Origin of the sequence: Lentzea sp. NPDC004782 (assembly GCF_040609115.1) — a bacterium.
In the GTDB taxonomy this organism is placed as follows: Bacteria; Actinomycetota; Actinomycetes; order Mycobacteriales; family Pseudonocardiaceae; genus Lentzea.
The window spans coordinates 113,348-169,887 of sequence record NZ_JBEXJN010000007.1 but is presented as its reverse complement, the minus strand read 5'-3'; the positions used below and the strand labels follow the sequence as shown (position 1 = coordinate 169,887).

Genomic DNA, 56,540 nt, shown 5'->3' with positions numbered 1-56,540 from the left:
GCTCTTCCCGCCGGAGCGGCAGGCCGGGTCGTTCATCTTCATGGACGCACCCGAGCACACCCGTTACCGCAGGCTGCTGACCGGCCAGTTCACCGTGCGCCGGATGCGGGACCTGACGCCACGCGTGCACGAGATCGTCACCGCCCAGCTCGACGCCATGATCGAGAAGGGACCGCCGGCCGATCTCGTGCACGACTTCGCGCTCCCGGTGCCGTCACTGGTGATCTGCGAGCTGCTGGGCGTCGACTACGGCGACCGCGAGGAGTTCCAGCACCGCACGGCGAAGCTGCTGAACCTGAAGACGACGATCGAGGAGCAGATCGAGGTCGGCACCGAACTCCGCAAGTTCATGTTCGGCCTGGTCCGCGAGAAGCAGCGCGACCCTGGCGACGACCTGCTGTCGGGACTCGTCCGCGACACCGACCTCAACTCCGCCGAGCTCGCCGGCATCGCGAACCTGCTGCTCATCGCAGGCCACGAAACCACCGCGAACATGCTCGCGCTGGGCACCTTCGCCCTGCTGGAGCACCCCGACCAGTTCGCGATGCTGCGCGAGCACCCGGAGCTGGCCGAGAACGCGGTCGAGGAGCTGCTGCGCTACCTGTCGATCATCAGCATGGGCGTCGCCAGGCACGCCAAGGAGGACGTCACCATCGGCGACGTCACCATCCGCGAGGGCGAGACCGTCGTGGTGTCGGTCCCCGCGGTGAACCGCGACGAGAGCCAGTACCCGGACCCGCACGAGCTGCGCATCGACCGCCCGCGCGGCCACCACGTGGCGTTCGGGCACGGCATCCACCAGTGCCTCGGCCAGCAGCTGGCGCGCGTGGAGATGACGGTCGGCTTCACGGAGCTGGTGCGCAGGCTGCCCACCCTGAAGCTGGCCGTGCCCGCCGACGAGGTGCCGCTGCGCACCGACATGTCGATCTACGGCGTGCACTCGCTGCCGGTCACCTGGTGAACCGGGTGCCGAGCCGGTCGTGGCGGCCGGCTCGGCACCACCGCTATCGGGTGAACCCCGCCCCGAGCTGGTCGATCATCCGCGCGACCAGCTCCGCCGCCGTGTACCGCTCGGACGCCGCCGGCGCGTCCAGCCACCACTGCACAACAGCGCGCAACGTCGCCAGGATCGTCGAGGCCGTCACCGCCGGGTACGGGTCCACCGTCGCGTCGAGGCCGCACCGGTCCGCGATCGCCGCGGTCAGCTCCTGTTCGCGGGCGGAGTAGGCGGCGAACACGTGCGGCAGCAGCGCCGGGTGGCGGCGCAGTTCGCGTGACTGGCGCAGCCGTTCGAGGTCGACGTGCTGGGGATAGATCGACTGCAGCGCCCCGCGCAGCGCGACCAGCACCGGCTCGTCCGGTGGACGGGCCGCGAACTCGCGCACGAACGTCTCGGCGGTCTGCTTGTCACCCGCCATGACGGCTTCCTCTTTCGAGGAGAAGTAGTTGAAGAACGTCCGCAGCGACACGCCCGCAGCGCGCGCGATCTGCTCGACCGTCACGCCGTCGTAGCCGTGCTCGACGCAGAGGCTCCAGGCGGCGTCGCCGAGCGCCGCCCTGGTGGCAGCCTTCTTGCGTTCACGCAGGCCAGTCATGGCGCACAGGGTAGTGCGCCGTCCTCGGACGTTCGTGCCGAGACGCGCCTGGACCGCGAATTGGTTTAGACCTTGCTCAGCCATGATCAACTCACTACGGTCCGTGAGAACGCTCTCACAGACTCGCGGAGGACCGGGTGCGCTTACTCGGAGTCGTACTGGCCGGTGCCCTGCTCACCCCGGCCCAGGCACACGCCTCTCCCCCACCGGCGACGACGATCACCCTCATCACCGGCGACCAGGTGCTCACGAGCCAGCGCGCCGTCCGGCCCGCGCCGGGCCGCGAGCAGGTCTCGTTCACCACCTACACCGCCCAGGGTCACGAGTTCGTGGTGCCGGACGACGCCGTGCCGATGATCGCGAACGGCCGGCTCGACGAGCGCCTGTTCGACGTCACCGAGCTCGCCACGTACGACGGCGCCCTGCCGGTGATCGTCACCTACCCCGAGGGCACCGTCAGCGCGCAGTCCGGCCGCCAGCTGCGCAGCATCAACGGGGTGGCGTTCGACGCCGCGAAGACACCGCTCGCAGGCGGGCTGCCGAGCGCAGGGAAGATCTGGCTCGACGCGAGACGCCGGGCGAGCCTCGGCCGCGGCGCCGGGCAGATCAACGCCCCCGCCGCCTACGCCGCGGGCTTCACCGGCAAGGGCACCACGGTCGCCGTGCTCGGCACCGGCGTCGACGAGACCCACCCCGACCTGAAGGACCGCGTGATCGGCGAGCGCAACTTCAGCAGCTCACCGGACGCGCGCGACCACCACGGGCACGGCACGCACGTGGCGTCGATCATCGCGGGCACCGGTGCCAAGTACCGCGGGGTGGCGCCGGACGCCCGCATCCTCGACGTGAAGGTGCTGGGAGACAACGGTTCCGGTCAGGACAGCGGCATCATCGCCGGCATCGAGTGGGCCGTCGAGCAGGGCGCCCAGATCGTCAACCTGAGCCTCGGCGGCTACGACACCCCCGGGACCGATCCGCTCGAAGAGGCCGTCGACCGCCTCAGCGCCGAGAAGGGCACGCTGTTCGTGGTCGCCGCCGACAACAGCGTCCCGGACGCGGCCCTCACCGTCGGCACCGTCGACCGCCAGGACCGGCTCGCGGAGTTCTCCAGCCGCGGCCCGGCCGAGGCGAGCACGCTCAAGCCCGGCCTCACCGGACCGGGCGTCGGCATCATGGCCGCTCCGCACTCCGACGGCAGGATCGGCCCGCGGGTCGCCGACGGCCACACCTCGCTCGACGGCACCCCGTACATCGCGGGTGCGGCGGCGTTGCTGCACCAGCAGCACCCGGACCTCAGCGGCGCCCAGCTCAAGGCCCGCCCCACCGGGAGCGCCAAGCTGATCAGGCAGAACGTGACGTCCTCGCCGACGAGCATCAGCTTCGGCTCCCACCGGTGGCCGCACACCGGCACACCCGCGCTGAGCAAGGAGATCACCTACACCAACGCGGGAACGGAGCCGATCACCCTCGACCTGACCACCGAGACGACCGGCGCGCTCTTCCGCGTCTCCCCCGCGAGGCTCACCGTCCCCGCGGGTGGTTCCGCGACCGCCACGGTCACCGCGGACATCGCCGAGCGGCCCGATGGCGGCGTGATCGGCGGCGCGGTCGTCGCGAGCGGCCTGCGCACGGCCGTCGTCGTCGACCTGGAGAAGGAGAGCTACGACGTCAAGATCACCGGCATCGACCGGTCCGGCGCCACGGCGAGCTCGACCTCCGCGTTCCTGATCGACGTCGACACCGGCGCCCGCGTCTGGCCCGACCCCGCGACCGGGGTCGCGCGCCTGGCCAAGGGCCGCTACCTGCTGACCGGCAGTGTCCTGTCGTCCAGCACCCACGACGTCATCAACTACCCGGACCTGACGGTGACCGGCGCCACCACGATCACCCTCGACGCCCGGCAGGCCAAGCCGGTCCAGGTGACGCTGCCCGTCCCAGCACGACTGTCGTTGCTGCAGACCGGTTTCGAACGCGTCGTCAACGGAACCTCCTACACCGTCGGCAACTTCTCCGTCGGCGGCACGGTCGACCACCTCGGTGTCGCGAGCCTAGGCCCCGACTCGGCCGAGGTCACCGGCAAGACCGCCACCTTCTGGACCGCGGGCCCCGACTTCTACGGACTCGCCTGGTACCAGCGGGGACACGCGCCGAACGGCCTGACGAAAACCGTCCTGACGCGGGACCTCGCGACCGTCGAGGTCGACATGCCGCCACTGAAGGACGGCCAGAGCGCCACCGTCGGCCACACCTCGGCGCCGGAAGGCCGCACCGACTGGGGTTACGGCTCACTGGACAACCTGGCGCCCGGCCCGCGCACCGAGTACTACGGCGGCGAGGGCGGCGACTGGTCGCGCAGGCTCACCCTCTTCGGCCCGACCGGCAGCACCGGCGCCCTGATCACGCCGCTGCGCCACTACAAACCGGGCCGGTCCTATGTGGAACAGCTCAACCGCGCGGTGTTCGGCCCGGCCCTGCCCGGGACCCGCGACACCCCGCACACGTTCCGCACCGGCGACCTGATGCGCGTCACTGTTCCGCTCTACGGCGACAACGCGGGCAACGAGGGTTACAGCCCGGTCAGCTCCGCGCGGACCACGGTGTACCGCAACGACGTGAAGGTGGCGGAGACGCCCGAGGCGGGCTGGGCCCAGTTCGACGCCGAACCCGGTGCCGCGGACTACCGCGTCGAAACCACCGCCACCCGCGACACCTCGTTGAGCACCAAGGTGTCCGGCGTCTGGACGTTCCGCAGCGACACCACGGCGAAGCGGACCGCGTTGCCGCTCAGTGTGATCCGCTACACCCCGCAGCTCGACGACGACGGCTACGGCCGCGCGGGCCGGATGCTGGCGGTGCCGGTCTCGGTCCAGTCGCAGACCGGCTCGGTGCGCGTCACGTCCGTCGAGGTCTCCTACGACGGCGGCGCGACGTGGCGGGACACGCCGGTCACGCACAACCGCCTGCTGCTCGCCCATCCCGCGAACGCCACGTCGGTCTCGTTGCGCGCGAAGGCGTCCGGTTCGGGGCAGACCGTCGAGCAGACCATCATCGACGCGTACCCGCTTCGCTGACGGACTTGCGCAAGCCTTGCGGCAAGGTCTGCAAACCTGCCGCAAGGCCGCGCAAGCGAGCTCATCGAACTCGAATCGATTTCCTGCATCCGTTCGGACACGAACCTCCATGGCCGGACGCCAGACCACCAGCAAGGCGCCTGAGCAGCGATACGTCTTTCCTGTTCAGAGGGCTATGTCGCAAATTTGCGCAATCACGTCGACATATTGCGGTAATCTGCTGGGCACTTCTACGGTGAGGCGCGCCACACCCCCTCGCGTCCTCACCGAGAAGGGCCAAGCACGCCATGTCATCGACGACACGCGCTCGCTCCCTGCTAGCCCCGTTGACCGCAACAGCCCTCACGGCAGCAACGCTCGTCGTGGCCCCTGCCGCGCAAGCCGCGCCCGTGAGCCTCGATCTCGGCAGGCAGACCCGCATCGACGAGGTCACCCTCGCGACGCCGAAGGCCGCCACCGAGACCTTCGCCGTGCAGACGAGCCTCGACGGCAGAGGCTGGTCGACGCTCGTCGCGGAAGGACCGCACGCCTTCCACGACGGCAAGGTGACGTTCCGGGTCGACCCGACGCTGGTCCGGCACGTCCGCGCCACAAAGACCACGGCCAAGCTCGAAGTCCGCGAAGCCGCCGCCGACGCGCTGCTGCACGCCACCTACAGCGCGAGCAGCAGCAACCAGAACTACACGCCGGGCAACGCCGGTGACGGCAACCAGAGCACGTACTGGGAGAGCGCGAACAACGCGTTCCCGCAGTGGATCCAGGCCGATCTGGGCGCCGCGGTGAGGACCGACCGGGTCGTGCTGAAGCTGCCGACCGCGAACTGGGGCACGCGCACCCAGACGCTCGCCGTCCAGGGCAGCACCGACGGCCAGAGCTTCACGGATCTGGTGGCGAGCAAGGGATACGAGTTCAACCCGGCCTCGAACAACACGGTCACCATCGACTTCACCGCGGCCACGACGAGGTACGTGCGGCTGCGGATCACCGCGAACACCGGGTGGCCCGCGGGTCAGGTCAGCGAGTTCGAGGTGTACGGGCCGACGAGCGGTGACACGCAGGCGCCGACCGCGCCGGGCAACCTCGCGCTCAGCCAGCCGCAGTCCGGTCAGATCCGGTTGACGTGGACCGCCAGCACGGACAACGTCGGCGTGACGGGTTACGACGTGTACGCCAACGGAACTCTCCGCACGACGGTCACCGGCACCACCTACACCGACAGCCAGCCCGACGGGCTGCGAGTGACCTACTACGTGATCGCGAAGGACGCGGCGGGCAACCAGTCACCCGCCAGCAACTCCGTGACGCGGGAAGGCGCGACCGGCCAGAACCTGGCGCAGGGCAAGCCCATCACGGCCAACAACAACGTGCAGAACTTCGTCGCGGCCAACGCCGACGACGGTGACGTCGGGACCTACTGGGAGTCCAACGGCTTCCCCGGCACGCTGACCGTCCAACTGGGAGCGAACGCCGACGTCAGCTCCGTCGCGGTCAAGCTCAACCCCGACCCGATCTGGGGCGCGCGCACGCAGAACGTCGAGGTGCTCGGCCGCGAGCAGAGCGCCACCGGGTTCACCAGCCTCGTCGCGGGTCGCGACTACCGCTGGGACCCGGCGACCGGCAACAGCGTCACGATCGGCCTCACCGCCCGCGTCGCGGACGTCCAGCTGCGGTTCACGTCCAACACCGGCGCGCCCGGCGGCCAGGTGGCGGAGATCCAGGTGTTCGGCACCCCCGCCCCGAACCCCGACCTCACCGTCACCGCCACGTCGTTCACTCCCGCGAATCCGGTGGAGACCGACCCGATCACGCTCAACGCCACGGTGCGCAACGCGGGTACGGCGGCCAGCACCGCGACCGACGTGACGTTCTTCCTCGGCACCACCGCCGTCGGAACCGCGCAGGTCGGTGCCCTGCAGGCGGGGGCGCAGGCCGACGTGAGCACGACGGTCGCGGCCCGGCCGGAGGGGTCGTACCAGTACACGGCGAAGGTCGACGAGACCAAGAAGGTGGCGGAGCAGAACGAGACCAACAACTCGCGGCCGCACCCCGACCCGATCGTCGTGACCCCCGTGCCGAGCTCCGACCTGGTCGCGGTGCCGGCCTGGTCGCCGAGCAACCCCGCCAACGGCCAGAACACCACGTTCACCGTCGCGATCAAGAACCAGGGCACGATCAACAGTGCCGCGGGCGCGCACGGCATCACGCTCACGATCCTGAGCAACGGCCACACCGTCCGCACGCTGACCGGCAGCTTCACCGGCACGATCAACGCCGGTGCCACGACCGCCGCGGCGAACCTCGGCAGCTGGCAGGCCGCCGACGGCCGGTACACGATCCGCACGACGATCGCCGGCGACGGCAACGAGATCCCGGCCAAACAGGGCAACAACACCAGCGAGCAGCCGCTGTTCATCGGCCGCGGCGCCAGCGTGCCGTGGCAGCACGTCGAGGCGGAGGACGCCGTCACGGCCGGTGGCGCGCAGGTTCTCGGTCCGAACAGGACGATCGGTGACCTGGCGGGCGAGGCCTCCGGGCGTCGTGCCGTCACGCTGAACACCACCGGCGCGTCGGTCGAGTTCACGACCAGCGCCCCGGCCAACACGCTCGTCACCCGCTTCTCCATCCCGGACAGCGCCGGTGGCGGCGGTATCACGGCCACCCTCAACGTCTACGTCAACGGCCAGTTCCACAAGTCCGTCGACCTGACGTCGAAGTACATGTGGCTCTACGGCAACGAGACCAGCCCCGGCAACTCGCCGGGCGCGGGCGGCCCGCGGCACGTCTACGACGAGGCCAACGTGATGCTGAACTCGACGTTCCCGGCGGGCACGAAGATCAAGCTGCAGAAGGACGCGGCCAACACCACGAACTACGCGATCGACTTCGTGGACTTCGAACAGGCGACAGCGGCCGGAAACCCCGACGCCGCACGCTATGCCGTGCCCGCCGGGTTCACCCACCAGGACGTGCAGAACGCGCTCGACCGCGTCCGGATGGACACGACCGGCACCCTGATCGGTGTCTACCTGCCCGCCGGCACCTACCAGACCGGGCAGAAGTTCACCGTCTACGGCAAGGCCGTCAAGGTGGTCGGCGCCGGACCGTGGTTCACCAGGTTCCAGGCCCCGGCCAACCAGGAGAACACCGACATCGGCTTCGACGCGCAGCCGTCCGCGAACGGCTCGACGTTCAGCGGGTTCGCCGTGTTCGGCAACTACACCTCGCGCAACGACGGGCCGGGCAAGGTGTTCAACTTCGCCGGCGTGCAGAACACGACGATCGAGAACATCTGGGTCGAGCACATGATGTGCCTGTTCTGGGGCAACAACGTCGACAACAACACGATCAAGGACAGCCGCATCCGCGACACGTACGCCGACGGCATCAACATGACCAACGGGTCGGCGGGCAACCGGGTCGCGAACATCGAGGCGCGGACGACCGGTGACGACGCGTTCGCGTTGTTCGCCGCCACCGACTCCGGTGGCACAGGCCAGCAGAACAACGTGTTCGAGAACCTCTCGGTGCAGACTCCTTGGCGCGCAGCCGGTCTCGCGGTCTACGGCGGCAAGAACAACACGTTCCGCAACATCTCCGTGGCGGACACGCTGACCTACTCCGCGGTCACGATCAGCTCGCTCGACTTCGGTTACCCGATGGAGGACTTCGGACCGGAGCCGACGACGTTCAGCGGGCTCACGCTCGTGCGGTCCGGAGGCCATTTCTGGGGCGCGCAGACGTTCGGCGCGATCTGGATGTTCTCGGCTTCCAAGAGGTACACCGGGATCCGCGTGAGCGACGTCGAGATCATCGACCCGACGTACAGCGGAATCATGTTCCAGACCAAGTACAACGGCGCCCACGAGAACATCTTCGAGGACACCGTGCTGTCCGACATCAGCATCTCGGGTGCCCGCAAGAGCGGCGACGAGTTCGACGCCAAGTCCGGTTTCGGCCTGTGGGCCAACGAGATGCCCGAACCCGGTCAGGGCCCCGCCGTCGGTGCCGTGACGATCAACGGCATCCGGTTCAGCGACAACTTCCAGGACATCAGGAACACCACGACCACTTTCACGATCACCATCAACTGATCTCCCTGCCGTGAAGGAAAATCCATGAAATCCACGCTGTTGAAGCGTGCGGTGAGCGCTGCCGTCGTCAGCGCTCTCGCACTGCTCGGACTCACACCAACGGCAGGAGCAGCAGTCGTCCGGCTGTCCGCGAACCTGACCGCGTCGAGCAACAACGGCCCGTACACCGCGGGAAACGCCGGTGACGGCAACCAGGGCAGCTACTGGGAGAGCACCAACAACGTGTTCCCGCAGTGGATCCAGGCCGACCTCGGCGCCGTGCGGGACGTCAGCGAGGTGGTGCTGCGGCTGCCGTCGAACTGGGAGCAGCGCACGCAGACCCTGGCCGTGCAGGGCAGCCGGAACGGTGCGCAGTTCAGCGATCTCGTGGGCTCGCGCGGCCAAATCTTCTCACCCGGCTCGAACAACACCGTCACGCTGGACTTCGCGGCGACCGGCACCAGGTACGTCCGCGTCACGATCACGGCGAACACCGGCTGGCCCGCGGGTCAGCTCAGCGAGTTCGAGGTGCACGGCGAGTCCGGCCCGGTCGACCCGCCACCCACCGGTGACAACCTGGCTCAGGGCAAGCCGGTCGAGGAGTCCGGGCACGTGCAGGACTTCGTGGCGGCCAACGCGGTCGACGGCAACGTCGGCAGCTACTGGGAGTCCAACGGCTTCCCCGGCCACCTGACCGTGAAGCTCGGTTCGACCGCGGACCTGTCGTCGGTCGTCGTGAAGCTCGACCCCGACCCGATCTGGGGCGCGCGCACGCAGAACTTCGAGGTGCTGGGCCGCGAGTCGAGCGCCACGGCGTTCGCGACCCTGAAGGCCCGCGCCGACTACCGGTTCGACCCGGCCACCGGCAACACCGTCACCATCCCGGTGAGCGGCCGGGTGGCGGACGTGCGGCTGCACTTCTACGGCAACACCGGCGCACCCGGCGGCCAGGTCGCCGAGCTCGGGGTGTTCGGGTCCGCCGCACCGGCGCCCGACCTGACCGTCACGAACCTGACGTGGACGCCCACGAGCCCCACCGAAGCCGACGCGATCAAGCTCACCGCCACCGTGCGCAACGGCGGCACCGTGGCGTCCGGTGCGACGACCGTCAACGTCACGCTCGGCGGCGGCAACGCGGGCACGGCGCAGATCGGCGCGCTCGCTCCCGGAGCCACCGCCGGCGTCAGCGTGGACGCCGGCCGGAGGGGTGCCGGGTCCTACGCGGCCGCGGCCGTGGTGGACCCGGCCAACCAGGTGCCGGAGACCAACGAGGGCAACAACACCTTCACCTCCGGCGCTCCCCTGGTCGTCGGCCCGGCGCCCGGACCTGACCTGCAGATCACCGGCATCACCCCGAACCCTTCGTCCCCGGCGGCCGGTCAGCAGGTGACGTTCGCGGTGCAGGTCACCAACCGCGGCACCGTGCAGGCCGGCGCATCGGTGACGCGTGTGGTCGTCGGCGGAAGCACGTTGAACGCCAACACTCCCGTCATCAACGCCGGTCAGACCGCAACGGTCAACGTCGGCACGTGGACCGCCACCAACGGCGGCGCCACGGCCACCGCGACCGCCGACGCGAACGGCCAGGTCGCGGAGACCAACGAGAACAACAACACCGCGACCCAGTCCATTGTGGTCGGACGCGGCGCCTCGGTCCCGTTCACCTCCTACGAAGCGGAGAACGGCCGCTACCAGGGCCAGCTGCTGGAGGCGGACGCGAAGCGCACGTTCGGGCACACCGACTTCGCGAGCGAGTCGAGCGGCCGCAGGTCGGTCCGGCTCGACGCGCAAGGTCAGTTCGTGGAGATCACCTCGACGGTCAGCACGAACTCGATCGTGGTCCGCAACTCGATCCCGGACGCGGCGGCCGGTGGCGGTCAGGAGGCGACGATCAGCCTGTACGCCAACGACCAGTTCGTGCAGAAGCTGACCCTGTCGTCACGGCACAGCTGGCTGTACGGGACCTGTGACGACCCGGAGTGCCTCACGAACCGGCCGGGCGGCGACGCCCGCAGGCTCTTCGACGAGTCGTCGTCGTTGCTGGCCAACACCTATCCGGCGGGCACGAGGTTCAAGCTGCAGCGCGACTCCGGTGACACCGCGCAGTTCTACGTCATCGACCTGATCGACCTGGAGCAGGTCGCGCCGCCCGCGCAGAAGCCGGCCGAGTGCGTGTCGATCACGCAGTACGGCGCCACGGCCAACGACCAGACCGACGACGCCGACGCCATCCAGCGCGCGGTCACCGCCGACCAGAACGGTGAGATTCCGTGCGTCTGGATCCCGGAGGGCAGGTTCCGGCAGGAGAAGAAGATCCTCACGGTGTTCAACTCCGGCGGCTACAACCAGGTCGGCATCCGCAACGTCACGATCCGCGGCGCCGGCATGTGGCACTCGCAGCTGTTCTCGCTGATCCAGCCGCAGGACGCGAACACGATCAACCACCCGCACGAGGGCAACTTCGGGTTCGACATCGACGACAACACCCAGATCTCCGACATCGCGATCTTCGGTTCCGGCCGGATCCGCGGCGGTGACGGCAACGCCGAGGGCGGCGTCGGTCTCAACGGCCGGTTCGGCAAGAACACGAAGATCACCAACGTGTGGATCGAGCACGCCAACGTCGGCGTGTGGGTCGGCCGCGACTACGCGAACCTGCCCGACCGCTGGAACCCCGGCGACGGCCTGCAGTTCAGCGGCATGCGGATCCGCGACACCTACGCCGACGGCATCAACTTCACCAACGGCACGCGCAACTCCACGGTGTTCAACTCGTCGTTCCGCACCACCGGCGACGACGCGTTGGCGGTGTGGGCGTCGAAGTACGTGAAGGACCAGAGCGCAGACGTGGGCAGCAACAACGCGTTCCTCAACAACACGATCGCGTTGCCGTGGCGTGCCAACGGAATCGCCATCTACGGAGGTGCGGACAACCGCGCGGAGAACAACATCGTCTCCGACACCGCGAACTACCCCGGCATCATGCTGGCGACCGATCACGACCCGCTGCCGTTCGGCGGGACGACGACGCTCGCCAACAACGCCCTGTACCGCACCGGTGGCGCGTTCTGGGGCGAAGCGCAGGAGTTCGGCGCCATCACGCTGTTCTCGCAGAACCTGCCGATCCCCGGCGTGGTCATCCGCGACACCGAGGTCCACGACTCCACCTACGACGGAATCCAGTTCAAGGGCGGCGGCAGCGGGATGCCGGACGTCGCGATCACCAACGTGCGGATCGACAGGTCCATCAACGGGTCCGGCATCCTCGCGATGGCGCAGGCCCGCGGTTCGGCGCACCTGACGAACGTGACGATCACGAACTCGCGCGACGGCGACGTCCTCGTCGAACCCGGTTCGCAGTTCGTCATCAACTAGGTCACTTTTGGAACCACCTCCTGCCGGGTATGCCCTGGCCGGAGGTGGTTCTCATGTCCACGGTCGTGGTCGGCTTCGACGGTTCCGACCTCTCCAGGCGGGCCGCCCTGTGGGGCGCCGAGGAGGCTTCCCGGTGCGGCGCGGCGCTGCGAGTCGTGCAGGCCGTGCACGCGCCCCTGCCCGAGCCCGTCTTCACCCCGATGTCCACGCCGGTGCCGGAGTTCGTCACCGAGGAGACCATGCGCCACGCCGCCGAGGACCACCTCGCCGAGCTGGCCCTGGAGCTGCGGCGGGGTTGGCCGGAACTCCAGCTCGACACCCGCGTCGGGCTGGGCCGCCCGGTCGACGTGCTCGCGTCCGAGGAGGGTGAGCTGCTGGTGCTCGGTTCGTCCGGCCGCACCGGCATCGCCGAGATGTTCCTCGGTTCCACCGCCGCCGAACTGGTGTCGATCGGCGGCCGGCCCGTCGTAGTGACCCGTTCCGGCCCGGTGGACGGTCGTGTGGTCGTAGGCGTCGACGGCTCCGAGACCTCGGCCGACGCCATCGAGTTCGCCTTCGCGTTCGCGTCCCGGCACGGCCGCGAACTGCTCGCCGTGCACGCGTGGAGCGACGTCGGCTGGACCGAGCTGCCCGAGCAGGACTTCGACCACATCCGGGTCGACCTCGCCAAGCTGCTGGACGAGCAGCTCGCCCAGCACCGCGCCCGCCACCCGGAAGTCCACGTGGCGCAGGAGGTCGCGTTCGACGCACCCGCCCGCGCACTGCTCCAGGCGGCGGACGGTGCGGCACTGATCGCGGTGGGCAGTCACGGCCGTGGGACGGTGAAGCGTGCAATTCTGGGCTCGGTCAGCCACGCTGTGCTCCACCACGCGCCGTGCCCGGTCGCGGTGGTCCACCGGAGGTGACGTTCGATGCGCGGGTTAGCCGCCGTGCTGGTGTGCCTGATGCTGGCTTCCTGCGCGGGACGGCAGGAACCGCCGGGCGCTCCTCCATCGCATTCCACGGTCGTCCGCTCGTCGACGGTGGGCCCTGCGACGCCGCTGCCGCCCGACCCCTCGTTCTCACGGGCGTCCGCGGGGGACGTGACGGTGCGGGGCACGGTGTCGAGCGGCGTCGAGTCGGGTTGTCTCGTCCTCGACACCGGCTCCACGCAGTACCTGCTGCTGGGCGCCGACCCCGCGATCGCGGTGGCCGGCGCCCGGATCGAGGTGACCGGGCGGCCCGAGCCGGGTGGGATGACCACCTGCCAGCAGGGCACGCCGTTCCACGTCGAGAGCACCCGGCGGATCAACCCCTGAGCGCCTTGCGCAGGAACGCGCTCGCCTGGTTGATCGCGGCCTCGGCGGCGTGCGTGCCGCGCAACGCGTTCAGCATCACGAAGTCGTGGATCGCCCCGGCGTACCGGACGGCGGTGACCGGCACCCCGGCCTCGCGCAGCTTGTCCGCGTAGGCCTCGCCCTCGTCGCGCAGCACGTCGGCCTCGGCGGTGATCACCAGCGCCTGCGGCAGACCGGCGAGCTGCTCGGTCGTGGCGCGCAACGGGGACGCGGTGATCTCGGCGCGCTCGGCCGGGTTCGTCGTGTACTGGTCCCAGAACCACTGCATGCCGTCGCGGCGCAGGAAGTAGCCCTCGGCGAACTGCAGGTACGAGTCGGTGTCGAAGGACGCGTCGGTCACCGGGTAGAACAGCACCTGGGCCTTCAGCGGGACGTCGCCGCGGTCCTTGGCCTGCAACGTCAGCGCGGCCGCCATGTTGCCGCCGACCGAGTCGCCGGCCACCGCGAGGCGTGTCGCGTCGAGGCCGAAGTCGGCGCCGTTGCTGAGGATCCACCGCGCGGCGGCGTAGTTCTGGTTGATCGCGACCGGGTAGCGGGCCTCCGGGGAGAGCGAGTACTCCGGGAAGACGACGGCCGCGCCCGCGCCGGCGGCGAGCTCGCGGACCAGGCGGTCGTGGGTGTGGGCGTTGCCGAAGACCCAGCCCGCGCCGTGGAGGTAGAGGACGACGGGCAGCGGGCCGTCGGCACCGGCCGGCTTGACCACGCGGACCCGGAAACCGTCGAGCTCCACCCAGTGCTCGTCGATCGCGGGCTTGGCGATCTCACCCGACTGGACCTCGTCGACGGCCTTGCGGCCTTCCTCGGGGGTGAGCTCGAACAGGAACGGCGGCTGGGCGGTGGCGGCGGCGAACTCGGCGGCGGCGGGTTCGAGGACTGGGCGCTTCATGACTTCCTCCTGGCGTTCCGGGGTGAACGCCACAAAAGCTAGTGCGCGATTAAATCGCGCACAACGTAATCACTCCCTCACCGCTCAGGGGAATAAAGCGCCTCCCGGATCGACGCGACGACCGCGTCCAGGCACGACGCGAAGTCCTCGCCCGTGTCGATCCACCGCTCGAACGCCTCCTGCAACGCGACGGCGGCCAACCGGGCCACCAGCCGAGCCTCCCCTGCCTCAATCCCCCGCCGCACCAAGCCTTCCGCGAGCGCGGCGGTGATCGCGGCGGACTTCGTGCGCTCGCGTTCCTGAAGCTCAGGACTCGACTCGATCACCGCGCGCCGCTCGGCCGTCTGCTCGGCGCGCGCCACGAGCAGGCCTCCCACATGGCGGGCCGCATCGAGCGCAACCGCCAGCGCGGCGTCCTCGCCCGAAGCGAGCACCGCGTCGATGATCACGGGCGGCAGCTGGTCCGCCCCGGCGAACAGGACCTCGCGCTTGTCCGGGAAGTAGCGGAAGTACGTGCGGCGCGTGATGCCGGCGCGCTCGGCGATCTGCGTGATGGTCACGTTGTCGTACCCGTGCTCCGCGTACAGCTCCAACGCCGCCCGCCGGAGACGGTCCTCGGTTCCGGGATCCCACCTGGCCACGACCCAGCCTAACAGTGATGTCTCACTGTGTCGTCACCGTGCTAGCGTTGATGACGACACAGTGAGACATCACCCTGAGGGGCAACGCATGAGCATCTGGGTTCTGGGCGCCACGGGACGCGTCGGCCGCGCCGTGACCAGGCAACTGCTCGACCGAAGCGACACCGTCGTGCTGGTGGGCAGGGAGAGCGAGCGCCTGCGCGAGATGGCTGAGACCACCGGCCTGCGGGTCGTCATCGCCGACACCGCGGACCGCATCGCGGCGGCGATCGAACGCGAGCGGCCGGCCGTCGTCATCAACACCATCGGCGACTACGCCAAGTCCGCGACCACCATCGCCCGCGCGTGCCTGCGCGGCGGCGGCCACTACCTCGACCAGGCGGCGGACCTGACCGCCGTCACCCGGCTGCTCGACCTGCACGACGAGGCCGCCGCGGCGGGCAGCACCCTCGTCACCGGCGCGGGTTTCGGCGTGCTGGCAACGGAAGCGGTCGTGGTGGCGTTGTGCGAGGGGCGTCCGGCGCCCGCCGGGGTGCGGGTCGACGCGCTGGCCTCCGTCGCCGTGGAGGACGGCCTGCTGGGCACCGCGCTGGCCGCGTCGATCATCGACGTCCTGGTGACCGGCGGACGCCGCTACCGCGACGGCAGGCTGGTCAGGTCACGCCTCGGCGGGAGCGCACAGCGTCTGCTCCTGCCCGACGGTGAGCAGGTCACCTCCTCCGAAGCACCCTCCGCGGAGCTGCTGGCCGCCCAGCGCGCCAGCGGCGCACCCGACGTCATCCTCACCACCGCGATGATGCCGGCGTCACCCGCGGTCCGCGCCGTGCTCCCGGTCGCCGAACGGCTGCTGGCCTTGGAACCGTTGCGGCGCTTGATGATCCGGCGGCTGGCGGCCACCAGGGTCAAGGCCGCGCCGAGGCCGAGGGCGCACTCCTGGGGCCACGCGGTGGTCACCTGGCCCGACGGCACGAGCCGGGAGGGCTGGCTGCGGATCGGCGAGGCCATGGACTTCACCGCCGCCGTGTCCGCGGAGATCGCCGCCCGGCTCGTCAGGGGTGAAGGCAAGCCCGGCGCCCACACGCCCGCGGCCGCCTTCGGCCCCGATCTCGCCACCGCCGCGGGCGGCGAGCTCCTCAGCTGACGGTGAAGGCCGCGGTGGCGCCGGTGAAGCCGGTGATCTTGCCGGTCCAGCCGCTCTTCTCGTCACCGTGGTGCACGATCCGGTAGGTGCCCGCGGGCGTGTCCGGCGGGATCTGCCAGGTGATCGTGGCGTTCGAGAACGCGACGCCGATCCGTTCCCACCGGTAGCGCGTGGACCAGTCACCGTCGTCGGCCACGCGCACCCACTGCCCGTTGACCTGTTGCTGCACTTCGAGGAACGTGCCGTTGCGGTGCAGGTTGTTCTTAGGGTGCCCGGTGACGAACACGGCGGTGACGGTCTCGCCGCGCGTGTAGGACGACTTGGGCGCGGTCAGCACGTCGCCGTACTTCTTGTCGGCGGGCTTGTCGTCGAGCACCACCCCGGTCTGCAGGTTGATCTCGGTGAACGGCGGCTTGCCCGGCGTCGGGCCGGCGGGCAGCGCGGTGCCCGCCCTCATCGACGCGGCGAGCTTGCCGAACTCCTGCTGGTACGCGGGCGTCGTGTTGCGGCCGAAGATGGTCGAGCCGCCCTCGTACTGCTGCGAGTCGTACTCCTCCGGCGTGGTGACGTACTGGCTGTAGTCGTTGGCGTAGCCCTGGATCAGCACGTTCCGCAGCGGCACACCGAGCTCGCCCGCGACGGCCTTGCGGATGCGCAGGCCCGCGGTGATCGTGACCTCACCCGGCACCGCCACGAGGTGCAACTGTCCAATGCGGACGATCTGCAGCGGCACGACGTCGGGCGTCGCGCCGATCAGGCCGGTCGGCACCACGGACGCCTTCGGGAACTGGCAGTCCCGCAGCCACTGCGGGACCTCCATCTGCAACGGGTCGAACAGCTTCTTCCACGGCGACTGCATGCCCTCTTCGAAGCCGGGGATCGCCGGGCCGTCCTCGACGCTGCCGGCGAACGTCGACGCGCCGACGACTCCCGAGCACGTGGTGCCGGGCTGCCCGTTCGGCGTGAACCGGCCGTCGACCCGAACGGACGACATGTCCACGAACCGCATGCGGTAGTCGACGCCGCCGTTCACGGCCTGCTGCGGTCCGCTGTAGATCTCCTGCGCCTTGCGGTTCTGGCGCTCACCGATGATCCGGGTGTTCTCCCACTCGTTCTCGGTGGGGCCGGAACCGGGCTTCAGGTTGAGGTTCGGCGACATGTCGCCCGCGTTGGTGTTCGGGAACGCCGCCACGAAACCCGCGGTGTTGTCCAGGTACCGCACGCCCTTGTCGTCGTGCTCCCACTGGTAGGCCGCGTACCCCTTGTTGTCCGGGCTGATCAGCGTGTTGGCGTTGGTGACCGACGTGTTGTGCGTGGCGAACCAGCTGATCGCGCCGACCTCGTCGCCCGACTGCCTGAACTTCAGCACGGTCATCTGCGGGTCGATCGCCTGCGGGAACGCACCCTTGTCGGGATTGAGCTCGAACGCGACGCGCGACCGGTTGACCGACGCGTTCGTGAGCTCGCCGATGCCGAGGCTGATCGAACCGGGCTTGAGGTCCTCGTGCGCCTGCACGATCGACTCGGTGATGCCGTCGACCACGGCGGCGAGCGCCTGCGGCTGCATGCCGAGGATCGAGAGGTTGTAGGCGAGGTTGTGCGAGTAGCCGCCGGGGCCGCTGTGCGTGTGCGTGGCCGACAGCAACAGGTTCTCGCGCGTGTAGGTGTCGCCGTACTTGGCCTGCAGCTTGGCGAGCACGCCCTCCTGGACCGCGCGGAACATCATCGCGAGGTCGGCGTTGACGTACGCGACGCGCTTGTTCGTGGCCCGGTCGACCACGACGTAGGCCCGCGACCGCAGCCGCTGGGCGATGCCGGTGGTGTTCTGGCCGAACTTCGAGTAGCCCATCATGCCGTTCTCGGCGGCCGGGCCGGTGACGTCGGAGATGCCGCGGCCGACGAGGTACGGCTCGGGTTCCGCCCACGCGAACGGGCCGCTGACCAGGGCCGCTCCGACGAGTGCGGCGACGACCGTCATGACTGCAGTCCGCATGCACACCCCGCTAAGTGAAGGGGATTCACGTTTCGGACTGCACGCTAGGTGATCCAGGCCACTTCGAGCAAGTGACGGCGAGTGCATTGGCGGTGACCACCAGCAAGATTCCGGCCCAATGGTGGAACGCGAGTGCCTCCCCCAGCAGGATCAGCCCCGCCGGCGCGGCGAGCACCGGGTGCACGCTGCACGCCAGCCCGAAGAACCGCGGCGGCACCTTCCGCAGCGCGACCACGTCGGCCGCGTAGGGCACCACGCTGCAGAACACCCCGGCCCCGATCGCGTACAGCACCGCCGCGCCGGTGAACTGTCCGCGCGCGATCAGGAAGGCCGCGACCGGCACGTAGAGCAGGGCGGACACGCTCGTCGCCGCGGCCGGCGCCTGCAGCCCCGGCAGCCGCTGTCCGACCAGGCGGTTGAGCACGATGTACGCGGCCCAGCACGCCGCCGCGAGCAGACCGGCGCCGATGCCCAGGTAGTCGCTGCTCGGGCCGGGCAGCACCAGCACGTAGACGCCGGCGGCCGCGATCAGCACGAACAGGAAGTCGCGGCGGGTGCGGGACCCGGCCAACGCGACCGCGAGCGGTCCCAGCACCTCCAGCGTGACGGCGAGACCCAGGCCGATCCGGTCGACCGCCGTGTAGAGCGTGAGGTTCATGGTCGCGAACACCAGCCCGAGCGCGATCGTCGGCCACCACTGCGCCCACGTGAACCTCCGCGGATCGGGCCGGGCGACCGGCAGCAGCACGGCCGCCGCCACGAACTGGCGCACCGCCACCACACCGGCCGGGCCGATCGTGGCGAACGCGTGCGCGCCCACGGCCGCACCGAGCTGGCTGCTGGCGGCACTGGCGGTCATCGTGGCGAATCCACCGAGGCTCTTCACACCGCCCAGCCTGCGGTTCCGGCGTTGATGCGGGAAATGCATGAGCCGTTCCGGCTATACGCTGAACGCATGGATCTGCGGCAGCTGCGGGCGTTCGTCGCGGTCGTGGACGCGGGCACGTTCACCGACGCGGCACGGGAGCTCGACCTCACCCAGGCGTCGGTGTCGCGGGCCGTCGCCGCACTGGAGTCCTCACTGGGCGTGCGGCTGCTGCAGCGCACGACCCGGCACGTCGCACTGACCACGGCAGGCACCCAGGTGCTCGCCGGCGCGCGGCGGGTGCTGGACGAGGTCGCGCACCTGCGCCGGGTCGCCGCGCGGTCGTTGACCGAGCTGCGCATCGGCTACGCCTGGTCCGCGCTGGGCAGGCACACCCGGCGCGTCCAGAAGGCCTGGGCCGCAACGCATCCCGGCCTGCCGCTGGTGTTCGTGCAGTCGAACTCGCTGACCGCGGGCCTGGCCGAGGGCACCGCCGACGTCGCGGTCGTGCGCAAGGCCCTGGACGACCCGCGCTTCGAAACGGCGCTGCTCGGCACCGAACGCCGCTACGGCGTGGTCGCCACCGACAACCCGTTGGCGCGCAAGCGTTCCCTGTCGCTCGCGGACTTCTCGCGGTACGGGATCGCCGTCGACGACCGGACCGGAACGACCACTTTGGACCTGTGGAAACCGGGTGCCGCGCCTGCCGTCGTCCGCAACACGAACAGCGTCGACGAGTGGCTGACGCTGATCGCCGCCGGGCAGGCCGTCGGCATGACGTCCGAGGCCACCGCGAACCTGAACCCGCGCCCCGGCGTGGCCTACCGGGCCGTGAAGGACGCGCCGCCGATCGCGGTGTGGCTCGCGTGGTGGAAGGACCAGCCGCCGCAGCACCTCAACGACCTCGTCGCGCTGGCGTGCGAGGCGTATCGCGGCTGAAGAGCTCGTGCACCACCGCGATCAACGCCCTGGCCGCGGCGGTGGGCGCGCGCCCGGCGGGCCTGGCCAGTCCGAGCGGCCACCTCAGGTCCGCACCGGTGACCTTCAGGGTGCGGACGCCCTGCGCGTCTCCGAGGATGTAGTTGGGCAGCAGCGCGACGCCGAGGCCGTGCCGCACGTAGTCGACTCCGGTGAAGATGTCCGACATCTCCAGGGTCACCCGCCGCGGCACCACCGCCGCCGCGAACGCCCGGTCCGCCACGGCCCGGTTGCCGTAGCCCACCGGTGAGTCGATGAAGTCCAGGCCCGCGAGGTCACCGATCGCGACCTCGGACCGGCCGGCCAGCGGATGGTCGTCGGGCACCACCAGGTCCATCACCGAGCAGGCCAGCTCGTCGAGGGTGATCCCGGCCGGGACCTCACCCGGCAGCGAGACGAACGCGAGGTCGAGCTCCCGGTCCAGCAGCCGCTCCACGAGCCCCTGCGACCCCGAGGTCGCCGCGCTCGTGCGCACCAGGACGCCGGGGTGGCGGCGGTGGAACTCGCCCAGCAGCGCGGGCAGGTCGATCAGGGTCATCGCGGTGAGCGTGCCGAGCCGGACCGTGCCGGTGATCGCGCCCTTGACCTGGGCGACGGCGGTTCTCGCCTCGGTGGCGGCGTCGAGGACCGCCCGGGCCTTCGGCAGGAGCGCCTCGCCGGCGTCGGTCAGCAGGACCCGCTTGGAGTTGCGGTCCAGCAGGGTCGTGCCGAGCTCGCGTTCGAGGGTCTTGACCGCGGCCGAGACCGCGGACTGCACGACGTGCACGCGGGCGGCGGCACGGGTGAAGCTGCCTTCCTCGGCGATCGCGACGAAGTACTCCAGCTGACGGAGGTCCACACCAGCGAGTATCTCAGAAAGTGATGATCACTAGTTGCAACTTTCGTTGGACGTGATACTCCGAGGCGCGCAGGGTGGTGGCATGTCCTTGCTCCTCGAACCGCGCGCCGCCCGGCGACCGGTGTCCGGTCCGCGTCACGCCATCGGCTTCTGGGTGGTCGCGGCGGCGTTCATGACCGCGATGGCCTACTCGACCGTCCCGGCGCCGCTCTTCCCCCTCTACGTCGCCCGCGAGGGCTTCTCGACGTTCGCCATCACCGTCGTGTTCGCCGCCTTCGCGGCCGGCGTCGTGATCAGCCTCCTGCTCGCCGGTCACGTGTCGGACTGGGTGGGCCGCAAGACGATCCTCGTCCCCGCGCTGGGTCTTGAGGTCGTGTCCGCGCTGCTGTTCCTCAGCGGCACCGGGCTGCCCGTGCTGATCCTCGCCCGCGTGGTCAACGGCCTGGGCGTCGGCATGATCGCCGCCACCGCGACGGCGTACCTGGCCGACCTGCACGCACACCACCGCCCGGACTCCTCGGCGCACCGCTTCGAGATCGTCTCCACCGCCGCGAACATCGGTGGCCTCGGTGTCGGCGCACTGGTGGCGGGTGCGCTGGCGCAGTACGCGGGCTCGCCGCTGAGCACCCCGTACGTCGTGCTGGCCGTGCTGCTGGTCGTCAGCATGATCGCGGTGGCGCTCGTCCCGGAAACCGTCACCCGCCGCCAGGTCCGCTACCGCCCGCAACGGATCAGCACGGGCCACGGTGCCGCCGGACTGGGTGCGTTCTCCGCGTTCGCGGTGTTCGGGGTGTTCACGTCCGTCTCGCCGGGCTTCGTGGCAGGCGAGCTGCACCACCCGTCGCGGACGCTGGCCGGGCTGGTCGTGTTCACCGTGTTCGGCGGCGCCGCGCTCGCCCAGACCCTCACCGGCGGCCTGTCGCTCCCGGCACGGCGCAGGCTCGGCCTGGCCGCCCAGGCGAGCGGTGTGCTGCTGGTCGTGGCCGGCATGTACGCGACGAGCTTCCCGCTGTTCCTTCTCGGCGGCGCGATCGCGGGCGTCGGTGCGGGCGTGCAGTTCAAGGCGGCGATCGGGGCCGTCGCGGCGACGACCGCGCCCGCGCGGCGCGGCGAGGCGCTGGCGGGGCTGTTCTTCGTCGCCTACCTGGGGATGAGTGTGCCGTCGCTGTCGATCGGTCTCGCGACGCGGTTCCTGGACGCCACCACCGTGATGACGTGGTTCGCCGCGATCCTGCTGGTGGTCCTGGCGGGGGTGGCCGCGCCGGCCGCTCCACGGCGGTCCTGACAGCTCAGTCGATGTGCACCTTGACCGGGTGACGAACGTCCTGCGGGCACACGAAGACGTTCAGGTTGCCCTCCTTGCCGAACACCCACTCGACGTCGTCCCCGGACGGTTCGCACGTGCCGAGCGACAGGATCTGGCGTTGCACCGCCGCACACCCCGGGCACTCGAACGTCAGCGGGCCGGAAGCGTGCCACGCGGTCCAGCCGCCGATCTTCGTGCCGTCCGAGGCCGGCGGCAGGTCCCACAGCTCCTCGGGACGCTCGGACGCGTGCGGGTACTCGACGTACCGGATCGGCTCGAGCACGTTGACCGTGGGAACGTAGAGCTCCTCCTGCTCGGAGGGCTGGGGTTCCTCCTCGATCAGCTCGACCACCGACGACGAGTCACGCCACACGAGCCGCACGTCGGGGCCGGGCACATCGTGGTCGAGCGTGCAGAGGAACACCTGCAGCAGGTCGGCGCCCTCGGGGAACGGCAGCTCGGGGAAGTCCCGCGCGTACAGCTGAACCGCGCCGACGAACGGCTGCCCGTCGGCGTCGCACCACGGCCACGGGTCGTCGATCGGCCACAGCATCGGCCCGCCGATGTGGCTGTCGGCGTCCGTCGGATCGCCTTCCAGCGGGTTCAGCAGGACCGCGGGCCTCGCCCAGTTCTCCTTGCCCATGGCGTAAGAGCTAGCAGAAGGCGGCGGCCGGTCGCTCCCGGCCCCTCGCAAGAGCAATGCCAGGAACTCAAGGGGCGACGCGTTGCGCCGCCCCTCGCAGGCAGGCTCGCCAGACGTATGGCCACGTGGATGAAGGCGCCCTTCATCCACCCCAGGTGGAACAAAGAGCCCTTCATCCACCATTGCGGCCACCTCGGGCGCGGCACCAACCGGCAGGACACAACCCGCCCCAGCACCCTCAAGTTCCTGGCATCGCCCGCAAGAGGGACCGGGAGCGACCCGGATCAGTCCGTTCCCGACTCGATCGCCGCCGCGTCGAGCAGCGCGTCGGCCGCGGACACCTCGCCGCGCGAGGCGATGGCCTCCGCGCCGCCGTCCGGGACGTCGCCGATCAGCTTCGTCGGTTCCGGCTGGGCCGAGATGAGCGCCGACTGCCGGGTGCCGACCATGCCGAGACCCGCGAAGAGCTCCAGCTTGGCGCGCGAGTCCGCGATGTCGAGGTTGCGCATGGTCAGCTGGCCGATGCGGTCGACCGGGCCGAACGCCGAGTCCTCGGTGCGCTCCATCGACAGCTTGTCCGGGTGGTAGCTGAACGCCGGGCCGGACGTGTCGAGGATCGAGTAGTCGTCACCGCGGCGCAGCCGCAGCGTGACCTCGCCGGTGATCGCGGCGCCGACCCAGCGCTGCAGCGACTCGCGCAGCATCAGCGACTGCGGGTCGAGCCAGCGGCCCTCGTACAGCAGCCGGCCGAGCTTGCGGCCCTCGTTGTGGTAGGCGGCGACGGTGTCCTCGTTGTGGATCGCGTTCACCAGCCGGTCGTAGGCGATGTAGAGCAACGCCATGCCGGGCGCCTCGTAGATGCCGCGGCTCTTGGCCTCGATGATGCGGTTCTCGATCTGGTCGGACATGCCCAGACCGTGGCGGCCGCCGATGGCGTTGGCCTCCAGCACGAGGTCTACGGCGCTGCCGAACTCCTTGCCGTTGATCGTGACGGGACGGCCCTGGTCGAAGCCGACCGTCACGTCCTCGGTGGCGATCTCCACCGACGGGTCCCAGAACTTGACGCCCATGATCGGCTCGACGATCTCGATGCCCTCGTTGAGCAGTTCGAGCGACTTGGCCTCGTGCGTCGCGCCCCAGATGTTCGCGTCGGTCGAGTAGGCCTTCTCGGTGGACGCGCGGTAGGGCAGGCCGCGCTCCAGCAGCCACTCGGACATCTCCTTGCGGCCGCCGAGCTCGGTCACGAACGCCGCGTCGAGCCACGGCTTGTAGATGCGCAGCGACGGGTTGGCGAGCAGGCCGTAGCGGTAGAACCGCTCGATGTCGTTGCCCTTGTAGGTGGAGCCGTCGCCCCAGATCTGGACGTCGTCGTCGAGCATGGCGCGCACGAGCATGGTGCCCGTGACCGCGCGCCCGAGCGGGGTGGTGTTGAAGTACGCGCGGCCACCGGAGCGGATGTGGAACGCGCCGCACGCCAGCGCCGCGAGCCCCTCCTCGACGAGCGCGGACCGGCAGTCCACCAGGCGCGCGATCTCGGCACCGTACGTGCCCGCGCGGCCGGGGACCGTGTCGATCTCAGGTTCGTCGTACTGACCGATGTCCGCGGTGTACGTGCACGGCACCGCGCCCTTCTCACGCATCCACGCGACCGCGACGGAGGTGTCGAGACCACCGGAGAAGGCGATGCCGACGCGTTCGCCGGCGGGAAGTGAAGTGAGCACCTTGGACACGTTGAGAATTATGCACGACGATGTATGAGCATGCACATCGGGGGTCTGTTAGTTGCGCCTCAGCGCGCCGGAGACCGCGTTCGGCCAGGTGAACGTTTGCAGATCACACCCGGCCGCACCACTGCGGGAACTCCCGGTTCGGCGAAGATTTGGCCAACTGGCTGGACGTGAACGCCGTTCATGTACCAGCTTCTGCCTCGCAAGCCTCTCCGCTCCCCTGCCCAACCGGAAACGAGGCACCGTTGAGGAAGAAGCTCCTACCCGCGCTGGCCGGCGCGCTCCTGCTCACCGCACTGCTCCCCGGCGTCGCGCTCGCCGACCCGCCGCAGGCCATCCCCGCCAACTTCACGGCGGACGACGGCAAGTGGCAGCCGGCGTTCGACTACGACGGCGACGGCTGCTACCCCACGCCGGCGATCTCGCCGACCGGTCAGGTGGCGACGGGACTGAAGAACTCCGGCGCGCTGAACGGCCAATGCCACGACAGGTCCGACCTGGACAACACCAACTCCTACAGCCGGTCCAAGTGCAACAACGGCTGGTGCGCCTACCTGTACGACCTGTACTTCGAGAAGGACCAGGCCGTGCCGGGCTGGGACTGCTGCGGTCACCGGCACGACATCGAGCACGTGGTCATCTGGGTGCAGAACGACGTGGCCCAGTACGTGTCGACCTCGGCGCACGGCAAGTTCCACACCTACTCACGTGACAAGGCCGACTGGGAAGGCACCCACGCGAAGATCATCTACCACAAGGACGGCGCGAGCACGCACTGCTTCCGCCTCGCGGGCTTCAACGAGCCGGCCGAGAACCACTACGGCGTCTACCAGTACCCCGCTCTGGTGAGCTGGGACCGCTTCCCGGCCGGGGTGCGCGACATCCTGGTGAACGCCGACTTCGGCCACGCGTCGCTGGCGATCAAGGACAGCGCGTTCAGCTACAACCTGGCCAACGCCAAGCCGGCCGGGATCCCGTTCGACCCGAACGCCTGATCATTTGGCCACGCGGTCAAGCCACTCGGCCAGGAGGGCCCGTTCCGCTGGAGACAGCATCAGGGGCGGGTCCTCCTCCAGTGCCACCCGCAGGGCGATCGCCCGGCTGGGGATGTCGGTCGGCTCGTCCGGCGTGGTGTCGGTCGTGATCGCCCTGATCACCTGCTCGCGCGAGAACGTGATCAGCTCCAGGTCGCGTTCGGCCTCCGGCGTCGCGATCAACGACAGCACGACGCCCATGCCCGCCGCGTGCACGAACTCCGCGGCCTGCCCGACCGGGACCGTCAACCGGCCCACCGCCGCGATGCGGCTGATGATCTCGCGGAGCATCGCGTCCGCTTCCACCCGCGCCGCCCGCTTGCGCGGCTCGCCGTACATCAGCAGGTAGAACGCGGGCCGCGCCAGGCCGAACCCGATGTGCAGCTCCCACCCGCGGCGCAGGTCGTCGACGGGGTTGTCGCTCGCGCCCATCGCGTGCTTGGTCGCGAGGTAGTCGGCGAAGCCGTAGGCCGCGACGGCGTCGAGCAGCCCGTCCTTGTCCCCGAACAGCCGGTACAGCGTCGGCGCCTGCACACCGGCCGCGGACGCCACCGCGCGCGTGGAGACGGCCTCCCTGCCGCCCTCGATCAGCAGCTCGGCCGCGGCCTTGACCAACCGTTCCCTCGCGTCCATGTAACAACGATAACACATCAGGAGTAGCGATGATTCGATATCGATGATACGTTGACTGCGTTATCACTGGAAACGGCAGCTGGGAGCACTGGAATGACTCGCGTTGCGATCGTCACCGGAGGATCGAGGGGCATCGGACGGGCAGCCGCCGAGCGTCTCGCCGCAGACGGATTGGCCGTCGTCATCGTCTACGCCGGCAACCAGACCGAGGCCGGCAAGGCGGTCGGCGAGATCAAGGCGGCCGGTGGCCAGGCCATCGCCGCACAGGCGGACGTGGCCGACGAGGTCGCCGTCGCGGCCGCGTTCGACCTGGCCTCGGAGACGTTCGGCGGCGTGGACGTCGTCGTGAACTCCGCGGGCATCATGCCGTTGGGCACAGTCGCCGACATGGACCTCGAAGTCTTCGACCGCGTCCAGCGCACCAACGGCCGCGGCACCTTCGTGGTGGCCCAGCAGGCCGCGCGAAAGCTGCGCAACGGCGGCGCCATCATCAACGTGTCATCGTCTGTCGTGGGCCTGCGTTTCCCGCAGTACGGCGCCTACGCGATGACCAAGGGCGGCGTCGAGGCACTGACCCTGGTCCTGGCGCGCGAGCTGCGCGGCCGTGACATCACCGTCAACGCCGTCGCCCCCGGTCCCACCGCCACGGCCCTGTTCCTGGAGGGCAAGGACGAGGCGACGATCGACGCCCTGGCGAAGCAGGCGCCGCTGGAGCGCATCGGCTCGCCCGAGGACATCGCCGAGGTCATCTCCTTCCTCGCGGGCCCGGCGCGCTGGATCAACGGTCAGGTCGTGCGTGCCAACGGAGGCATCATCTGATGGGCGAGGTCATCGTCGTCACCGGAGCGTCCCGCGGGTTCGGCGCGCCGGCCGGGCACACGGTCTCCGCGGGCATGCGGGAAACCTCGGCATGCGGTGCCGAGGTCGTGAACGCGACGGGTGCGCGGCGAGTTCCTGCGCCGGGTCGAGCCGGCCGACCTGATCCGAGTCAGGCCCCGGCCAGCAGCGCCGACACGGTGACGAACCGGTAGCCGCGCTCCTTCAGCTCGCCGATGACCGGCTTGAGCGCCTGCCGGGTCTGGTCGCGGCTCGCGTACATCGGGTGCAGCAGGATGATCGAGCCCGGCCGCGTCCGGTCGAGGACGTCCTGCTCGATCTGCGCGGCGGTGGGCGTGCCCGCGGAGTCCGGCTCCACGTCCCACATGATCGTCTTGCGGTGGTGCTCGCTCAGGTAGTGCGGCAACGCGAAGAGCTTCTTGCCGTTGGGCGGCCGGAAGTGGATCTCGCCGGTGTAGCCGGTCCTGCGGATCTGCGCGTCGGTGTCCTCGATCTCCCCGGCCACCGTGCTCGGCAGCACCCCGACCATGCGTTCGTGGTGGTAGGTGTGGTTGCCGATCTCGTGGCCCGCGTCCGCGATCTTCCTGCCGAGCTCGGGGTGCTTCTCCAGGTCGCGGCCGATCAGGAAGAACGTGGCCTTGACCCGTTCCTGGTCGAGCAGGTCGAGCACCTGCTGCGCGCCGGCGGGGTCAGGACCGTCGTCGAACGTCAGCGCCACGACCTTCTCGGTCGTCTCGACCCGGTTGACCAGCTCACCGAAGAACTGGAAGGTGCGGGAGCCGCTGACGTTCCACAGGGTCGCGGCGACCGCGAGCACGACGACGAGACCGACGGCGGTGATGATCGTCGGCTTGCGGCGCAACCACTTCATGCGCTCATGATCGCCAATGCCGCCGTGCCGACGCGCAGCACCCCGTCGTCGAGCGGCACGCACCGGATGCCGCCCTTGCCCCGCAAGGCTTTGAAGGCGCCCGGTGCGATCACCGCGTCCATCCAGGCGCACGGGTTCGCCGGTCGGTGCACCTCGAACCGCACCGAGCCGAGGCGGAAGACCGTGCCGCGGGGCAGCGCGTCCACGTCGAACCCCCGCACCACGACGTTGCGCCGGGCCAGCAACGGATCCACCGGCCACGCGTCCAGCGACTCGACCGCGATCAGCGTCACCGCGGCGTTGCGGTGCGCGGGGTGGTTGAAATAGCGGTCGCCGGCGATCCCGAGCCCGGCGCGGATCTCCACGTGGTCGCGGGAGACGGGCTCGGGGTCGGGACGAGGGCCGTCCGCCGGACGGCCCTCGTAGGCGTGCACGGGTGAGACGTGCAGCGCGACGATCTCTACCTCTCGCCGAGCTGCCATTCCGGCCTCACGTAGTGGCACGTGTACCCGTTCGGGTAGCGCTCCAGGTAGTCCTGGTGCTCCGGCTCGGCCTCCCAGAACTCGGTCGCCTGGGTGACCTCGGTGACGACCTTGCCGGGCCACTTGCCGGAGGCGTCGACGTCGGCGATGGTCGCCTCGGCCACCTGCTTCTGCGCGTCGTCGGTGTAGAAGATCGCCGACCGGTAGCTGGCGCCGATGTCGTTGCCCTGGCGGTTGCGGGTCGACGGGTCGTGGATCTGGAAGAAGAACTCGAGGATCTGCCGGTAGCTCAGCTGCTCGGGGTCGAACACGATCTCGATGGCCTCGGCGTGGTTGCCGTGGCGGCGGTAGGTGGCGTTCGGCGTGCTCGGGTCGCCGGTGTAGCCGACGCGGGTGGAGACGACGCCGGGGTGGCGGCGGAACAGGTCCTGCATGCCCCAGAAGCAGCCGCCCGCGAGAACAGCCTTCTCCGTCACAGTGGTTCTCCTCTGCTCGGTGTGTCACTCAGGAGAACGTTCGGTCTCCACCGGTTCATCCCCGTCGACTTGTGACGTAACTATTACCGATCGCGCCTCGATGACCTCGCCCAGGTAGCGCAGGACGACGGCCACGGCGGCGGCGACCGGCACCGAGAAGAACGCGCCCGCGATCCCGTACAGCGACGTGCCCGCCGTCACGACCAGCAGCACGACCGCCGCGTGCAGGCGCAGGCCGCGCGACTGCAGGATGGGCTGCAGCACGTTGCCCTCGACCTGCTGCACCACGATCACGATGACCAGCATGATGACCGCCGTGGTCAGCCCGTTGCTGACCAGCGCCACCAGCACGGCCAGCGCCCCGGCGACGAACGCGCCGATGATCGGGATGAACCCGCCGAGGAACGTCAGCGCGGCCAGCGGGACCGCGAGCGGCACCCCGAGGATCACCAGGCCGAGCCCGATGAACACCGCGTCGATCAGCGACACGATCGCCTGGCTGCGGATGAACGAGCCGAGCGTCGCCCAGATCCGCTCCAGCACCGTCGTGACGTGCCCGCCCGCGCGCTCACCGATCAGCCCGCGCAGCCACGGCGTGAACCGCATGCCGTCCTTGACGAAGAAGAAGGCCAGCAACAACGCCACCAGCCCGGTCACCACACCGGACGTCACCGCGCCCGCGCCGGTCAGCAGCCCGCTCGCGATCGACCCGATGCTCGACCTGACCTGGTCCACCCCTTGGGCGACGAGCCGGTCGAGGTCGGTGTCGCGCAGGTTGAGCGGCGGCCCCGCCGCCCAGCTCTGCAGCTGCGTCAAGGCGGCCTGCGCGCTCTCCGCGATCTCCGGCACCCCGGACGCGATCGACGACGAGATCGCGGCGATCACCCCCACCAGCACCGCCAGCCCGACGACCAGCACGATCGTCGCCGCCAGCGCCGAGTTCAGCCCCTTCGACATCAGCCACCGGGCAGGCGGCCACAGCACCGTGGTGATCAGCAACCCCAGCAGCACGGGCATCACGACCACCCACAGCTGCCCGACCAGCCACAGGACCATCCAGAAGCCGAGCGCGGCCAGCGCCACCCGCAGACTCCACCGCGCGAGCCAGCTCACGCCGTGCCCGATGGCCTCACCCTTGTCCGCCCACCTGCGATCCCGTTCCACGCCGCACAGTCTGTCGTGATCGAGTCCGGACGGGCGGCCCGACATGCCGCCGAGCACCTGGCCGGAGCCTCGGGGCTCGCCGGTGCCGACCGCGACCGGTGCCGTGGATGAAGGGCGCCTTACTCCACGTGAGGTCGATGAAGGCGCCCTTCATCGACGACGCGCCACACGCGGCCTCCTGCGGTGCTCTCGGCCGCGACGCCCGTCAGCGCAGGCTCGCGGCGCAGTCCAGCACCGTCGTCCGCGCGGGCCTGGGCTGCCAGCCGAGCACGCGCGAGGCCTTGGCGTGCGAGTGGGTGCAGGAGCGGCCGAGCATCGGCACGAGCGGCCGGAGTTCCTTGCTCACCAGCGAAAACGCCCGCAGCAGGAAGTCCGGCAGCTGGCGGGCCGGCAGGTCCAGCGTCCGCGCCACGTCGGCCATCCACATGAACTCGCTGACCGCGATGAACCGCTCCCCCGCCGCGTCCGGCGCGGTCATCGCCCGGAGGTGCAGGTCGGCCACGTCGCGGACGTCGACGATGTTGAGGCCCACGCGCGGCACCGCCGGCATGCCGTCGAGCAGCCGGCCGACCACCCGCACCGAGCCCAGGTTCTCCATCGAGTGCACCGGACCCAGCACCGCGCCCGGCAGCACCGTCGTGAACGTGGTCTCCTTGTCACGCATGAACTCCCACGCGGCGCGCTCGGCCAGCACCTTGGACCGCCGGTACTCGTCGAGCTTCAGGCCGCCGAGGTCCGTCCACACCGTCTCGTCGAACGAACCGGTCGAGCCCGGCGGCGGGGTCGCGGCGGCGCACGAGGACGTCATGACCACCCGCTCGACGCCCGCGTCCACCGCGTGCCGCAGCACCCGAAGCGTGCCGTCGCGCGCCGGGCCGATCAGGTCGTCGTCGCCGCTCAACGGTGACGCGACGTGCAGCACGTACCGCACGCCCTTCATCGCGTCGGCCCAACCGTCGTCAGAGGTCAGGTCCGCACGCACCACCTCGTAGTCACCGGGCACGGCCGGGTGGCGCGTGCGCACCGTCGTGCGCACGTCGTAGCCCTGGCGCAGCAGCTGCTCGATCGTCCAGCCGGCCACGAACCCCGTGCCACCGGTCACCAGAACAGTCACGACACACCTCCGATGCAGCATCGCCGCCATGACCCGTGCCGCCCAAGCCGAGCGCACCCGTGCCGCGATCCTCACCACAGCACGCAGGCTGTTCGCGACCCACGGGTACGACGCGACGTCGCTGCACACGATCGCGGACGAGATGGACGTGACCAAGGCGAACGTCTACTACTACTTCCGCACCAAGACGGCGATCCTCGAAGCGTTGCTGGACAACAGCGTCACGTACTTCGACCCGCTGCTGACCGAGACCGCGCAGCTCAAGGGCAAGCGCGCGAGGGCGGAGCACCTGGTCGCCGGGTTCGTCGACCAGGTCGTGGCGAACCGGGCGCTGTCGCCGCTCGGCCAGACCCACCCGAGCGTGCGGCGCAACGAGCGGATCAACGCCGAGCCCGCCCGGCTCGCCACCACCGCGATGCGGCTGCTCTACGGCGACGAGCCGACCGACGACCAGCGGGCCGCGTGGTTCCTCGCGAGCGACGTCGGCCCGGTGGTCGCGGGCCTGCCCCACCTGACCCACGACGAGCTGCGCGAGGTGCTCAGGCGGCTGTGCCTGCGGGTCCTGCGGGTGTGAGAGCGGCTAGGGGTGCATCCTGCGGCTGCTCCGCCCGCGGCTCCACAACCAGATCCCGACACCGGTCCCCGCCATGGCAGCGATGCCGATCAACCCGTCCGGGATGCCGCCGCCGCCCTTCTGCTGCTGTCCCGTGTTCTGCGTGACGACCTGCGGCGCGCGCGGAGGGGCGGGAGCGGCGGGAGCGGCGGACGACGAAGGTTGCGCGACCAGCGCCAGCGGGATCGCGTCGGTGTCGCCGAAGTCGACCATCCCGGTGGCTTCCAGCACCGTCATGTGGTCGAGCACGGTGTCCATGCAGACCTTGGCGTAGTCGCGGATCGCGGTGTTGCGCGTGCCGGTGCGCACGGTGGCGAGGAACTTGTAGACCACGCCGTGCGCCGCGCGCAGCCGGTTCGCGAAGACCTTGTCGAACTCGGTGCTGCGCGCGGGCGCGGCCTGCATCTCGTTCAGCCAGCCCTGCTGCGACTCGTTGGGCTGGGTGGGCAGCGTGACGTCGAGCGTCCGCGCGAGGTCGACGGTCCGCCGGTCCAGGTCGGCGTGCCCCTCGATCAGGTGACGGCCGGCCTCCTGCACCTTCGGGTTGGCCGACTTCTCCAGCGCCATCCGGCCGGCGGGACCCTCCCACAGTCCGGCGAGGGTCACCTTCTGCAGCAGGTCTCGCCCGGCCGGCCCCATCGGGCCGAACGGGGTCTGGACGTAGTCGGGCCCCAGATTCGACTGCGCGAACGCGGGTGGCGCACCGACCAGCAGCACCAGCAGGGAGATGAGCAGTATCCGCATGCCGGGAGGTACGGATGCGCCGAGGACCGCCGACCGTTGCACAGTGCAATGGTTATCGGTTCGTTACCAGAACCGATACTGCCAGACTGGGGGCGTGAGCGATGTCGACGACCTGACCGACGCGGTCCTCACCGCGTCCCGCCTGCTGATCGCCGTGTCCGCGCGGTCACTGGCGGCCGTCGAGGAGACGCTCACGCTGCCGCAGCTGCGCATGCTGGTGCTGCTCGACAGCCGCGGCCCCATGAAGCTCACCGCGCTCGCCGACCTGCTGGAGGTCAACCCGTCGACGGCCAAGCGCATGATCGACCGGTTGATCATCTCCGGCATGGCCGAGCGCGAGCCGAACCCCGCGACGAAGCGCGAGGTCGTGGTGATCGCGAGCGAGGAGGGCCGCCGGATCGTGGGCGAGGTGATGACCCGCCGGCGTGCCGAGATCAGCACGATCGTGGCGCGCATGCCGGAACACCTGCGCCACGGCCTGGTCGAGGCGCTGACCGCGTTCACCGAGGCAGGTGGCGAACCGCGCTGGTCTGCCCGCGACGCCGGCTGACTCAGCTCTCCGCGCGCTTCTTGAACGCCGCTCTCCACGACCCGCAGCCGGGTGCCGGCCCCCTCCGGCGTGAGGGTGAACTCGACCAGCGTGGTGTTGTCCGCGGTCAGCTCCTGACCACCGAACGCGCTGACCCAGTCGTGCCCGACGGCGACGAGGCCACCCACCACCCCGGCTCGGTCACCAGCTGCCAGACCCGCTCGGGGGCCGCCTCGATCAGGGTCTCGCGTTCGATCCGCTCCACGGTCACGACAAGCTCCCCACATCCACCAACAAGTGCAACCCCAGAGTTGCACATCCCCCGAAGATGTGCAACTCTGGGGTTGCGGGTTCCGGATGCGTTTCTCAGGGACGGGCGCCGAGCGAGCCCACGATCGCCGTGGTCACCGCGGAGGACTGACGGACCGTCCCCTTCTTCAGGCCGCCCTTGTCGTCCGCCTGGTCCTCGGCAACGACCTCCCGGGTGCCGATGAAGTCACCGTTGGCCGGGTCGATGATGATCTCGGCGAAGTCGTCGTAGTACCTCTTGCCGAGCGCGACCCCCTCCTTGCCGTCGAGGTTCGCCCGCTTGTCGGTCACGACCAGTCCGGGCAGCAGGGCGAGCGCGCGGAAGATCGTCGCGCGCACCTCGGCGGGGTACTGGCCCGACCGCAGCGCTTCGCGCGCCTCCGCGAACGCGCCCGCGTCGTCGGCGTGACCAGCCTCCCGGAGCTTCGCGAGCATGTCCTTCGGGTCCTTCGGCAGCGCGGCGACGAATCCGGGAGTCGGGTTGCTGAACGAGCCGACGGTGCAGCGGTCCGGGTACCCCTCGGCGAAGTAGGAGTACATGCCGCACTTGGCGACGAACTCCTGACCGTCCTTGAACGGGCCGCCGTCCGGCTTGCCCTCGCCCTCGTGACCGGGCAGCCACTTCACCGAGCCGATGTGGAACATCAGCTTCCACTCGTCGCGGCGGTCCGCCGGGATCCACTGCTCGTTCGCCATGTCGGTGCGGTACGCCTTGTCGGAGCCGTACTCCACGGTGATGCCGTCGTAGCGGGTTCGCACATATCGGTACTGACCAGGGGCGATGGGACGTTCGACGACGCGCGCGGCGAGATCGGCCGCCCTGGTCAGCTCCTCGGCGGCGGTCGCCGAGGAGCCGCTGTCGCCGACGGTCAGCGCGCTCAGGCCACCGGCGGTCAGCACGCCCACGGCGGCCGCGGCGGCGAGCCAGCGGACCCGGCGGTGCGGCCGGGCTCCGGCGGGCTGCTCCGCACGTTCTCGCAGCGCCGCGGCCAGCGCGTTCCTGCCGGCGGCGACGTCGAACTGGACGGGCTCGTCGGCGGCACGGGCGAGCGCGGCGTCGAGCACTCGGTCGAGGGTCTGGGGTTCGGTCGGCTCAGACATGGCTGTCCTCGGAGAAGTCGTGGTCGGTCGCGGCGAGACGGGTGCGCAGCCGGGCGCGGGCGCGGTGCAGCCTGGTGCGGACGGTGGCCACCGGGACGTCGAGCGCCACCGCGATCTCGGCAGGCGTGAAGTCGGCCCACGCGTTGAGCAGCAGCACCTCGCGTTCCTCGACGCGCAGTTCGGCGAGCCAGCCGGTGAGCGGCCCGGCGAGCACGTCCGCGTCGGCCGCGGCGCTCGCCCGGTCACCGATGTCGGCCTCGTCGGTGCGGGCCATGTAGGCCTTGCTCCACGCACGCAGCTTGCGTTCCTCCGCGCGCACATGGCCGCGCAACAGGTTCGTCGCCACGCCGTAGAGCCACGCGCGCACGGCGTCCGGCTCGTAGGTCTGCCCGGCGCGCTGGTCCCACAGCACGAGGAAGGCCTCGGAGACCACGTCCTGCGCGGTGTCGGCGCCGACCCGCCTGGCCACGTAGCGGTGCAACCGCTCGGCCGTCGATTCGTACAACGTCAGCAGCGCGGCCTCGTCCAGCACGGCGGGCGCCTCTCGGGATGTCAGCGCCACGGGCGCCACGTCGCTTCGCACACCCCTACCTGACCGCAGGCCCCAGGAGCGTTCCCGCCGTGTGCTCACCGCCACATGGTGGGGCCGGAGATCAGATCTCGCCGGGGAACGGGTACCGGGCCGCGAACTCGGGAGCAGTCAGGCCGAACAGCACCACGTCGTGATGGCGGCCGGCGAAGAACTCGTGGTCGCGCAGCCTGCCCTCCTCCGTGAAGCCGAGCTTGCGGTGGAACGCGAGAGAGGGCTCGTTGAACGCCCACACGCTCGCCTCGCACTTGTGGAACCGCCGCTCGCCGAACATGAACGTCAGCAGCAGCCGCACCGCGTCCGACCCGTAGCCGCGTCCTTTGTGGTCGCTGCCGATGGCGATGCCGTAGGAGAACCGGCCCGCACGGTGGTCGGTCAGGGCCGTCGACAGCGAACCCACGAGCACGCCGTCGGCCAGGGACTCGATCGCGAGCTGGAACCTGTCGCCGTCCGGCTTCTTCAGCGCGGCCTGCTCGGCCCATTCTCGTTGCCGCGCGGCCGAGAACGGCTGCTGGATCTTGTCCGCCCGGCGCATGTCCCCGGTGTTGCGGGCGAACGCCCCGAAGGCCTCCCAGTCCGCCGGTTCGATGCCGCGCAGGCGCACGAGGTTCCCCGTCCAGAATGAGCTCATCGCGTGATCGAACGACCACCCGATCGTGTCCGGCAACCGGATTACTACTATCTGGCCGATGACCGCCTACGACGATCTTGAGCTCGACACGACGGTGCTGCCGGAACGCCAGCAGAGGATCCTGGCCGCCATCCGCGACTGGGTGGTCGAGCACGGCTACTCCCCCAGCACCCGCGAGATCGGCGACGCGGTCGGCCTGAAGTCCTCCTCCAGCGTCTCGAAGCACCTGTCGGCGTTGGAGGACAAGGGCTTCCTCAAGCGCGGCGCGTCCGTGACGCGGCCGATGGACGTGCGGGTCTTCCTGCACGACACGATGTCGTCCTCACCGGCCTGCGGCGACTCGATCTCGGTGCCCGTCGTCGGTGACATCGCCGCGGGCACGCCGATCTCCGCCATCGAGCACGTGGACGACGTGCTGAACCTGCCGCGCGGGCTCGTCGGCCGCGGCGGCAACGTGTTCGCGCTGCGCGTCCGCGGTGACTCGATGATCGACGCCGCGATCTGCGACGGCGACATGGTCGTGGTCCAGCAGACGCACGAGGCGTACAACGGGCAGATCGTCGCCGCGATGATCGACGAGGAAGCGACGGTCAAGGTGTACCAGCGCCGCAACGGCCACGTGCACCTCGAACCGCGCAACCCCGACTACCCCGTGATCGACGGCGACAAGGCCGTGATCCTGGGCGTCGTGGTCTCGGTGCTGCGCAGCGTCTGACCCCGCCCACGTCTCCGCCCGGGAATACCTGCCGAACCTGTGCGTTAAGGTAGATGCAAACGCATAGAACCCAGAGGTTCAGCGCAGACAGAAGGAGGCGGGTGCCGTGCAGTTCGGAGTGTTCTCGGTGAGCGACATCACCAGGGACCCGGTGAGCGGCGAGACCCCCAGCGAGGCCGAGCGGATCGACGCGATCGTGCAGATCGCCGAGAAGGCCGAGGAGGTCGGGCTGGACGTGTTCGCGATCGGCGAGCACCACAACCCGCCGTTCTTCTCGTCCGCCCCCACCACGTTGCTCGCCCACATCGCGGCGAAGACCGAGAAGCTGATCGTCAGCACCGCGACGACGCTGATCACCACGAACGATCCGGTGCGCATCGCCGAGGAGTACGCGATGCTGCAGCACCTGGCGAAGGGCCGCATGGACCTGATGCTGGGCCGCGGCAACACCGCGCCGGTCTACCCGTGGTTCGGCCAGGACATCCGGCAGAGCCTGCCGCTGGCGCTGGAGAACTACAACCTCCTGCACCGGTTGTGGCGCGAGGACGTCGTGGACTGGGAGGGCAAGTTCCGCACGCCGTTGCAGGGCTTCACCTCCACGCCGCGGCCGTTGGACGACCTGCCGCCGTTCGTGTGGCACGGGTCGATCCGCACGCCGGAGATCGCGGAGCAGGCCGCCTACTACGGCGACGGCTTCTTCGCGAACAACATCTTCTGGCCGAAAGAGCACTACATGCGGCTGATCAAGTTCTACCGCCAGCGGTACGCGCACTACGGCCACGGCACGGAGAAGCAGGCCATCGTGGGACTCGGCGGGCAGGCCTACATCGCGAAGCGGTCGCAGGACGCGATCAAGGAGTTCCGGCCGTACTTCAACGAGGCGCCGGTCTACGGGCACGGGCCGAAGATGGAGGACTTCATGGAGATGACGCCTCTGTCGGTCGGCAGCCCGCAGGAGGTCATCGACAAGACGCTGACCTTCCGCGAGCACTTCGGCGACTACCAGCGCCAGATGTTCCTCATGGACCACGCGGGCCTGCCGCTCAAGACCGTGCTGAACCAGCTCGACCTGCTCGGCGAGGAGGTGGTTCCGGTGCTGCGCAAGGAGATCGAGTCGCGGCAGGACCCGGAGACCGCCAAGCCGCCGACGCACGCCCTGCGGCTCAAGGAGAAGTACGGCGACCAGCCCGCCCGTCAGCCGCGGCCGAACGCCAACCGGGGTGACAACGTCACGGGTGGCTCTCCGTACCAGGACTCGGAGTGACCAGAGCCAACGAGGCGTGGGAGTCCCTGATGAGGGCCTACGCCGTGCTGATGAAGCGGTTCAACGCGGAGGACGTCTGGGGCGAGGTGACGATGCGGGAGTACGACGTCCTCTACACGTTGTCCAAGTGCGACAGTCCACTGCGGATGAGCGAGCTGAACCGCCACGTGCTGCTGAGCCAGCCCGCCCTGTCCCGCATGGTCGACCGCCTGGTCGACCGCGGGCTGGTGCACCGCTGCACCGACCCCGGCGACCGCAGGGGTGTGCGCCTGTCGCTCACCCCCGAGGGCCGCGAGGTGCAGCGGGAGATCGGCCGCCCGCACGCCCGCAGCGTCGCCCGCGCCCTGAACGTGCTGACCCCGGAAGAACTCGACCAGCTCGCCGCCATCACCGGCAAGCTGGCCGGAAACGAGGAGCAATGACCACCCAGTTCCAGCTCGTGGTCGTCTCGGCGGGCACGAGCGACCCGTCGTCGACGCGGCTGCTCGCCGACCGCGTCGCCCAGCGCGTGGCCACGCTCGCCACCCAGAAGCAGCTGACCGTCCAGATCGCGACGATCGAGCTGCGCGAACTGGCGAGCGAGATCGCGAACGCGCTGGTGTCCAACCACATCGGCCCGAAGCTGCAGAAGGCGATCACCGCCCTGCAGCACGCCGACGGCGTCGTCGCGAGCACCCCCGTCTACAAGGCGGGCGCGAGCGGCCTGTTCACCTCGTTCTTCCAGATCCTGGACAACGACCTGCTGATCGCGAAGCCCGTCGTGCTCGCCGCGACCGCCGGCACGGCCCGGCACGCGCTCGTGGTCGACGACCAGATGCGTGGCCTGTTCGCCTACCTGCGCACCGTCGTCGTACCCACGTCGCTGTTCGCCGCGACCGAGGACTGGACCGACGGCGCGCTGAACAAGCGCATCGACCGCGCGGCCCTCGAACTGGTGGCGCTCATGGCCGCCGGGTTCGAGAAGACCGTGCGCGACGAGTCGTGGGGCCGCTACCAGCACGAGTTCGGCAGCGCCGGCGGCACCGAGCTGTCGATCGACCTGGACTCGGACCTGATGCGCCTCGCCGCAGGCGGTTCCGCGAACTAGACGCTTCCACGTCGATGAAGGGTTCCTTCCTCCACTTGAGGTGGAGGAAGGAACCCTTCATCGAGTTCGGCGGGCGGCTACTTGGCCAGGTAGGGCTCGATGTCCTCACGGCGCGACACGAGGTGGTCCGCCGTGCGCAGGGCGAGCGCGGCCATCGTGAGCGACGGGTTGGACGTGCCGAGCGACGGCATGCTGCCGCAGCCCACCGCGTACAGGTTGGGGTGGTCCCAGCAGCGCTGCCACTGGTCCACGACCGAGTCGCGCGGCGAGGAGCCCATGACGTGCGTGCCGCCGCCGTGCCCGGCGCCCCAGAAGCGCAACGGTTCGCCGTTGTGCTCGAAGTACCGTTCCTCGTCCGGCTTGTAGGAGGTGTAGTCCTCGGCCTTGAGCAGCTCGAAGAGGCGGTCCGAGACCCGTTTCGCGGCCAGCAGCCCGTCCTTGACGTAGTCGGACAGTCCGTAGTGGACAGACGGTCGCGGGTTGCCCAGCGCGTCCCGGTCCGCGCTCAGCGTGACGCGGTTGACGGGGTCGGCCTCCTGCTCGATCTCGAACTGCAGCGTGAACTGCCGTCCGACGCGGTGCGCGAGCGCGGTTCTCAGCGCGTTGCCGCGCAGTCCGGCCGCGACGAGCTCGGCCGTGTCGGAGTCGGGACTGCCGGCCGACCAGCCCCAGCCCCAGTTGCCGATCTCGATGCGGAACGGCGCCCGCGTGGCGCGTTCCCCACCGGCGCGGAACGCCTCGATGCTCGTCGTCGACCCCGGTCCGCGGAACGGGCCGATCGGGTGCGGCATGAGCGCCCACGTCAGCAGCGCCGGGTGGTCCATGAGGTTGCGGCCGACCTGGTCGCTGCTGTTCGCGAGGCCCGACATCAGCAGCAGCTTGGCGTTCTCGATGGCGTGCGCGGCCAGCACGACCACGTCCGCCTCGATCTCGTGCCGCGTGTGCCTGCCCGTGGTGTCGTCCTCGTAGCGCTGGTAGCCGACCTTGGTGACGCGGCCGAACTCGTCGGTCTCCAGCCGGTTCGCGACACATCTCGTGCGCAGCTCGACGTGCCGCGACCAGCGTTTCTGGGTGCGGTGCGGGGTGTACTTGGCGTTCTCCGGGCACACCGGCACACAGCTCGCGTAACCGGCGCAGAGGTGCCCGTCAGGCTGATAGCCGTTCGTCGGCACGCCGTTGCGCGCCTGCGGTGTGCCGGTGATCAGCAGTTCGCGCCCGTCGATGCGCGCACCGTCCACAACGGACGCGACGGCGTGGTCGAGATACGTGCGGGGCAAGGCGTGCATGGGATAGACGTAGCCGTCCGCGACGGGAACGTGCTGCCGTTGCTCGTCGGCGTCGGCCGCGACCCCGATCTCCCACTCCGCCGCGCGGTAGTAGGGCTCCAGGTCGTCGTAGCCGATGGGCCAGTTGCGGCCGTGCCCGAGGTCGGCGGTGCGGAAGTCCTCGGGGTGCATGCGGGGCGTGATGCCGGTCCAGACGGTGCCGGTGCCGCCGTTCATCCGCAGGTAGGGGCTCGAGTAGGCGGACGGCCCGGTGTTGACCAGGTAGTCGCTCGACGGCGCGGCGACCGTTCGCCGGTAGGGCGCGAGCGGTGACTTGACCCGCGCGGTCCGGAACCTCCTGACGGCCTCGTCGTGCTCGCCCTCGGCGCCGGCCTCCAGCACCGTGACGCGGAAACCGTTGTCCCCCAGCACTTTCGCGATGATCGAGCCGGCGAACCCCGCGCCGACGACCACGGCCCTCATGAGTCGGTGCTCCGCGGTCTGCGCTCCCAGCTGCCGAACCCAGGGCCGGCCGTGCCCGGCGCGGCGACCCCGACGGCCTTCCACGCGAGCCCCTCGGCGTAGGCGCGGGCACTCGGGATCACCCCGCGCCAGACGCCGGTGTACCAGAGCTCGATGATCTCGGCGTGCTCGGCGCCGCGCGCCAGCACCGCGTACTGCTCGACCAGTCCGGTCGACCTCAGCTCCTCCACCGAGAACCCGGTCAGCTCGGCGGACAACTCCACGAAGGCGTCCATCCCGACATCCTCGACGGCGCGGCCCCGCCACGCCCGGCCCCTCACCCGCGTGGCGCAACCTCCATCTCGCCCAGCAGCGACCAGTCGTCCTGCTCCAGCGTCGCGTTGACGATCCGCGGCGTCTCTGCGAGGTACGGCGGCAGCTCCTTCTGCGCGGTGCGGAAGTGTTCGGACTGCACGTGCGCACCACCGGCTTCCCCGTCGCGGAACGCCTCGACCAGCACGTACTCGGTTGCGTCGTCCAGGCTGCGGGACCAGTCGAACCACAGACAGCCGGGCTCGGCGCGGGTGGCCTCGGTGAAGCTGCGGGAGATCTCGGGCCAGGCGTCGGCGTGCTCGGGCAGGACGCGGAACTTGGCGGTGATGAAGATCAAGACGGCCTCCTTCGGATGATCGCGCTCCAACCCTACGGCTGAGTGCGCTGGTCGCGCGGGACCAGCGAGCCGTCCGCCGCCATCTTCAGGCTCGCCGGGCCCTGCCGGACCATCGCGGCCACGGCGGCGTCGAAGGCCGCGTCGATCTCGGCCTGGTTCGGCGGGGTCACGAGGAACCCCTGCATGACCAGCTCCTCGCGCACGGTCTCGGCGGTGAGGCCGAAGACCTCCTCGGCGAGGTCGTACTCGTCCTCGTCCTCGTACCGCACCTCGGTGCCGTCCGCGGACCACTCGGTGAAGCGGAACGAACCCGCACCCGAGTTCTGCTCGAAGACGGCCACCGGCCGTCCGGCGGCGAACTCCAGCAGGGCGTCCTCCTCGATCCGCTGGTCGCAGACGATCGTGGCCTCCGGCAACACCGCCACGTAGGCGTACTGAGGGAGCGGGTAGAGGACGTCCGCCAGCGTGCCGTCCGCGGCCGGCTCGACCGCGCAGTCCGGCCGCAAGGCGCGGATCACCGCTTCCGCCGCGTCCCGGTCCGGTTCACCACCGTTGCGCAGCGCTTCCCAGAGGTCCCCGATCACCGCAACAGCGGCCTTCGCACCCATGAGCCGACCACAACCTGCGGGTCCGGCAATCCTGCGCGATCATCGGCGGCGTGCCCGAGATCGACACCCGCAGGCGGAACCTGGTCGTCGCGGCCGTCCTGCTCGCCATGCTGCTGGCGGCCCTCGACCAGACGATCGTGTCCACCGCGCTGCCGACGATGATGGCCGACCTGGGTGGCGGCGCGCACCTGTCGTGGGTGGTGACGTCGTACCTGCTCGCCGAGACGATCATGACGGTGCTGATCGGCAAGTTCGGCGACCTCTACGGGCGCAAGAAGACGTTCCTGGTCAGCGTCGTGCTGTTCCTGGTCGGGTCGTTCTTCGCGGGCTGGTCGGAGTCGATGGGCGTGCTCATCGCGTTCCGCGCGGTGCAGGGCCTGGGCGCGGGCGGGCTGATGGTCACCTCGACCGCGATCATCGCCGACGTCGTGCCGTTGCGGGAGCGCGGCAAGTTCCAGGGGTTCGCGGGGGCGGTGTTCGGCATCGCGACGGTCGCGGGACCGTTGCTCGGCGGGCTGTTCGTCGACCACCTGAGCTGGCGGTGGGCGTTCTACGTCAACATCCCGCTCGGCGTCGCGGTGGTGCTGGTGGCGGTCGCCGCGCTGCCCTCGATCAAGGCCGACGGGCACCCGAGGATCGACTACGCGGGCATCGCGCTGATCGCGCTCGCGGCTACCGGGTTGACGCTGGTCACGAGCTGGGGCGGCACCGAGTACCCGTGGACGTCGCCGACGATCCTGTGGATGGCGGCCGGGTCGGTGGTGCTGCTCGTCGCGTTCGTGCTGGTGGAGCAGCGCGCGGCCGAACCGATGCTGCCGATGAGGCTGTTCCGCAGCCGGGTGTTCACGGTGTCGGGGATCCTGAGCTTCGTCGTCGGGTTCGCGATGCTCGGCGGCATCACCTACCTGCCGATCTACCTGCAGTACGTGCGCGGCGAGTCGGCCACCGCGTCCGGTCTGTGGATGCTGCCGCTGATCGCCGGACTGATGGCCACCGCGCTGGTCACCGGCAACGTCATCAGCCGCACCGGCAAGTACCGGGCGTTCCCGCTCGCCGGCTCGATCGGGCTCGCGATCGGCATCTTCCTGCTGTCCGATCTGGACGTCGACACGAGCTACTGGGTGATGGGCGCGTTCATGGTCGTGCTGGGCGCGGGCATCGGCCTGGTGATGCAGGTGCCGGTGATCGTCGTGCAGAGCACCACCAACTACTCCGACCTCGGCGTCGCCACGTCCGGCATCAGCTTCCTGCGCACGATGGGCAGCTCGTTCGGGGTCGCGCTCTTCGGCACGATCTACGCGAGCCAGCTGCCCAAGCACCTCGTGGTGCCGCCGGGCGTCGACCCGCGCGCGATCGCGAGCCCGGCTGCCGTGCACGCGCTGCCCGACGCCATCAAGGCCCCGATCGTCGCCGGGTACGCCGAGACCGTGCAGACGATGTTCCTGATCGCCGCGCCGATCGGCCTGGTCGCACTGCTGGTGGCGTTCTTCCTGCCGCAGGTGCAGCTGCGGGACACCTCACGCGCCGCCGCCACCGGCAGCAGCGGTGTGGGCGAGAGCTTCGCCACGCCGCCGTCGAACTCCTACGACGAGCTGCGCAAGCTCGTCGCCACGGTCGTCTCGAAGTCCGCGGAGGACCCTGGCCTCGCGGTGCTGCGCCGTTCCGGCGTCGACCTGCCGCTGGAGCAGGCCTGGCTGCTCGGCCGCGTGTACCGGGCGTCGACGGACGACGGCATCGCGACGCTCGACGAGCTCGCCGAGATGACCGAGGTGCCCGGCGGCATCTTCGAACCGACCGCGCGGGAGCTCGTGCGGTCGGGGCACCTCGCGTCGCACGACGGCGGCTACCGGTTCACCGACCTCGGCGCGGGCGTGTTCACGCAGCTCGTGCACGCGTGGCGGCAGTGGCTGCTCGACCAGCTGGAGGACTGGCACGAGCCGGACCAGCGCGACTTCGCGCAGGCGCTCGACTCGTTCACCGACGAGCTGATCGAGAGCGGCCGCCGGCTGAGCCGCGTCTAGGCCGCCCGAGCTCGGCGTGCCGGGTGCTCGATGAAGGGCTCCTTCCTCCACCTGACGTGGATGAAGGAGCCCTTCATCGACCTCGGGTGGGCCGCGCTCAGAGCTTCGCGGCCAAGGCTGCGGCCTCCGAGGTGCGGCCCTGGTCCTCGTACAGCTCCAGTGCCCGCGTCCACTGCTCGCGTGCCTGCGCGGTCTCCCCCACCGCGGCCAGCACGTCGCCGAGGTGCTGGCGGACGGTCGCCTCCTCGGCGGAGTTGTCCAGCTCCCGGTACAGCGCCACCGCCTCGCGGTAGTGCGCGACGGCGTCGGCGTGCCTGCCGTCGTGGTGCGCGATGTGCGCGAGACTGTCCAATGTGGCTGCCGCACCCTCGGCGTGACCGAGCTTGTTGTTGAGCAGCATGGCTTCCTCGCAGTACTCACGTGCTTCGGCGTACCGGCCCAGGCACGCGTACCGCCAGCCGACCTCGTTCAGCGACTCGGCCTCGCGGATCTCGGAACCGGCCGCGCGGAACTTCTCCAGCCCGGCCAGCGAGTGCTCCAGCGCCTTGCCCAGGTCGCCCTCGAACTCCGCGGCCCACGCCATCGCCCGATGCGCGCCGCCGTGCGCCGCGTGGTCGCCGGAGTCCGCGAACAGCTCCAGGCTCCGCTCGAAGTGCCGGTGCCCCAACGGTGACTGGCCCAGCTCGACGTAGTTCGCACCGAGGCACATGTGGGCGGTCGCCTGTTTCGTCTCGTCGCCCAGCGCTTCGGCCGCGCGCAACGCGCCGAGCCACGCCTCGACGTCGTCGAGCGTGCGTCCGCGCCTGATGTGGTAGTTGCTCAGCGTGCGGCCGAGCATCCACGCAACGTCGAAAGCGCCGCGCGCCAGCGCTTGCCGTTGCTCGGTCATCAGGCAGGCGTGCTCGGCGTCGAACCAGGCCATCGCCGTGGCGTTGTCCGCGAATGTCAGGGCGTGGCCGCTTTCGTGCTCCGGCAACGGCTTGTGCGGCTCCAGCGTCAGGGCCGCCGCGCGCGCCGTGGCCGCGTAGAAGTCCGCCAGCCGCGACCCGGCGTCGGCGGCGAGATCCGCCGCGTACAGGCCCACCAGGTCGTGCATGCGGTACCGGCCGGGCACGTGCTGCTGCACCAGGTGCGCGTTCTCCAGCTCCCGCAACACCATTCGCGTCCTCGCGACCGGGCGGTCGACCAGCGCGGCGACCGCCGCGAGCGAGACGTCCGCCGTGCCGACGGTGCCGAGCAGACCGAACGCGCGGGCCGCCTCGTCCGACAGCGCCGCGACCGACCACGAGAACACCGCGCGCAGGTTCGTGCCGATCTCACCGGCGTCGAGCGCGTCGAGCGGCTGCTCCCGCAGTTCCTCCGCGAACGCCGCCAGCGGGAAGTCCGGTTCCATCGCCGCCCGCGCGGCGACGATCGACAGCGCCAGCGGCAGCCCTCCGCACCAGCTCACGAGGTCCGCGACCACGTCCGGTTCGGCCGCGATCCGCTCGGCGCCGAGCCGCACCGACAGGAACTCGTGGGCGTCCTGCGGGTGCAGCACGTCCAATGACACCGACCTGGCCCCGTGCGCGGCCACCAGTCCCGCGAGCTTCAGCCGGCTCGTGACGAGCACGGTCGCGTCCGGACCCGGCAGCAGCGGCACGACCTGCTCGGTGGAGCGGGCGTTGTCCAGCACCACCAGCATCCGCCTGCCCGCGACCAGGCCGCGGTAACGTGCCGCCCGCGCGTCCAGCCCTGCCGGAACCGTCTGCTCCCCCAACGCCTCCAGGAACTCGCGCAGCACCGTCTCCGGCGGCGTCGGCTCGGCGGACGGGTCGAAGCCGCGCAGGTTCACGTACAGCTGACCGTCCGGGAACCGGTCGAGGTGCCGGTGCGCCCAGTGCAGCGCCAGCGCGGTCTTCCCGATGCCGCCCGTGCCGCCGATGGCCGTGATCACGACCGTCCCGGACGGTTCGAGCGCCTTGAGCTCCTCCGCACGGCCCGTGAACCACGGGTGCGGCGCTGGCAGCTGCCTCGGACCCTGAACGGGACGTTCCAGGCCTCCGGCGAGGATCAGCTGATGCACTTCCTGCAACGGTTTGCTCGGGTCGGCCCCGAGCTCGTCGGCGAGCGTGCGGCGCACGGTTTCGTAGTGCCGCAACGCCTCCGCGTCGTTGCCCGACCGGTGCAGGGCCAGCATCAGTTGCGCGGCAAGGCGTTCGTCGTGCGGCCGTTCGTCCACCGCCTGCCGCAACGAGGGCAGCAGCGCGGTGTGCCGGCCGTCCGCGAGCGCCGCGTCGTTGCGGTCGAGCTCGGCGGCGACGCGTTCGGCGTGCAGGCTCTCCCGCAGCGCGTCGAACCACGGCGACTCCAGCCCTTCCAGCGCCTGCCCGCGCCACAGTCCGAGCGCCTCGTCGAGGGCACCCTGCCGCACGAGTGCGCGGAAGCGGAACAGGTCGACGTCCGACGGGTCCACCGCGAGCCGGTAGCCGGTGGGAGAGCGCTCGATGTCCAGGTTGAGCAGCTTGCGCAGCTTCGACACGTACCCGTAGAGCGTCTCGCGCGCCCGCAGCGGCGCGCGTTCACCCCAGACGCGGTCGACCAGGCGGTCGACCGGGACCGGCCATCCCTGTTCCACCAGCAGCGCGACCAGCACGGACCGTTGCCGGACGTGGCCGATCTCGACCACCTGGCCCCGGTCGCGCACCTCGACGGCACCGAGCAGCCCGAACTCCAAGATCACCCCTCAACAGCGGATTCAAGGTTCATCCTAGGTTCACCCTTGATCGAACGGGCAACATCGGCACCGCAGGAAGGCCCCGGTCACCACCGACTCGGCAGCCCAGCCACGGGGCCTTCCCCCGCGCACCTCATCCGAAAGATCACCCGACCAGCCCAGGGCGCGGCCGTTCCTCCACATGCGACCCTGGAGTCGATGAGCACCACGCGAATCGGGTCGTTCAACGTGGAGAACATGTTCGAGCGCCCCAAAGTGATGGGCCGCAACGCCACCAGGCACGCGGCCCCGGTGCTGGCCGCCCACGCCCGGTTCAACGAGCTCATCGCCGCCGAGGCCTACACGCCGGAGGTCAAGGAAGAACTGCGGGAACACCTGGCGACGCTGGAGTTGCTGCGCAGCGACCGCAGCAGGTACGCGATCCTGCGGCGCATCCGCGGCCGGTTCCTGGCGCGGCACCGGACCGGCGAAACCTCAGTCGTGGCAAGCGGTCGCGAGTCGTGGGTCGGCTGGGTCGAGCTCACCACCGAACCGATCAGCGAGCTCGCCACCCGCCACACCGCGCAGGTGATGCGCGACGTCGGCGCGCACGTCCTCGGCGTGGTCGAGGCGGAGTCCCGCGAGCTGCTGCACATGTTCTCCGCCAGCATGCTCAAGCACGTCGGCTGGACCCCGTACGAGGAGGTCCACCTGATCGACGGCAACGACGAGCGCGGCATCAACGTGGGCCTGCTGACCCGCGACGCGCACGAGGTCATCACGATCCGCACGCACGTGTACGCGCGGGACAACACGGGCGTGATCTTCTCCCGCGACTGCGCCGAGTACCACGTGCGCACCCCGTTCGGCCCCGAGGTCGTCGTGCTGGTGAACCACCTGAAGTCCAAGGGCTACGGCGCCCCCGGCGACCCGATCGGCGCCCGCCGCCGGTTCCGCCAGGCGGTCCGCATCGCCCGCATCGTGAACCGCCTGCGCGACGAGGGACACGAGCACATCGCCGTCGTCGGCGACCTCAACGACACCGCCGACAGCGAGGCCCTCCGCCCGCTGTTCCAGCGCACCGGCCTGCGCGACATCAGCGAACACCCGGACTTCGACTGGAACCACCGCCTCGGCACCTACCGCGGCGTCAACGAGAAGGGCAAGATCGACTACGTCCTGCTCACCCCGGAGCTCTTCGCCAAGGCGGTCGGCGGCGGCGTCTTCCGCAAAGGCGTGTGGCGCGGCCCGCGCACCAAGAACCGTTGGGACATCTACGACACCCTGACCGACGAGGTGCACGCGGCCAGCGACCACGCCGCGATCTACGCCGACATCGACTGGTCCCGCTAGTGCGGTGACCACTGACCTTTACCGCGTTTCCCGGCGGTCAGACGGGTGCATCGTGGTGCCGGGCCCCGTGTCCTCGTACTGGGCAACGCCAGGAACTCGAGAGTGCTGGGGCGTGTTGTGTCCTGGCGGTTGGTTGCCGCGCCCGAGGTGGCCGTGATGGTGGATGAAGGGCTCCTTCCTCCACCTGGTGTGGATGAAGGGCGCCTTCATCCACGTCGCCGCGCGCCCGGCGAGGCCTGATCGCACGGTGCACGGCAGTGCGGCGGATCTGGTACGCCCGGCGGGAGCGGCGAACCCGGCCGGGATGAACGGCGCTTGAGTTCCTGACATTGGTTGTACGGGGCGCGGGGCCGGAGGTGCCCTGCTGAGCGCCGGGAAACCCGGTGAAGATCGTGGTCACCGCACTAAACCACTTCGACGGTCACCTCGACGACGTCGCCGGGCCCGATGTCGTTCCTCTTGCGCACGGCCGCCTTGATCGGCAGCACGTAACAGCCGGACTGCTTGTCCGGGAACACCGACGTCGACCAGGTGCTCGCGCCCACGCCCGCCCTGACCTTGACGCTGCCGAAACCCGCGCCGGGTGTGGCGATGTCGCGGATCTGGTCCGAGACGTCCTCGGGCAGGGTCACGAAGGTCCACGTGTCCATGCGCCTGGCATCCCAGACCCACAGCTCGGCGTCGAAGACGAACATGGCCCTGATTCTCCCCGGGGCAGGTGTGACGAGCGCGTGACGAACGCCACCGACCGGATCGGTCGGTTTACCTACCGATCCGGTCGGTAAACGTCGTAAAGTCGTGGGTATGCCACGACAGCCAAGGACCGGGGTCGACGAGAAGATCCTCGACGCCGCCGCCGCACTCTTCGCGCGGCACGGCTTCGAGCAGACGTCGCTCAAGGCCCTCGCCGATGCCGTCGGCCTGTCCAAGGCCGGCCTGCTGCACCACTTCCCCAGCAAGGAAGCCCTCTTCGAGGCCGCCAGGGAGCAGAGCCGCGTGCTCAGCAGGCACGTGGCGGACATGGTCGCGCCGATGCCCGCCGGGCCCGCGCGCGAACGGCGGGCGCTGGAGCTGCTCACCGACATCGCGCTCGACCGGCCGGGTCTGGTCGCGCTGCTGTTCCGCGCGATCTCCGCGCCTGGCGAGGAGACGCGGCAGGCGCAGGACGAGCTGCTGCTCAACGAGATGTTCGTCATCGAACCCGAGAAAGAACTGGAGCGCGCGGTCCGGATCGTCGGCGCGCTCAGCGCCATGGCCGTGCTCACCCTCCTGGCCAACCAGGAGGGCGACAAGACGACCTGGCGACCCCTGATCCTCGCTACCTGCTACGACGCACTCGGGCACCGGGAGGCCTGACCACCATGGCGAAACTGCTCTACAAGCTCGGACTCGGTGCCCACCGGCACCGGCTCCCGGTCGTGCTGATCTGGTTGCTGGTGCTCGTCGGCGCGGGCGCCGGAGCGTTCACGCTGGGCGGTGAGACGTCGAACTCGATGTCCATCCCCGGCCAGGAGTCGACCACCGCGCTCGAACGCATCCAGCAGAAGTTCGGCTCGGGTGAGACGGCGTCGGCACGGGTCGTCGTGAAGGCGCCGGACGGGCAGAAGCTGCCACAGCACCTCAAGGCGATCACCGACCTCGTCAGCGACGAGGCCGCGGTCAAGGGCGTCCGGAGCGCGACCAACCCGCTCGACAAGGCCGCGCCGAGCGTCAACCGCGACCTCACCGTCGGGTACAGCACCGTGACGTTCGACGCGAAGCCCGGTGATGTCACCGGCGACCAGCGGGCCGAGCTGACCAAGGCCGTGGACAAGGCGCGGGCGAGCGGGCTGACCGTCGAGGTCACCGGCACCGCGATGCAGGAGCCGCCGCACGTCGGCGGACCGGCCGAGGCCGTCGGTGTCGTGCTGGCGCTGGTCGTGCTCGCGCTGACCTACGGCTCGCTGGTGACGGCGGGCATGAACCTGCTGACGTCCGCGATCGGCGTCGGCATCGGCACGCTCGGCATCACCATCGCGTCCGGGTTCATGGACCTGCAGTCGACCACGCCGGTCCTCGCCTCGATGCTGGGGCTCGCGGTCGGCATCGACTACGCGTTGTTCATCATCAACCGCTACCGCCAGGAGCTGCGGCGCGGCTCCGACGTCGGTCACGCCGTCGCGACCGCGGTCGGCACCGCCGGGTCCGCCGTCGTCACCGCCGGTCTGACCGTCGTGATCGCGCTGGTGGGCCTCGCGATCGCGGGGATTCCGTTCCTCACGCAGATGGGTGTCTCGGCGGCGGCCACGATCATCGTCGCGGTGCTGATCGCCGTCACGCTGGTGCCCGCGGTGCTGAGCCTGCTCGGCCGCCGCGTGCTGACCCGCAAGGAACGCTCGGCCGCGCCCGCGGAGCACACCGACCGCGGGGTCATCCGCGGCTGGGCGAAGACCGTCACCCGCAACCGCGTCGTCGCGCTGCTGCTGTCGGTCGTCGCGCTCGGCATCGTCGCGATCCCGGTGGCGTCCATGGACACCACGCTGATCCAGAAGCCGCCGGCCGGTTCGACCCAGGAACGCGCGGACCGGATCCTGGCGCAGGGCTTCGGCGAGGGCTTCAACGGGCCGATCATCGTGCTCTTCGAGGGCAACGGTGCCGCCGCGACCGCCACCAGGGCCGCCGAGCCCATCGCGAAGATGTCCGACGTCGCCCTGGTGACGCCCGCCCAGCCGAGCCCGGACGGTTCCGCCGCGCTGGTCACGGTGATCCCGAAGTCGGGCCCGGACAGCACCGCCACCGAACAGCTCGTCGCCGACCTGCGCGCCGAACTGTCCCATGTGGACGGCGCGAAGGCCTACGTCACCGGCGCCACCGCGGTGAGCGTCGACGTGGCCACGTCCCTGGACCGCGCACTGCCGATCTACCTCGCGGTGGTCGTCGGCCTGGCGCTCGTCCTGCTGGTCCTGGTGTTCCGCTCGCTGCTCGTGCCGCTCGTGGGCGTGCTCGGCTTCCTGCTGACCATCGGTGCCTCGCTGGGCGCCACGGTGGCGGTCTTCCAGTGGGGCTGGCTCGGCGACGCGGTGAACCTCGCGAGCACCGGCCCGCTGATCAGCCTCACGCCGATCCTGGTGATCGGCATCCTGTTCGGGCTGGCGATGGACTACCAGATCTTCCTGGTGTCGCGGATGCACGAGGCGCACCACCGCGGCGCCAAGCCGGTCGAGGCCATCACGACGGGCTTCCGCCAGGCCGCCCCGGTGGTCGTGGCCGCCGCGCTGATCATGTTCTCGGTGTTCGCGGGCTTCGTCCCCGCGGGCGAGCCGACCATGAAGTCGATCGCCTTCGCGCTGGCCGCGGGGATCTTCGTGGACGCGTTCGTGGTCCGCATGGTGCTCGTGCCCGCCGCGCTGGCCCTGATCGGTGAGCGCGCCTGGTGGCTGCCGAAGTGGCTGCGCTGGCTGCCTGAGCTCGACGTCGAGGGCACCGCGCTCGACTCGTTCGAGCAGAAGCCCGAACGGGAACCCGTCCCGGTCGGCTGATCGCGGCCGCACCCGGTCAGGCGACGTGTCCGCTGTGCGTGGCGGAGTGCAGCGTCGCCGGCCGGGTGCGTTCGGCCAGCAGCCGCCGCGCCCAGCGGGCCACCGTGCGGGGCGGCGGGTCCACCGCGCCGCCCAGGTGCGCCACCACGGTCAGGTCGACGGCACCGGGTTCCTCGACCGCCATCGCCCACCCGTGGCACTCGGTCCACAGCAGGGCGACGTCGCGGTCCGGGTGGTCGGGCAGCCTGCCCTCCACCGCGATGTACACCCGCAGGGGGCTGTCCCGGTCGACGCAGGACGACTCGCCGCTCAGGCCCAGCTCCCGCGTGACCCGCAAGGCGTAGTCCAGCGCCGTCGTCGCCACGCCCGCCGGTTACCCCGTTCGGCGGGATCTAGTCGCACTTCCGCAGCCGCGGCAACCCGACGAAGATCGTGGCGTAGGTTCACGATCGAGGAGGCGCGCGCCGTGGGACTTCGCAGCGAGCAGTGGTACGCCGGTGACGACCGCAACGCCTACATCCACCGGGCCTGGATGCGCCGCGGCACGCCGTCCGACGCCTTCGCCAGACCGCAGATCGCGATCGCCAACACCGCCTCCGACCTCACGCCGTGCAACGCGCATCTCAACGAGGTGGCGGCATCGGTGTCGAACGGCGTGCACGAGGCCGGCGGCATCCCGTTGAACCTGCCGGTCGTGTCACTCGGCGAGACCAACGTGCGGCCGACCGCGATGCTGTGGCGCAACATGGCCGCGATGGCCGCCGAGGAGATGCTGCGCGCCAACCCCGTCGACGGCGTGGTGCTGCTCGGCGGGTGCGACAAGACGATTCCCGCGCTGCTCATGGCCGCCGCGTCCGTCGACATCCCGGCGGTCGTGGTGCCGGGCGGGCCGATGCTGACGGGGACGTTCCGCGGGGTGCCGCTGGGCTGCGGCACGGACGTCTGGCGACTGTCGGAGGAGGTGCGCGCCGGGACGTTGTCGCAGGAGGCGTTCATCCGGTCCGAGTCGGCGATGATCCGCAGCCGCGGCCACTGCAACACCATGGGCACCGCCTCGACGATGGCGCTGGTCGCGGAGGCGCTCGGCACGGTCGTCCCCGGTGTGGCGGGTACCCCGGCGCCGGACAGCAGGCTGCTGGAGGCCGCGCACGGCACCGGCCGGCTGGTGGTCGAGCTGGTCGAGAAGGACCGGCGGCCCAGCACGTTCCTGACCAAGGCCTCCTTCCACAACGCGATCGTCGCGCTGGCGGCGATCGGCGGCTCGACCAACGCCGTGGTGCACCTGCTCGCGATCGCCGGACGGCTCGGGGTCGACCTCGCGCTGGACGACTTCGACCGCATCGGGTCCGGGGTGCCGCTGCTGGTGGACCTCCAGCCCGCCGGCCGGTTCCTGATGGAGGACTTCCACCGCGCGGGCGGGCTGCTCGCCGTGCTGCGGGAGGTGCGCGACCTCCTCGACCCGGAAGGCCTGACGGTCACCGGGCAACCGCTCGTCGACCACCTCGACGACGCCCCGATCTGGGACCCGGAGGTGATCCGCAACCGGGCCGAGCCGATCATCGCCGAGGGAGGGATCGCGGTGCTGCGCGGCAACCTCGCGCCGTCCGGTGCGCTGGTCAAACCGGCCGCCGCGTCACCGCGGCTGTTGCAGCACCGGGGAAAGGCCGTGGTGTTCGACAGCATCGAGGACTTCCACGCCCGCATCGACGACCCCGATCTCGACGTGGACGCGGACTCCGTGCTGGTGCTGCGCGGCTGCGGCCCGCGCGGTTATCCGGGCATGCCGGAGGTGTCGAACCTGCCGCTGCCCAAGAAGCTCCTCGCACAGGGCGTGCGCGACATGGTCCGGGTCTGCGACGGGCGCATGAGCGGCACCGCCTACGGCACGGTCGTGCTGCACGTGGCCCCGGAAGCCGCCGCCGGCGGTCCGCTCGGGCTGGTCCGCACCGGTGACGTCATCGTGCTGGACGTGGCGAACCGCCGGATCGACGTGGAGGCACCGGACTTCGCGCACCGGACGCCGAGCGCCGCGATGACCGAGGCGTTCGCGAAACCGAGGCGCGGCTGGGAGCGGCTCTACATCGACCACGTGCTGGGCGCCGACACCGGGGCCGACCTGGACTTCCTGGTCGGTTCCAGCGGCAGCGAGGTCACCCGCGAGTCGCACTGAACCGTTCACGCTGAACCGCTCACACCTTGAGCACGGCCTCGACGATGACGTTGTCGCGGTAGCTGCCGGCGGCCCGGTCGAACTCGCCGCCGCACGTCACCAGGCGCAGCTCGGACAGCGGCGTCGGCCCGTACACGACGGCGGTCGGGAACGCGGACTTCGCGGTGGAGTACGTGTGGTTCACGACGAACGTGAGCTTGCTGCCGTCCTTGCGCTCCACCAGGACCTCGGCGCCCGGTTTCAGCTCCGGCAGCCGGAAGAACACGCCAGGCCCGGTGCGCGAGTCGACGTGGCCCGCGATCACGGCCGGTCCGGCGTCACCCGGCGCGACGCCCTTGGCGTACCACCCGGCCTTGTCGGCCCGCGTCGGCGGCTGCAGCGCCCCGGACGAGTCGACCTTCAGAGCCTCCAAAGAGGACTCGACCCCGATCGACGGGATCCGCACGGTGACCGGCTCCGGCACCTTCTCGGCGCCGGGATCCTTCACGATGTAGATCAGCGCGACCAGGACGGCGGCGCCCATCACGAGCTTGCCCTTGCTCATCAGCCGAACCGGAAGAGTCTGCCGCGCACCGAGAACATCGCGATGCCCACGATGAGCGCGATGATCAGCGCGGTGACCCAGTCCCAGCCGCCGGCCATGCCGCCGAAACCGGTCTCCTGGCCGCCGCCGGGGACGACCTCGGCGCCCTTGGCGTCGGTGCGCAGCTCGATGCGGCGGGCGTTCACCAGCAACGTGTAGACCGCGCCGGACTCGAGCGTCGCGTCCAGCCGCGTGGAGTCCTTGCCGCGCGGCAGCACCTGCAGGGGGTCGGCTCCGGGCAGCATCACCGCGTAGCCGGTCACGGAGTTCGCCGGCACGTTGCGGTGCACGAACACGCTGCCGCGCAGCAGGTCCATCTCGGTGTCGCCGGCGTTGAGGACGCGCAGGCGCGCCTGGCCGTTGGGCGGCAGGCTGACGTCGTCCTCGATCACCTTCATCGCCGACGCCAGGTCGGCCACCGTGTACGCCTTGCCCGCGCCCGCGTGCACCAGCACGGACCTCAGCACCGGCGAGGACGGGTCCGCGCGGAACTCGACCACGTGGTCACCGGCGTCGACGCGGCGGTAGTCGTGGAGCTGGGAGTAGTCGAGCGTGCCCAGCTTGGCGCCGTCGAGGGTGACGTCGACGCGCGCCTGGTCCATCGAGAAGTGCCCGATGCGCAGGTACGTGCCGCTCGCGGCGTGCGCGGGCGAGGCCGAGAGCAGGAGCAACAGCACGACAGCGAGCACTCGCACGCGGACCTCCCCTCACCGGACGTGCTAACGATAACGCGCCTGATCAGCGTCCGGTGAGCCCGTGGAGGTCCGGTCGCCCACCTGGACGTGTGACGGTGTCACCGGACGCCTTGACCGCGAGCCCGGCGGCCTCCTCCGGCCCGTCGCCGCGGCAGAGCGCGAACGTCAGCGCCGCCACGAACGCGTCACCGCCACCGGTCGTGTCGACCACCTCGACGTCTCCGAGAGGCACCACGAGCTCGCCGTCGTCCCAGGTGAACACGTTGCCGACGTCGTCAACGGCGAACGCCACGAACCCAGGACCGTGCGCCATCACCGCACGCGCGGCGCGCAGGGCGTCGTCCGCGCTTTCGATCTTCCGGCCGGACAGCAGCTCGGCCTCCCGGTGATCGGCCCGCACGACGTCCGCACCCGCCAGCAGCTCGTCCCGCCATCGCCGCGGCGCCCCGTCGAGCACCACCCGCCCGCGGGCCGCGCGGGCCGCCCGCAACGCCACCTCGGGCGGTTGCTGCAGCTGCAGGACGACGGCACCGGCTCGCGCGAAGACGTCCTCGCTCACGTCCGATTCGGTGAGCAGCAGCTCGTCCGGCAGGTCTTCGAGGTACCGCCACCCGTCGGCCACCAGGTCCACGATCAGCCCTGTCGCGCAGCCCGGCCGCCGCACGACCGCCTCGGTGCCGATCCCGTCCGCTGCGGCCCGCGCGAGCAGCCGTTCCCCCACGGCGTCGTCGCCGACCACGCCCACGAGCCGCACCGGCGCACCCAGCTGCGCCAGCCCGACCGCGATGTTCGCGCCCTTGCCGCCGAGCATCTCCCGCCGCTGCCGCACCGGCGCCGTGCCACCGGCGCCCGGCACCTCGTCCACGACGAGCACCAGGTCCCGCGCGATCTGCCCCATCACGACGATCTCGTCCACCGCGCTGGGCTACCCCATCGGCATCAGATGCAGACCTCAGTCCAGTGCGCACCGATCGGTGACGTCCTGCCCGTCCGGCAGCACCGCGAAGAGGTCGACCGGCGTGCGCTGCGACACCATCTCCGTGCGGTGCAGGCGTTTCAGCCGGTCACGGGCGACGGAGACCTCCTGGCTGGTCGCGGACAGCACGAGCACCGGAACCGCGCCCAGCCGCACGTGCCCGCCGACGCGGTGGACGTTGCCGCGCCCGAACTTGAGCACCTTCCCGTACCGCACCAGGTAGAGCAGGTTCTCCTCGCCGCGGGAGTGCTTGAGCTGCGCCACCTCACCGGTCTCGGCGTTGCGCCCCCACGTGCCGTGCGACTTCGTCAGCCACCGGAACGCGGTCCACGGCAGGCCGTGCATGTCGGTCGCGAGCACGGTCCAACCCGGCTGGAAGTACTTCGCCAGCCGGATCTTCACGGTCGTCGCGGCGATGAGCTCGGAGTTCTCCCGCCAGGTGCCGTCCAGTTCGAGCCGCCGCGCGATCTTCTGCACCGCGGGATCCGGCACCGACCGGTCGTCCAGGCACACCAGGCACCGGGTGCGGAACCCGGCACCGCACGAGCGCGCGGCACCGCACCAGCCGCACTGGTAGATCTGCACGTCCGCGCCACCCGGCCGGTCGTGCACCAGCTTCATCTGGTCCGCCACGACCTGCAGGCACGGCGCGCACAAGGCACACCACGCGACCTCGGTGACCTCCTTGCGATGCAACCGGGTCATGCAGTTGATGCACTGCTTCACTTCGCCCTCCCCCGGCAGGGAAGCCTATTCCAACGCCCTTCGCAGGCGCGAGGAGACAAGAGCGTGACGAGGATCGGTGGCCGGCAGCAGCAGGTGCAGCCGTTCGAGCACCTCGGCGTCCTCCCCGCTGTCGGCGAAC

At 70.4% G+C, this 56,540-nt stretch carries 54 protein-coding genes (2 of these 54 running past the window's edge); 23 read left to right on the top strand and 31 right to left on the bottom strand.

Going from position 1 to position 56,540, the window contains the following annotated elements:
* Positions 1-961 carry the 3' portion of a cytochrome P450 gene (locus ABZV40_RS09245; protein ID WP_355437842.1) on the top strand. It extends 281 nt beyond the left edge of the window, so the window shows 961 of its 1,242 coding nt (coding positions 282-1,242); its start codon lies beyond the left edge, outside the window; the stop codon is at positions 959-961.
* A gap of 43 nt (positions 962-1,004) precedes the next feature.
* Here the strand turns inward: ABZV40_RS09245 and ABZV40_RS09240 are convergent, their stop codons facing one another.
* Positions 1,005-1,595: a TetR/AcrR family transcriptional regulator gene (locus ABZV40_RS09240; protein ID WP_355437840.1), complete on the bottom strand. Its 591-nt coding sequence runs from the start codon at positions 1,593-1,595 to the stop codon at positions 1,005-1,007.
* 137 nt (positions 1,596-1,732) lie between these two features.
* Between ABZV40_RS09240 and ABZV40_RS09235 the strand changes: the two genes are divergently transcribed.
* The 5 genes from ABZV40_RS09235 (at position 1,733) to ABZV40_RS09215 (ending at position 13,409) form a co-directional block, all read left to right on the top strand.
* Positions 1,733-4,666: a S8 family serine peptidase gene (locus ABZV40_RS09235; protein WP_355437838.1), complete on the top strand. Its 2,934-nt coding sequence runs from the start codon at positions 1,733-1,735 to the stop codon at positions 4,664-4,666.
* A 326-nt stretch (positions 4,667-4,992) separates the two neighbouring features.
* Positions 4,993-8,757 (top strand): discoidin domain-containing protein, encoded by a 3,765-nt coding sequence (locus ABZV40_RS09230; protein ID WP_355437836.1) that lies wholly within the window; start codon positions 4,993-4,995, stop codon positions 8,755-8,757.
* Positions 8,758-8,781: 24 nt separating this feature from the next.
* Entirely contained in the window at positions 8,782-12,111 is a 3,330-nt protein-coding gene (locus tag ABZV40_RS09225; protein ID WP_355437834.1) for a CARDB domain-containing protein, read from the top strand.
* Between the two features lie 53 nt (positions 12,112-12,164).
* Entirely contained in the window at positions 12,165-13,016 is an 852-nt protein-coding gene (locus ABZV40_RS09220; RefSeq protein WP_355437832.1) for a universal stress protein, read from the top strand.
* Between the two features lie 6 nt (positions 13,017-13,022).
* Positions 13,023-13,409: a hypothetical protein gene (locus ABZV40_RS09215; protein WP_355437830.1), complete on the top strand. Its 387-nt coding sequence runs from the start codon at positions 13,023-13,025 to the stop codon at positions 13,407-13,409.
* On the opposite strand, the gene ABZV40_RS09210 is transcribed toward ABZV40_RS09215, so the two are convergent.
* Both ABZV40_RS09210 and ABZV40_RS09205 read right to left on the bottom strand, forming a co-directional pair.
* Positions 13,399-14,334, bottom strand: coding sequence for an alpha/beta hydrolase (locus ABZV40_RS09210; protein WP_355437828.1), 936 nt, complete (start codon positions 14,332-14,334; stop codon positions 13,399-13,401). The two genes, ABZV40_RS09215 and ABZV40_RS09210, sit on opposite strands and share 11 nt — an antisense overlap.
* Before the next feature lie 77 nt (positions 14,335-14,411).
* Positions 14,412-14,975 (bottom strand): TetR family transcriptional regulator, encoded by a 564-nt coding sequence (locus tag ABZV40_RS09205; protein WP_355437826.1) that lies wholly within the window; start codon positions 14,973-14,975, stop codon positions 14,412-14,414.
* 88 nt (positions 14,976-15,063) lie between these two features.
* On the opposite strand from ABZV40_RS09205, the gene ABZV40_RS09200 reads away from it, so the two are divergent.
* Complete coding sequence (locus ABZV40_RS09200) at positions 15,064-16,116, top strand: saccharopine dehydrogenase NADP-binding domain-containing protein (RefSeq protein ID WP_355437824.1); 1,053 nt, start codon at positions 15,064-15,066, stop codon at positions 16,114-16,116.
* On the opposite strand, the gene ABZV40_RS09195 is transcribed toward ABZV40_RS09200, so the two are convergent.
* Both ABZV40_RS09195 and ABZV40_RS09190 read right to left on the bottom strand, forming a co-directional pair.
* Positions 16,109-18,109, bottom strand: coding sequence for a neutral/alkaline ceramidase (locus tag ABZV40_RS09195; RefSeq protein WP_355437822.1), 2,001 nt, complete (start codon positions 18,107-18,109; stop codon positions 16,109-16,111). The genes ABZV40_RS09200 and ABZV40_RS09195 overlap by 8 nt on opposite strands.
* 25 nt (positions 18,110-18,134) lie before the next feature.
* A complete protein-coding gene (locus ABZV40_RS09190; protein WP_355437820.1) occupies positions 18,135-18,968 on the bottom strand; it encodes an EamA family transporter in 834 nt (277 codons plus the stop codon).
* Positions 18,969-19,064: 96 nt separating this feature from the next.
* Between ABZV40_RS09190 and ABZV40_RS09185 the strand changes: the two genes are divergently transcribed.
* Entirely contained in the window at positions 19,065-19,913 is an 849-nt protein-coding gene (locus ABZV40_RS09185; protein ID WP_355437818.1) for a LysR family transcriptional regulator, read from the top strand.
* Here ABZV40_RS09185 and ABZV40_RS09180 read toward each other — a convergent pair.
* A complete protein-coding gene (locus tag ABZV40_RS09180) occupies positions 19,870-20,790 on the bottom strand; it encodes a LysR family transcriptional regulator (protein ID WP_355437816.1) in 921 nt (306 codons plus the stop codon). The genes ABZV40_RS09185 and ABZV40_RS09180 overlap by 44 nt on opposite strands.
* 82 nt (positions 20,791-20,872) lie before the next feature.
* Between ABZV40_RS09180 and ABZV40_RS09175 the strand changes: the two genes are divergently transcribed.
* Positions 20,873-22,075: an MFS transporter gene (locus ABZV40_RS09175; RefSeq protein WP_355437814.1), complete on the top strand. Its 1,203-nt coding sequence runs from the start codon at positions 20,873-20,875 to the stop codon at positions 22,073-22,075.
* 4 nt (positions 22,076-22,079) lie between these two features.
* Here ABZV40_RS09175 and ABZV40_RS09170 read toward each other — a convergent pair whose 3' ends face one another.
* Positions 22,080-22,739, bottom strand: coding sequence for a DUF1963 domain-containing protein (locus ABZV40_RS09170; protein WP_355437812.1), 660 nt, complete (start codon positions 22,737-22,739; stop codon positions 22,080-22,082).
* 284 nt (positions 22,740-23,023) lie between these two features.
* A complete protein-coding gene (argG, locus tag ABZV40_RS09165) occupies positions 23,024-24,469 on the bottom strand; it encodes an argininosuccinate synthase (RefSeq protein WP_355437810.1) in 1,446 nt (481 codons plus the stop codon).
* 242 nt (positions 24,470-24,711) lie between these two features.
* Between argG and ABZV40_RS09160 the strand changes: the two genes are divergently transcribed.
* Positions 24,712-25,461 (top strand): NPP1 family protein, encoded by a 750-nt coding sequence (locus ABZV40_RS09160; RefSeq protein WP_355437808.1) that lies wholly within the window; start codon positions 24,712-24,714, stop codon positions 25,459-25,461.
* Here ABZV40_RS09160 and ABZV40_RS09155 read toward each other — a convergent pair whose 3' ends face one another.
* Positions 25,462-26,133, bottom strand: a complete 672-nt coding sequence (locus ABZV40_RS09155; RefSeq protein WP_355437806.1) for a helix-turn-helix domain-containing protein — start codon at positions 26,131-26,133, stop codon at positions 25,462-25,464.
* A 93-nt stretch (positions 26,134-26,226) separates the two neighbouring features.
* Between ABZV40_RS09155 and ABZV40_RS09150 the strand changes: the two genes are divergently transcribed.
* A complete protein-coding gene (locus ABZV40_RS09150) occupies positions 26,227-26,952 on the top strand; it encodes an SDR family oxidoreductase (protein ID WP_355437804.1) in 726 nt (241 codons plus the stop codon).
* 169 nt (positions 26,953-27,121) lie between these two features.
* Here the strand turns inward: ABZV40_RS09150 and ABZV40_RS09145 are convergent, their stop codons facing one another.
* From ABZV40_RS09145 to ABZV40_RS09125, 5 genes are all read right to left on the bottom strand, one after another.
* Complete coding sequence (locus ABZV40_RS09145) at positions 27,122-27,841, bottom strand: polysaccharide deacetylase family protein (RefSeq protein WP_355437802.1); 720 nt, start codon at positions 27,839-27,841, stop codon at positions 27,122-27,124.
* On the bottom strand, positions 27,838-28,323 hold the full coding sequence (locus ABZV40_RS09140) for an MOSC domain-containing protein (RefSeq protein WP_355437800.1): 486 nt from the start codon (positions 28,321-28,323) through the stop codon (positions 27,838-27,840). Before ABZV40_RS09140 ends, ABZV40_RS09145 begins: the two co-directional genes overlap by 4 nt.
* Positions 28,302-28,799 (bottom strand): peptide-methionine (S)-S-oxide reductase MsrA, encoded by a 498-nt coding sequence (gene msrA, locus ABZV40_RS09135; RefSeq protein WP_109643025.1) that lies wholly within the window; start codon positions 28,797-28,799, stop codon positions 28,302-28,304. Before msrA ends, ABZV40_RS09140 begins: the two co-directional genes overlap by 22 nt.
* 24 nt (positions 28,800-28,823) lie before the next feature.
* Positions 28,824-29,963: an AI-2E family transporter gene (locus ABZV40_RS09130; protein WP_355437798.1), complete on the bottom strand. Its 1,140-nt coding sequence runs from the start codon at positions 29,961-29,963 to the stop codon at positions 28,824-28,826.
* Between the two features lie 205 nt (positions 29,964-30,168).
* A complete protein-coding gene (locus tag ABZV40_RS09125; RefSeq protein WP_355437796.1) occupies positions 30,169-31,077 on the bottom strand; it encodes an NAD-dependent epimerase/dehydratase family protein in 909 nt (302 codons plus the stop codon).
* Between the two features lie 28 nt (positions 31,078-31,105).
* On the opposite strand from ABZV40_RS09125, the gene ABZV40_RS09120 reads away from it, so the two are divergent.
* Positions 31,106-31,651, top strand: coding sequence for a helix-turn-helix domain-containing protein (locus tag ABZV40_RS09120; protein WP_355437794.1), 546 nt, complete (start codon positions 31,106-31,108; stop codon positions 31,649-31,651).
* Positions 31,652-31,657: 6 nt separating this feature from the next.
* Here the strand turns inward: ABZV40_RS09120 and ABZV40_RS09115 are convergent, their stop codons facing one another.
* Positions 31,658-32,434: a DUF4142 domain-containing protein gene (locus tag ABZV40_RS09115; RefSeq protein ID WP_355437792.1), complete on the bottom strand. Its 777-nt coding sequence runs from the start codon at positions 32,432-32,434 to the stop codon at positions 31,658-31,660.
* Positions 32,435-32,528: 94 nt separating this feature from the next.
* On the opposite strand from ABZV40_RS09115, the gene ABZV40_RS09110 reads away from it, so the two are divergent.
* Positions 32,529-32,984 carry a MarR family transcriptional regulator gene (locus ABZV40_RS09110; RefSeq protein ID WP_355437790.1) on the top strand — a complete coding sequence of 152 codons (456 nt, stop codon included), beginning with the start codon at positions 32,529-32,531 and terminating at the stop codon, positions 32,982-32,984.
* 106 nt (positions 32,985-33,090) lie between these two features.
* Here the strand turns inward: ABZV40_RS09110 and ABZV40_RS09105 are convergent, their stop codons facing one another.
* The 4 genes from ABZV40_RS09105 to ABZV40_RS09090 form a co-directional block, all read right to left on the bottom strand.
* Positions 33,091-33,234 carry a hypothetical protein gene (locus ABZV40_RS09105; protein ID WP_355437788.1) on the bottom strand — a complete coding sequence of 48 codons (144 nt, stop codon included), beginning with the start codon at positions 33,232-33,234 and terminating at the stop codon, positions 33,091-33,093.
* A gap of 95 nt (positions 33,235-33,329) precedes the next feature.
* A complete protein-coding gene (locus ABZV40_RS09100; protein WP_355437786.1) occupies positions 33,330-34,373 on the bottom strand; it encodes a CU044_5270 family protein in 1,044 nt (347 codons plus the stop codon).
* A complete protein-coding gene (locus ABZV40_RS09095) occupies positions 34,366-34,935 on the bottom strand; it encodes an RNA polymerase sigma factor (RefSeq protein ID WP_355437784.1) in 570 nt (189 codons plus the stop codon). Before ABZV40_RS09095 ends, ABZV40_RS09100 begins: the two co-directional genes overlap by 8 nt.
* A 91-nt stretch (positions 34,936-35,026) precedes the next feature.
* Entirely contained in the window at positions 35,027-35,593 is a 567-nt protein-coding gene (locus ABZV40_RS09090; RefSeq protein WP_355437782.1) for a GNAT family protein, read from the bottom strand.
* A 58-nt stretch (positions 35,594-35,651) separates the two neighbouring features.
* Between ABZV40_RS09090 and lexA the strand changes: the two genes are divergently transcribed.
* The 4 genes from lexA (at position 35,652) to ABZV40_RS09070 (ending at position 38,659) form a co-directional block, all read left to right on the top strand.
* Positions 35,652-36,308: a transcriptional repressor LexA gene (lexA, locus tag ABZV40_RS09085; RefSeq protein ID WP_355437780.1), complete on the top strand. Its 657-nt coding sequence runs from the start codon at positions 35,652-35,654 to the stop codon at positions 36,306-36,308.
* A gap of 106 nt (positions 36,309-36,414) precedes the next feature.
* Entirely contained in the window at positions 36,415-37,572 is a 1,158-nt protein-coding gene (locus ABZV40_RS09080; protein ID WP_355437778.1) for an LLM class flavin-dependent oxidoreductase, read from the top strand.
* The gene (locus ABZV40_RS09075) at positions 37,569-37,994 is read left to right on the top strand and encodes a MarR family transcriptional regulator (protein WP_355437776.1); all 426 of its coding nucleotides are present in this window, start codon (positions 37,569-37,571) and stop codon (positions 37,992-37,994) included. The genes ABZV40_RS09080 and ABZV40_RS09075 overlap by 4 nt, the downstream gene beginning before the upstream one ends.
* A complete protein-coding gene (locus tag ABZV40_RS09070; RefSeq protein WP_355437774.1) occupies positions 37,991-38,659 on the top strand; it encodes a CE1759 family FMN reductase in 669 nt (222 codons plus the stop codon). The genes ABZV40_RS09075 and ABZV40_RS09070 overlap by 4 nt, the downstream gene beginning before the upstream one ends.
* A 77-nt stretch (positions 38,660-38,736) precedes the next feature.
* Here ABZV40_RS09070 and ABZV40_RS09065 read toward each other — a convergent pair whose 3' ends face one another.
* The 4 genes from ABZV40_RS09065 to ABZV40_RS09050 are packed head-to-tail and all read right to left on the bottom strand — an operon-like array spanning position 38,737 to position 41,664.
* Positions 38,737-40,407 (bottom strand): GMC family oxidoreductase, encoded by a 1,671-nt coding sequence (locus ABZV40_RS09065; RefSeq protein ID WP_355437772.1) that lies wholly within the window; start codon positions 40,405-40,407, stop codon positions 38,737-38,739.
* Positions 40,404-40,682 (bottom strand): hypothetical protein, encoded by a 279-nt coding sequence (locus ABZV40_RS09060; RefSeq protein WP_355437770.1) that lies wholly within the window; start codon positions 40,680-40,682, stop codon positions 40,404-40,406. The genes ABZV40_RS09065 and ABZV40_RS09060 overlap by 4 nt, the downstream gene beginning before the upstream one ends.
* A 41-nt stretch (positions 40,683-40,723) precedes the next feature.
* Positions 40,724-41,056 carry a putative quinol monooxygenase gene (locus tag ABZV40_RS09055; RefSeq protein ID WP_355437768.1) on the bottom strand — a complete coding sequence of 111 codons (333 nt, stop codon included), beginning with the start codon at positions 41,054-41,056 and terminating at the stop codon, positions 40,724-40,726.
* A 32-nt stretch (positions 41,057-41,088) separates the two neighbouring features.
* Positions 41,089-41,664, bottom strand: coding sequence for a hypothetical protein (locus ABZV40_RS09050; protein ID WP_355437766.1), 576 nt, complete (start codon positions 41,662-41,664; stop codon positions 41,089-41,091).
* Between the two features lie 50 nt (positions 41,665-41,714).
* Here ABZV40_RS09050 and ABZV40_RS09045 point away from each other — a divergent pair, with 50 nt between their 5' ends.
* Entirely contained in the window at positions 41,715-43,685 is a 1,971-nt protein-coding gene (locus ABZV40_RS09045; protein WP_355437764.1) for an MDR family MFS transporter, read from the top strand.
* 97 nt (positions 43,686-43,782) lie between these two features.
* Here ABZV40_RS09045 and ABZV40_RS09040 read toward each other — a convergent pair whose 3' ends face one another.
* Positions 43,783-46,407, bottom strand: a complete 2,625-nt coding sequence (locus ABZV40_RS09040; protein ID WP_355437762.1) for a BTAD domain-containing putative transcriptional regulator — start codon at positions 46,405-46,407, stop codon at positions 43,783-43,785.
* Between the two features lie 192 nt (positions 46,408-46,599).
* Here ABZV40_RS09040 and ABZV40_RS09035 point away from each other — a divergent pair, with 192 nt between their 5' ends.
* A complete protein-coding gene (locus ABZV40_RS09035; protein WP_355437760.1) occupies positions 46,600-47,733 on the top strand; it encodes an endonuclease/exonuclease/phosphatase family protein in 1,134 nt (377 codons plus the stop codon).
* A 163-nt stretch (positions 47,734-47,896) separates the two neighbouring features.
* Positions 47,897-48,052: a hypothetical protein gene (locus ABZV40_RS09030; protein WP_355437758.1), complete on the top strand. Its 156-nt coding sequence runs from the start codon at positions 47,897-47,899 to the stop codon at positions 48,050-48,052.
* A gap of 85 nt (positions 48,053-48,137) precedes the next feature.
* On the opposite strand, the gene ABZV40_RS09025 is transcribed toward ABZV40_RS09030, so the two are convergent.
* Positions 48,138-48,428, bottom strand: a complete 291-nt coding sequence (locus tag ABZV40_RS09025) for a DUF1905 domain-containing protein (protein WP_355437756.1) — start codon at positions 48,426-48,428, stop codon at positions 48,138-48,140.
* Between the two features lie 109 nt (positions 48,429-48,537).
* On the opposite strand from ABZV40_RS09025, the gene ABZV40_RS09020 reads away from it, so the two are divergent.
* Positions 48,538-49,089, top strand: coding sequence for a helix-turn-helix domain-containing protein (locus tag ABZV40_RS09020; protein WP_355437754.1), 552 nt, complete (start codon positions 48,538-48,540; stop codon positions 49,087-49,089).
* 5 nt (positions 49,090-49,094) lie between these two features.
* The gene (locus ABZV40_RS09015) at positions 49,095-51,251 is read left to right on the top strand and encodes an MMPL family transporter (RefSeq protein ID WP_355437752.1); all 2,157 of its coding nucleotides are present in this window, start codon (positions 49,095-49,097) and stop codon (positions 51,249-51,251) included.
* 16 nt (positions 51,252-51,267) lie between these two features.
* Here the strand turns inward: ABZV40_RS09015 and ABZV40_RS09010 are convergent, their stop codons facing one another.
* Entirely contained in the window at positions 51,268-51,615 is a 348-nt protein-coding gene (locus ABZV40_RS09010; protein ID WP_355437750.1) for a DUF6292 family protein, read from the bottom strand.
* A 102-nt stretch (positions 51,616-51,717) separates the two neighbouring features.
* Here ABZV40_RS09010 and ABZV40_RS09005 point away from each other — a divergent pair, with 102 nt between their 5' ends.
* Positions 51,718-53,421, top strand: a complete 1,704-nt coding sequence (locus ABZV40_RS09005) for a dihydroxy-acid dehydratase (protein WP_355437748.1) — start codon at positions 51,718-51,720, stop codon at positions 53,419-53,421.
* A 19-nt stretch (positions 53,422-53,440) separates the two neighbouring features.
* Here the strand turns inward: ABZV40_RS09005 and ABZV40_RS09000 are convergent, their stop codons facing one another.
* The 5 genes in view from ABZV40_RS09000 to ABZV40_RS08980 are tightly spaced (at most 45 nt apart) and all read right to left on the bottom strand, a layout consistent with a single transcriptional unit that may run on beyond the window.
* The gene (locus tag ABZV40_RS09000) at positions 53,441-53,965 is read right to left on the bottom strand and encodes a class F sortase (protein ID WP_355437746.1); all 525 of its coding nucleotides are present in this window, start codon (positions 53,963-53,965) and stop codon (positions 53,441-53,443) included.
* A complete protein-coding gene (locus ABZV40_RS08995; RefSeq protein WP_355437744.1) occupies positions 53,965-54,699 on the bottom strand; it encodes a DUF4397 domain-containing protein in 735 nt (244 codons plus the stop codon). The genes ABZV40_RS09000 and ABZV40_RS08995 overlap by 1 nt, the downstream gene beginning before the upstream one ends.
* A gap of 43 nt (positions 54,700-54,742) precedes the next feature.
* Positions 54,743-55,615 (bottom strand): PfkB family carbohydrate kinase, encoded by an 873-nt coding sequence (locus ABZV40_RS08990; protein ID WP_355437742.1) that lies wholly within the window; start codon positions 55,613-55,615, stop codon positions 54,743-54,745.
* Between the two features lie 36 nt (positions 55,616-55,651).
* A complete protein-coding gene (locus ABZV40_RS08985) occupies positions 55,652-56,380 on the bottom strand; it encodes a hypothetical protein (RefSeq protein ID WP_355437740.1) in 729 nt (242 codons plus the stop codon).
* A gap of 45 nt (positions 56,381-56,425) precedes the next feature.
* Positions 56,426-56,540: the 3' portion of a GAF domain-containing protein gene (locus tag ABZV40_RS08980; protein WP_355437738.1), read on the bottom strand. 1,007 nt of this gene lie beyond the right edge of the window; the window shows 115 of its 1,122 coding nt (coding positions 1,008-1,122); its start codon lies beyond the right edge, outside the window — the gene reads right to left on this strand; its stop codon occupies positions 56,426-56,428.

Coding starts and splice junctions, on each gene's coding strand:
- ABZV40_RS09240 (WP_355437840.1), bottom strand. CDS start 1,595: ATGACTGGCCTGCGTGAACGCAAGAAGGCTGCCACCAGGGCGGCGCTC.
- ABZV40_RS09225 (WP_355437834.1), top strand. CDS start 8,782: ATGAAATCCACGCTGTTGAAGCGTGCGGTGAGCGCTGCCGTCGTCAGC.
- ABZV40_RS09220 (WP_355437832.1), top strand. CDS start 12,165: ATGTCCACGGTCGTGGTCGGCTTCGACGGTTCCGACCTCTCCAGGCGG.
- ABZV40_RS09215 (WP_355437830.1), top strand. CDS start 13,023: ATGCGCGGGTTAGCCGCCGTGCTGGTGTGCCTGATGCTGGCTTCCTGC.
- ABZV40_RS09210 (WP_355437828.1), bottom strand. CDS start 14,334: ATGAAGCGCCCAGTCCTCGAACCCGCCGCCGCCGAGTTCGCCGCCGCC.
- ABZV40_RS09200 (WP_355437824.1), top strand. CDS start 15,064: ATGAGCATCTGGGTTCTGGGCGCCACGGGACGCGTCGGCCGCGCCGTG.
- ABZV40_RS09195 (WP_355437822.1), bottom strand. CDS start 18,109: ATGCGGACTGCAGTCATGACGGTCGTCGCCGCACTCGTCGGAGCGGCC.
- ABZV40_RS09190 (WP_355437820.1), bottom strand. CDS start 18,968: ATGACCGCCAGTGCCGCCAGCAGCCAGCTCGGTGCGGCCGTGGGCGCG.
- ABZV40_RS09185 (WP_355437818.1), top strand. CDS start 19,065: ATGGATCTGCGGCAGCTGCGGGCGTTCGTCGCGGTCGTGGACGCGGGC.
- ABZV40_RS09175 (WP_355437814.1), top strand. CDS start 20,873: ATGTCCTTGCTCCTCGAACCGCGCGCCGCCCGGCGACCGGTGTCCGGT.
- ABZV40_RS09170 (WP_355437812.1), bottom strand. CDS start 22,739: ATGGGCAAGGAGAACTGGGCGAGGCCCGCGGTCCTGCTGAACCCGCTG.
- ABZV40_RS09155 (WP_355437806.1), bottom strand. CDS start 26,133: ATGGACGCGAGGGAACGGTTGGTCAAGGCCGCGGCCGAGCTGCTGATC.
- ABZV40_RS09150 (WP_355437804.1), top strand. CDS start 26,227: ATGACTCGCGTTGCGATCGTCACCGGAGGATCGAGGGGCATCGGACGG.
- ABZV40_RS09145 (WP_355437802.1), bottom strand. CDS start 27,841: ATGAAGTGGTTGCGCCGCAAGCCGACGATCATCACCGCCGTCGGTCTC.
- ABZV40_RS09140 (WP_355437800.1), bottom strand. CDS start 28,323: ATGGCAGCTCGGCGAGAGGTAGAGATCGTCGCGCTGCACGTCTCACCC.
- ABZV40_RS09120 (WP_355437794.1), top strand. CDS start 31,106: ATGACCCGTGCCGCCCAAGCCGAGCGCACCCGTGCCGCGATCCTCACC.
- ABZV40_RS09115 (WP_355437792.1), bottom strand. CDS start 32,434: ATGCGGATACTGCTCATCTCCCTGCTGGTGCTGCTGGTCGGTGCGCCA.
- ABZV40_RS09100 (WP_355437786.1), bottom strand. CDS start 34,373: ATGTCTGAGCCGACCGAACCCCAGACCCTCGACCGAGTGCTCGACGCC.
- ABZV40_RS09090 (WP_355437782.1), bottom strand. CDS start 35,593: ATGAGCTCATTCTGGACGGGGAACCTCGTGCGCCTGCGCGGCATCGAA.
- lexA (WP_355437780.1), top strand. CDS start 35,652: ATGACCGCCTACGACGATCTTGAGCTCGACACGACGGTGCTGCCGGAA.
- ABZV40_RS09070 (WP_355437774.1), top strand. CDS start 37,991: ATGACCACCCAGTTCCAGCTCGTGGTCGTCTCGGCGGGCACGAGCGAC.
- ABZV40_RS09065 (WP_355437772.1), bottom strand. CDS start 40,407: ATGAGGGCCGTGGTCGTCGGCGCGGGGTTCGCCGGCTCGATCATCGCG.
- ABZV40_RS09060 (WP_355437770.1), bottom strand. CDS start 40,682: ATGGACGCCTTCGTGGAGTTGTCCGCCGAGCTGACCGGGTTCTCGGTG.
- ABZV40_RS09050 (WP_355437766.1), bottom strand. CDS start 41,664: ATGGGTGCGAAGGCCGCTGTTGCGGTGATCGGGGACCTCTGGGAAGCG.
- ABZV40_RS09035 (WP_355437760.1), top strand. CDS start 46,600: ATGAGCACCACGCGAATCGGGTCGTTCAACGTGGAGAACATGTTCGAG.
- ABZV40_RS09030 (WP_355437758.1), top strand. CDS start 47,897: ATGAAGGGCTCCTTCCTCCACCTGGTGTGGATGAAGGGCGCCTTCATC.
- ABZV40_RS09025 (WP_355437756.1), bottom strand. CDS start 48,428: ATGTTCGTCTTCGACGCCGAGCTGTGGGTCTGGGATGCCAGGCGCATG.
- ABZV40_RS09020 (WP_355437754.1), top strand. CDS start 48,538: ATGCCACGACAGCCAAGGACCGGGGTCGACGAGAAGATCCTCGACGCC.
- ABZV40_RS09015 (WP_355437752.1), top strand. CDS start 49,095: ATGGCGAAACTGCTCTACAAGCTCGGACTCGGTGCCCACCGGCACCGG.
- ABZV40_RS09000 (WP_355437746.1), bottom strand. CDS start 53,965: ATGAGCAAGGGCAAGCTCGTGATGGGCGCCGCCGTCCTGGTCGCGCTG.
- ABZV40_RS08985 (WP_355437740.1), bottom strand. CDS start 56,380: ATGACCCGGTTGCATCGCAAGGAGGTCACCGAGGTCGCGTGGTGTGCC.